Annotated in this window: 52 protein-coding genes (2 of these 52 only partly in view); 2 read left to right on the top strand and 50 right to left on the bottom strand. The window is 29.6% G+C overall.

Features of this window, described 5'->3' with window-relative positions:
* The 6 genes in view from BN3657_RS06125 to BN3657_RS06100 are tightly spaced (at most 52 nt apart) and all read right to left on the bottom strand, a layout consistent with a single transcriptional unit that may run on beyond the window.
* On the bottom strand, window positions 1-819 hold the 5' portion of the coding sequence (locus tag BN3657_RS06125; RefSeq protein WP_230204191.1) for a PfkB family carbohydrate kinase. 261 nt of this gene lie to the left of the window's left edge; the window shows 819 of its 1,080 coding nt (coding positions 1-819); its start codon is at window positions 817-819; the stop codon falls past the left edge of the window.
* Between the two features lie 52 nt (window positions 820-871).
* Complete coding sequence (locus tag BN3657_RS06120; RefSeq protein WP_062552196.1) at window positions 872-1,474, bottom strand: thymidine kinase; 603 nt, start codon at window positions 1,472-1,474, stop codon at window positions 872-874.
* Between the two features lie 5 nt (window positions 1,475-1,479).
* A complete protein-coding gene (locus tag BN3657_RS06115) occupies window positions 1,480-2,085 on the bottom strand; it encodes a peptidylprolyl isomerase (protein WP_062552195.1) in 606 nt (201 codons plus the stop codon).
* 14 nt (window positions 2,086-2,099) lie between these two features.
* A complete protein-coding gene (locus BN3657_RS06110; protein WP_062552194.1) occupies window positions 2,100-3,464 on the bottom strand; it encodes an MATE family efflux transporter in 1,365 nt (454 codons plus the stop codon).
* 3 nt (window positions 3,465-3,467) lie between these two features.
* Window positions 3,468-4,223, bottom strand: coding sequence for a type I methionyl aminopeptidase (gene map, locus BN3657_RS06105; protein ID WP_062552193.1), 756 nt, complete (start codon window positions 4,221-4,223; stop codon window positions 3,468-3,470).
* A complete protein-coding gene (locus BN3657_RS06100) occupies window positions 4,220-5,116 on the bottom strand; it encodes a tetratricopeptide repeat protein (protein ID WP_062552192.1) in 897 nt (298 codons plus the stop codon). The genes map and BN3657_RS06100 overlap by 4 nt, the downstream gene beginning before the upstream one ends.
* A 99-nt stretch (window positions 5,117-5,215) precedes the next feature.
* Between BN3657_RS06100 and BN3657_RS06095 the strand changes: the two genes are divergently transcribed.
* Together BN3657_RS06095 and BN3657_RS06090 are read left to right on the top strand one after the other, a co-directional pair.
* The gene (locus tag BN3657_RS06095; protein ID WP_062552191.1) at window positions 5,216-6,181 is read left to right on the top strand and encodes a TIGR01212 family radical SAM protein; all 966 of its coding nucleotides are present in this window, start codon (window positions 5,216-5,218) and stop codon (window positions 6,179-6,181) included.
* A 72-nt stretch (window positions 6,182-6,253) separates the two neighbouring features.
* The gene (locus tag BN3657_RS06090) at window positions 6,254-7,492 is read left to right on the top strand and encodes a carboxylate--amine ligase (RefSeq protein ID WP_062552190.1); all 1,239 of its coding nucleotides are present in this window, start codon (window positions 6,254-6,256) and stop codon (window positions 7,490-7,492) included.
* Between the two features lie 91 nt (window positions 7,493-7,583).
* Here the strand turns inward: BN3657_RS06090 and BN3657_RS06085 are convergent, their stop codons facing one another.
* The 44 genes from BN3657_RS06085 to scfB all read right to left on the bottom strand — a co-directional run.
* Window positions 7,584-8,219, bottom strand: a complete 636-nt coding sequence (locus BN3657_RS06085; protein ID WP_062552189.1) for a thiamine diphosphokinase — start codon at window positions 8,217-8,219, stop codon at window positions 7,584-7,586.
* The gene (gene rpe, locus BN3657_RS06080; protein ID WP_062552188.1) at window positions 8,216-8,860 is read right to left on the bottom strand and encodes a ribulose-phosphate 3-epimerase; all 645 of its coding nucleotides are present in this window, start codon (window positions 8,858-8,860) and stop codon (window positions 8,216-8,218) included. The genes BN3657_RS06085 and rpe overlap by 4 nt, the downstream gene beginning before the upstream one ends.
* Window positions 8,860-9,711, bottom strand: coding sequence for a ribosome small subunit-dependent GTPase A (rsgA, locus tag BN3657_RS06075; RefSeq protein ID WP_062552187.1), 852 nt, complete (start codon window positions 9,709-9,711; stop codon window positions 8,860-8,862). Before rsgA ends, rpe begins: the two co-directional genes overlap by 1 nt.
* The gene (gene pknB, locus BN3657_RS06070; RefSeq protein WP_062552186.1) at window positions 9,711-11,696 is read right to left on the bottom strand and encodes a Stk1 family PASTA domain-containing Ser/Thr kinase; all 1,986 of its coding nucleotides are present in this window, start codon (window positions 11,694-11,696) and stop codon (window positions 9,711-9,713) included. The genes rsgA and pknB overlap by 1 nt, the downstream gene beginning before the upstream one ends.
* Window positions 11,697-11,703: 7 nt before the next feature.
* Window positions 11,704-12,420 carry a Stp1/IreP family PP2C-type Ser/Thr phosphatase gene (locus BN3657_RS06065; RefSeq protein ID WP_062552185.1) on the bottom strand — a complete coding sequence of 239 codons (717 nt, stop codon included), beginning with the start codon at window positions 12,418-12,420 and terminating at the stop codon, window positions 11,704-11,706.
* Window positions 12,421-13,440 (bottom strand): 23S rRNA (adenine(2503)-C(2))-methyltransferase RlmN, encoded by a 1,020-nt coding sequence (gene rlmN, locus BN3657_RS06060; RefSeq protein ID WP_062552184.1) that lies wholly within the window; start codon window positions 13,438-13,440, stop codon window positions 12,421-12,423. It lies immediately after the preceding gene.
* A gap of 113 nt (window positions 13,441-13,553) precedes the next feature.
* Window positions 13,554-14,849 carry a 16S rRNA (cytosine(967)-C(5))-methyltransferase RsmB gene (gene rsmB, locus BN3657_RS06055; protein WP_062552183.1) on the bottom strand — a complete coding sequence of 432 codons (1,296 nt, stop codon included), beginning with the start codon at window positions 14,847-14,849 and terminating at the stop codon, window positions 13,554-13,556.
* The gene (locus tag BN3657_RS06050; protein ID WP_062552182.1) at window positions 14,849-15,541 is read right to left on the bottom strand and encodes a zinc metallopeptidase; all 693 of its coding nucleotides are present in this window, start codon (window positions 15,539-15,541) and stop codon (window positions 14,849-14,851) included. Before BN3657_RS06050 ends, rsmB begins: the two co-directional genes overlap by 1 nt.
* Window positions 15,541-16,467, bottom strand: a complete 927-nt coding sequence (gene fmt, locus BN3657_RS06045; protein WP_062552181.1) for a methionyl-tRNA formyltransferase — start codon at window positions 16,465-16,467, stop codon at window positions 15,541-15,543. The genes BN3657_RS06050 and fmt overlap by 1 nt, the downstream gene beginning before the upstream one ends.
* Window positions 16,467-16,949: a peptide deformylase gene (def, locus tag BN3657_RS06040; protein WP_062552180.1), complete on the bottom strand. Its 483-nt coding sequence runs from the start codon at window positions 16,947-16,949 to the stop codon at window positions 16,467-16,469. Before def ends, fmt begins: the two co-directional genes overlap by 1 nt.
* Before the next feature lie 8 nt (window positions 16,950-16,957).
* Window positions 16,958-19,297, bottom strand: a complete 2,340-nt coding sequence (priA, locus tag BN3657_RS06035) for a primosomal protein N' (protein ID WP_062552179.1) — start codon at window positions 19,295-19,297, stop codon at window positions 16,958-16,960.
* A 29-nt stretch (window positions 19,298-19,326) separates the two neighbouring features.
* A complete protein-coding gene (gene coaBC / locus BN3657_RS06030) occupies window positions 19,327-20,520 on the bottom strand; it encodes a bifunctional phosphopantothenoylcysteine decarboxylase/phosphopantothenate--cysteine ligase CoaBC (RefSeq protein WP_062552178.1) in 1,194 nt (397 codons plus the stop codon).
* A 1-nt stretch (window position 20,521) separates the two neighbouring features.
* Window positions 20,522-20,824: a DNA-directed RNA polymerase subunit omega gene (gene rpoZ / locus BN3657_RS06025; RefSeq protein WP_062552177.1), complete on the bottom strand. Its 303-nt coding sequence runs from the start codon at window positions 20,822-20,824 to the stop codon at window positions 20,522-20,524.
* Entirely contained in the window at window positions 20,821-21,441 is a 621-nt protein-coding gene (gene gmk, locus BN3657_RS06020) for a guanylate kinase (protein WP_019138189.1), read from the bottom strand. The genes rpoZ and gmk overlap by 4 nt, the downstream gene beginning before the upstream one ends.
* Before the next feature lie 24 nt (window positions 21,442-21,465).
* Complete coding sequence (locus BN3657_RS06015) at window positions 21,466-22,341, bottom strand: YicC/YloC family endoribonuclease (protein ID WP_062552176.1); 876 nt, start codon at window positions 22,339-22,341, stop codon at window positions 21,466-21,468.
* A 48-nt stretch (window positions 22,342-22,389) separates the two neighbouring features.
* A complete protein-coding gene (leuS, locus tag BN3657_RS06010) occupies window positions 22,390-24,801 on the bottom strand; it encodes a leucine--tRNA ligase (protein WP_062552175.1) in 2,412 nt (803 codons plus the stop codon).
* Window positions 24,802-24,809: 8 nt separating this feature from the next.
* Window positions 24,810-26,198 (bottom strand): asparagine--tRNA ligase, encoded by a 1,389-nt coding sequence (asnS, locus tag BN3657_RS06005; RefSeq protein WP_019138187.1) that lies wholly within the window; start codon window positions 26,196-26,198, stop codon window positions 24,810-24,812.
* 72 nt (window positions 26,199-26,270) lie between these two features.
* Window positions 26,271-27,572: a replication-associated recombination protein A gene (locus tag BN3657_RS06000; protein ID WP_062552174.1), complete on the bottom strand. Its 1,302-nt coding sequence runs from the start codon at window positions 27,570-27,572 to the stop codon at window positions 26,271-26,273.
* A gap of 1 nt (window position 27,573) precedes the next feature.
* Complete coding sequence (gene nrdR, locus BN3657_RS05995; protein ID WP_062552173.1) at window positions 27,574-28,032, bottom strand: transcriptional regulator NrdR; 459 nt, start codon at window positions 28,030-28,032, stop codon at window positions 27,574-27,576.
* A gap of 135 nt (window positions 28,033-28,167) precedes the next feature.
* Window positions 28,168-29,418: a sodium/glutamate symporter gene (gene gltS / locus BN3657_RS05990; protein ID WP_062552172.1), complete on the bottom strand. Its 1,251-nt coding sequence runs from the start codon at window positions 29,416-29,418 to the stop codon at window positions 28,168-28,170.
* Window positions 29,419-29,772: 354 nt separating this feature from the next.
* Complete coding sequence (gene ftsZ, locus BN3657_RS05985) at window positions 29,773-30,855, bottom strand: cell division protein FtsZ (protein ID WP_062552171.1); 1,083 nt, start codon at window positions 30,853-30,855, stop codon at window positions 29,773-29,775.
* 102 nt (window positions 30,856-30,957) lie between these two features.
* Complete coding sequence (locus tag BN3657_RS05980) at window positions 30,958-31,734, bottom strand: cell division protein FtsQ/DivIB (RefSeq protein WP_230204190.1); 777 nt, start codon at window positions 31,732-31,734, stop codon at window positions 30,958-30,960.
* A 100-nt stretch (window positions 31,735-31,834) separates the two neighbouring features.
* The gene (murG, locus tag BN3657_RS05975) at window positions 31,835-32,914 is read right to left on the bottom strand and encodes an undecaprenyldiphospho-muramoylpentapeptide beta-N-acetylglucosaminyltransferase (RefSeq protein ID WP_062552169.1); all 1,080 of its coding nucleotides are present in this window, start codon (window positions 32,912-32,914) and stop codon (window positions 31,835-31,837) included.
* Window positions 32,911-34,023, bottom strand: a complete 1,113-nt coding sequence (locus BN3657_RS05970; protein ID WP_062552168.1) for an FtsW/RodA/SpoVE family cell cycle protein — start codon at window positions 34,021-34,023, stop codon at window positions 32,911-32,913. Before BN3657_RS05970 ends, murG begins: the two co-directional genes overlap by 4 nt.
* Window positions 34,024-35,343 carry a UDP-N-acetylmuramoyl-L-alanine--D-glutamate ligase gene (gene murD / locus BN3657_RS05965; protein WP_062552167.1) on the bottom strand — a complete coding sequence of 440 codons (1,320 nt, stop codon included), beginning with the start codon at window positions 35,341-35,343 and terminating at the stop codon, window positions 34,024-34,026.
* 10 nt (window positions 35,344-35,353) lie between these two features.
* Window positions 35,354-36,304, bottom strand: a complete 951-nt coding sequence (mraY, locus tag BN3657_RS05960) for a phospho-N-acetylmuramoyl-pentapeptide-transferase (RefSeq protein ID WP_040542229.1) — start codon at window positions 36,302-36,304, stop codon at window positions 35,354-35,356.
* A gap of 12 nt (window positions 36,305-36,316) precedes the next feature.
* Window positions 36,317-38,809: a penicillin-binding transpeptidase domain-containing protein gene (locus BN3657_RS05955; RefSeq protein WP_062552166.1), complete on the bottom strand. Its 2,493-nt coding sequence runs from the start codon at window positions 38,807-38,809 to the stop codon at window positions 36,317-36,319.
* Window positions 38,810-38,819: 10 nt separating this feature from the next.
* Window positions 38,820-39,227: a septum formation initiator family protein gene (locus tag BN3657_RS05950; RefSeq protein ID WP_019138176.1), complete on the bottom strand. Its 408-nt coding sequence runs from the start codon at window positions 39,225-39,227 to the stop codon at window positions 38,820-38,822.
* 1 nt (window position 39,228) lies between these two features.
* A complete protein-coding gene (rsmH, locus tag BN3657_RS05945; RefSeq protein ID WP_062552165.1) occupies window positions 39,229-40,167 on the bottom strand; it encodes a 16S rRNA (cytosine(1402)-N(4))-methyltransferase RsmH in 939 nt (312 codons plus the stop codon).
* Window positions 40,167-40,595 (bottom strand): division/cell wall cluster transcriptional repressor MraZ, encoded by a 429-nt coding sequence (gene mraZ, locus BN3657_RS05940; RefSeq protein WP_019138174.1) that lies wholly within the window; start codon window positions 40,593-40,595, stop codon window positions 40,167-40,169. The genes rsmH and mraZ overlap by 1 nt, the downstream gene beginning before the upstream one ends.
* A 276-nt stretch (window positions 40,596-40,871) precedes the next feature.
* Window positions 40,872-42,308 carry a sensor histidine kinase gene (locus BN3657_RS05935; protein WP_062552164.1) on the bottom strand — a complete coding sequence of 479 codons (1,437 nt, stop codon included), beginning with the start codon at window positions 42,306-42,308 and terminating at the stop codon, window positions 40,872-40,874.
* A complete protein-coding gene (locus BN3657_RS05930) occupies window positions 42,292-42,963 on the bottom strand; it encodes a response regulator transcription factor (protein ID WP_062552163.1) in 672 nt (223 codons plus the stop codon). The genes BN3657_RS05935 and BN3657_RS05930 overlap by 17 nt, the downstream gene beginning before the upstream one ends.
* Before the next feature lie 190 nt (window positions 42,964-43,153).
* Window positions 43,154-44,305 (bottom strand): TraB/GumN family protein, encoded by a 1,152-nt coding sequence (locus BN3657_RS05925; RefSeq protein ID WP_062552162.1) that lies wholly within the window; start codon window positions 44,303-44,305, stop codon window positions 43,154-43,156.
* A 29-nt stretch (window positions 44,306-44,334) separates the two neighbouring features.
* Window positions 44,335-45,306 (bottom strand): hypothetical protein, encoded by a 972-nt coding sequence (locus BN3657_RS05920; RefSeq protein ID WP_062552161.1) that lies wholly within the window; start codon window positions 45,304-45,306, stop codon window positions 44,335-44,337.
* The gene (locus tag BN3657_RS05915) at window positions 45,299-46,117 is read right to left on the bottom strand and encodes a hypothetical protein (protein ID WP_062552160.1); all 819 of its coding nucleotides are present in this window, start codon (window positions 46,115-46,117) and stop codon (window positions 45,299-45,301) included. Before BN3657_RS05915 ends, BN3657_RS05920 begins: the two co-directional genes overlap by 8 nt.
* Window positions 46,118-46,124: 7 nt before the next feature.
* Window positions 46,125-46,547, bottom strand: coding sequence for a SoxR reducing system RseC family protein (locus BN3657_RS05910; RefSeq protein WP_062552159.1), 423 nt, complete (start codon window positions 46,545-46,547; stop codon window positions 46,125-46,127).
* Between the two features lie 14 nt (window positions 46,548-46,561).
* Window positions 46,562-48,337 (bottom strand): aspartate--tRNA ligase, encoded by a 1,776-nt coding sequence (gene aspS, locus BN3657_RS05905; RefSeq protein WP_062552158.1) that lies wholly within the window; start codon window positions 48,335-48,337, stop codon window positions 46,562-46,564.
* A gap of 145 nt (window positions 48,338-48,482) precedes the next feature.
* Entirely contained in the window at window positions 48,483-50,018 is a 1,536-nt protein-coding gene (locus tag BN3657_RS05900) for a Mur ligase family protein (RefSeq protein ID WP_062552157.1), read from the bottom strand.
* Between the two features lie 2 nt (window positions 50,019-50,020).
* Entirely contained in the window at window positions 50,021-51,349 is a 1,329-nt protein-coding gene (gene hemZ / locus BN3657_RS05895) for a coproporphyrinogen dehydrogenase HemZ (RefSeq protein ID WP_062552156.1), read from the bottom strand.
* A complete protein-coding gene (locus tag BN3657_RS05890; RefSeq protein WP_062552155.1) occupies window positions 51,346-51,972 on the bottom strand; it encodes an MBL fold metallo-hydrolase in 627 nt (208 codons plus the stop codon). Before BN3657_RS05890 ends, hemZ begins: the two co-directional genes overlap by 4 nt.
* 8 nt (window positions 51,973-51,980) lie before the next feature.
* Window positions 51,981-52,430: a D-aminoacyl-tRNA deacylase gene (gene dtd, locus BN3657_RS05885; protein WP_062552154.1), complete on the bottom strand. Its 450-nt coding sequence runs from the start codon at window positions 52,428-52,430 to the stop codon at window positions 51,981-51,983.
* Between the two features lie 4 nt (window positions 52,431-52,434).
* Window positions 52,435-54,582, bottom strand: coding sequence for a RelA/SpoT family protein (locus BN3657_RS05880; protein ID WP_062552153.1), 2,148 nt, complete (start codon window positions 54,580-54,582; stop codon window positions 52,435-52,437).
* Entirely contained in the window at window positions 54,566-56,356 is a 1,791-nt protein-coding gene (gene recJ, locus BN3657_RS05875; protein ID WP_062552152.1) for a single-stranded-DNA-specific exonuclease RecJ, read from the bottom strand. Before recJ ends, BN3657_RS05880 begins: the two co-directional genes overlap by 17 nt.
* Before the next feature lie 117 nt (window positions 56,357-56,473).
* Window positions 56,474-57,671: the 3' portion of a thioether cross-link-forming SCIFF peptide maturase gene (scfB, locus tag BN3657_RS05870; protein ID WP_062552151.1), read on the bottom strand. It continues 155 nt past the right edge of the window; the window shows 1,198 of its 1,353 coding nt (coding positions 156-1,353); its start codon lies off the right edge, out of view; its stop codon occupies window positions 56,474-56,476.

The following is a 57,671-nucleotide window of genomic DNA, read 5'->3' as shown; positions in this document are numbered from 1 at the left end:
TATAACAAGACTTTTTAAACCCTTATTTATTAAATCTGCTCCAAGTTTTTCAACGTCATCTGTATTTATATCTGATAAAGCCTGTGCTTCATAAATATTTACTTTTAAAAAATAAATTTTTTCTAAAAGATTTTTTATTTTTATAACTTTTTTTGTAGAAACACCATCTACTAAAAATTTAGCCTTTACATTTTTTAGGACATAATCTAGAGTTTTCTCTTCTAAATTTGTATCCATTATTGTAAATTCTGAATTTTCAATTATTTTTCTATTTTTTTCAACATAATCTTCGTCAATATTTTTTATTAGATCCATATCAGAAATTGCAACATACATGTCTCTCGTTTCGTCTAATATAGCAAGATAGTGTGGAGTTATTCCTTCACTTATTAAAATTTTTGAGCTATCTACATTAATCCTATCAAGTTCACTTAAAATATTTTTACCAGCATCGTCTTTTCCTACAACTGATAAAAGACTGGTATTTATACCAAGCCTTGCTAGATTTTCGCAAATATTTCTAGCAACTCCTCCACTAGAATATTCAATCCTACCTGGGTTAGAATCTCTTTCTTTTAAATAGTCAAAACAAGATCCTGTTATATCCATATTGCAGCCACCTAAGATTGCAACATAACTGTCTTCTCTTAAAATATAACCTCTTCCCAAGATGTGACCTGAGCTCATCAAATTATTTATATGAGTGGAAACTCCAGACCTTGTAATATTTAACTCATCAGCTATCTCTTGCTGTGACATTTTTGGGTTTTTCTTTAGTAGATTTATTATCTCTTTTTCCCTTGGAGTCAAAAAAATCACCTCTAATCATTTACTTAAATTGTAATCAAATGATTAGAGGTTGTCAATAGTCTTATAAAAATTTTTCTTGATTTTCTTTTAATTTATCTTCAGCTCTTGCTTCTCTATAACAATTTCGACAAAGTGGTTCGTATTCTTCTACTGCTCCAAGTTCTACTCTTTTGTCACTTTTTATTTTTCTATGAGATACCCAAGCATCAGTACCACATCTTTTACAAACAGCATGATGTTTATTTAAATAATCGACCTTAGGCATTATTTCCTTTACAATCTCAAAAGGCTTAGCCATATAATCCATATCTAAGCCTGCAATAACTATGGTTATTCCCATCTCAAGAATTTTTTCCAAATTTTCCAATACAATTTCTGGAGAATCGCATAAAAATTGTACTTCATCTATTCCAATAACTTGTGGAGAATTCTTTTTTGCATAGTCTAAAATTTCTGTAATTGATTCAATTTCAAGCGCTTCAAGACTCACCTTATCGTGAGTAACTATTTCATTTTTTGCATATCTCTTGTCTACAAGGGGCTTAAAGGCAACTACCTTATAATTTGCAATTGAAAATCTTTTTAAATCTTTCTCAAGAGAGCTAGTCTTACCTGAAAACATTGAACCAGTGTGTAAAATCATTCTTCCTCTATATTGATGCATTATTTTTATCCCTTATATTCTTCAACAAGAGCTTCTTCTATTACAATATCGTTAACAGGTTTATCCATAAATCCTACTCTTGTCTTTGCAATATCATCTACTACATCCATGCCTTCAAAAACTTGTCCAAAAACAGTATGCTTTCCATCTAGCCAAAATGCTCCGCCAAACTCTTCATAAGCATCTACTATTTCTTTTGGATAACCATTTTCTTCTCCTGCATCTTTCATTTGATTAATTAAATCGGGAGAAATTTTATCTCCTTGGACTATAAAGAATTGTGAACCATTAGTATTTGGTCCAGCATTTGCCATAGAAAGTGCTCCTCTAAAATTTCTAAAATTTAAATTAAATTCATCTTTAAAAGCTTTTTTCCACTTACTTTCGCCGCCACGACCAGTTCCACTTGGATCTCCACCTTGAATCATAAAGTTTTCTATAACTCTATGAAAAATAATTCCATCATAATATTTATCTTCTATAAGTGAAATGAAGTTTTCAACAGCAAGTGGTGCTGCTTCTTCAAATAATCTAATTTTTATATCACCTTTATTAGTTTTAAGTACTGCAATTTTTTCACCAAGTGCAGGTTTTTCAAATTGTTTTAACATTTATTTGTCTCCTTTCATACGTAACTTCTCATATTAATTCTAAAACCATCTGTCTTTTTACGCAAATAATAATAAGCTATAGTTAAAAATATTCCCTTTAATACAGATGATAAGCCCATTGCCATCCATACTCCATTTACATCAAAAATTGGCATGAAAATAAGTGCCATTGGTAATCTTAAAATATTTAGTATCATAGCGTTTAAAGCTGGATATTTTGTAAGTCCAAGACCATTTAGCATTCCTGTTGTTCCTATCTCAAGTGTCATAAAATATTCTGAAATAGATACAATTTTTAAATAATCAATTCCCTTTAATATTGCCTTAGGATCCCCTGGAATAAATAGAGTAAATAATTTTTCTGCAAAGAAAAATAATAGCAAGCTAGAAAAAATTCCAATTATATTTACTATTTTCATAGCTTCTTTCCTTCCATCATGAAGCCTATCAAAATTCTTTGCACCAAAATTTTGCCCAAAGAAAGCAGAAAATGCAACAGAAAATCCATCAGCTGTCATCCAAGATATTGATTCTATCTGAGAACCAATAGAATAAACTGCTACATAAATTGCTCCATAACTTGCCGTATACCTATTTAAAATCATACTAACCATTGCATGAATCATGGATTGTAAACAAGCAGGTAAACCCAAATTTAAAATAGATTTAAAATGTGATATTTCTGGAATATTAAAATAATTAGTTCTTACAAAAATTTCTCTATTTTGAATTCCCACATAGAGATACAAAAAACTTGCTATCATTTGTGCGAGAACAGTAGCTAAAGCAGCTCCCTTTATTCCAAGATTTGGAAAAAAGAAAATTCCAAAGATTAGAAAAGGGTCCAAAATTAAATTTATTAAAAGAGAAATTATTGAAATTTTAAAAGGTGTAATAGAATTTCCCTTAGCAAAAAAAGCAGCTGACATAATTGGATTTAAAAATGTAAATATAAGCCCACAGCTTACTATTAAGAGATAATCAGTTGCCAATGTGTGAACAGATTCTTCAAGTTTATAAAATCCAATAATTTTAAATCTCATAATTATATATAAAAGCATTAAACTTATACACAAGATTAAATTTAAAATAAAACCAGCTATCCAAACTTTTTTTGAAGTATCTTCATCATTTCTTCCATAAGATTGTGAAAGTCCAACAGAAACTCCAGTCTTAGCTACAAGAGTTATAGCTTGTGCTATCCATACCAAAAAGGAACAAGCTCCCACAGCAGCAACTGCATCAGTAGAAAGCCTTCCTAACCACATCAGATCCACTAGGGAATATGCCATTTGAACAAAGGCTGTTCCCATTAAAGGCAGAGCCATTTTTAATAGAGCAGAAAAAATATTGCCCTTTAATAAATTGACTTCCCTCATTTATCAACAATCGCCTTGATCAGTTATTATTATTGGTCCATCTTTTGTAATAGCTATTTGATGTTCATATTGCGCAGAAAGAGAACCATCTTTTGTCCTCGCTGTCCAACCATTATCATCTATAGTAAGTTCTTTTTTACCCATATTTATCATTGGTTCTATTGTAAATACCATTCCTTCTTGAATTCTAAGACCGCGACCTGCCTTTCCATAATGAAGAACTTGTGGATCTTCGTGCATTTCTTGACCAATACCATGTCCAACAAATTCTCTTACTACAGAATATCCATTATCTTCTGCGTGTTTTTGAACAGCAGCAGCAATATCTCCAAGTCTATTTCCTATAACGGCCTTTTCAATCCCCTTATACATGGATTCACGAGTAACTTTTAAAAGTTTTTTTGCTTCATCTGAAACTTCCCCAACTTCATATGACCAAGCTGAATCAGCAAGCCAACCATCAACATTTACAACCATGTCCACAGTTATTATATCTCCATTTTTTAATTCATATTCACTTGGGAATCCATGACAAATTTCATCATTTACTGATGCACATACAGAATAAGGATAGCCTTCATATCCCTTTTGTTCAGGATAAGCTCCTCTTTCTTTTAAATAATTTTCAACAAATCTATCAATTTCAATTGTCTTTACACCTGGTTTTATAAAATCTCTTAGTTTATGGTGAACATCTGAAAGAACCTTTCCTGCAACTTGCATTTTTTTAATTTCGTCTTCTGTTTTTATAATAATCATTTTAACTCCTTTACTATTTCCTTTAAATCATCATCAGTTTGCGCCCATATATAAGCATCACTATTTATTTCTATGGCTTTAATTATTTCATCCTTTGCCAAATCATCTCTTCCCAATAAGTGAAAGGAACAAGCCTTGTTGTAATGTAGATTGACAGAATTTGGGAAATCTTCTAATCCCCTATCTAATATATTTATAGCAGACTTATAATCTTTATTTTCGATATATATGGCAGACATATTTAAAAACAAAAAAGGATCTTCAAATTTTCCAATAGCTTCATAATAATATTTTAAAGCTAATTTGTTTTTTCCTTTCTTTTTTGATAAAACACCCATATTGTAAAGGGCTCTACCATAATCAGATTTTATATCTAAAGATTTCTTTACATAAAATTCTGCCAAATCATCTTTATTTAAAACTTCATAAATTGAACCTAAATCATTATAACTTACAAAATCAAACTCATCTATATCAATAACTTTTTTTAATTCGTCAATGGCAAGATTGCTCTTTCCAATTTTGTCATAGGCATGAGCTAAATAATAATGTGCCCTGTCATAATTTTCGTCCAAAGAAATTGCCAATTTATAATTTTTTATAGAATAATTAATATCACCATTACAAAAATCATTACAAATGGCAAGCCCATAATAGGCTCCAGGCATTTCTTTTAAATCTAAAATTTTATTAAAATAAGTCACAGCTTCATTGAATTTTTCCTTTTTCAAAAAAATGTCACAAAGCTCAAAATATACAGATATTTTCTCATCAATATCCTCTTTACTAGTAAATTTAAGAGATTTAATGAGAAGTTCTTCTGCCCTATCATAATCTTCATTTAGCAAAAATTCTTCTGCTAAAATTAGATAGTTTTTAAATTTTAAGTCCATTAAAAAACCTCAATTCCTATTCTATTATATAGCATTTTTTTCAATTTCACAGTCATAGAAATATTTTTTAAAAAAATATATAATAAATGAGGTGATATTATGAGAAGATTTTTATCTTTTAACGATTTCTTTCGTGAATATTTTAATGGGAAAACTGTGAAATTATCTCTTGACGGTGGATTTTCTTGTCCCAATAGAGATGGAACAATATCAGAAACTGGCTGTATTTTCTGTTCTGATGAGGGGAGCGGTGAGTTTGCTGGATCAAAAAGTTTAAACATTTCTCAACAAATTGATTCTCAAAAAATTTTTTTGGAAAAGAAATGGAAGGCAAAAAATTATATTGCCTATTTTCAAAATTTTACAAACACCTATGCTTCTTTAGATAAATTAAAAAATATTTACGATACCATTGCAAGTCGTGATGATATAAAAGGCATTTCAATTGCCACAAGATGTGACTGTTTAGACGATGAAAAAATTGAATATCTAAAAAAAATTTCAGAAAGAAAAACACTTTGGCTTGAACTTGGAATGCAAAGTGTAAATGAAGATACAATAGAATTGATAAATAGAGGATATTCTCATGATTTATTTGATAAAACTATAAAAAAATTAAAAGAAGTAAATATTCTTTTTTTGATTCACGCTATTTTCGGTCTTCCCTTTGAAGAAGATTCTGATTTTACAAATACAATAAATTATATTAGAGAAGTTGAGCCTTTTGGAGTTAAATTTCACAATCTTTATATTTTAAAGGATTCGCCAATTTATGATTTATATAATAAAGAAAAGTTTAAAATTTTATCAAGAGATGAATACATTGATATACTTCTCTACGCCTTAGATAATATAGATGAAAAAACAGTAGTCCATAGAATTACAGGAGATCCTCCAAAATCCAAATTGTTTGAACCAAAATGGTGTGCTGACAAACTTTCTGTGATTTCAGAAATTGATAAAAGGCTTAAAAACAATAATAAACTAATTCTATCCCAAGAAGAAATAAAAAAAGTTTCCAATTATTGGAAAAAGAAAGATAGGGCATTTCTCTATACTCCTTAAAATATTTTGCCTTCTAGTGTATAATGTATAAGGATAAAATGAAGAATTAAAAATTATAGATAAAGGAGAAACATGAAAAATATTTCTAAAGATATAATAAAAAAATATAATGTTAAGTTTGTTATTCTTGGCTCAGACGAAAATGCCTATGGTATTGCTCGTATTTTAAATGATAATTATGGACTTATTTCAACTGTCTTTTGTCAAAAGCCACTGCCAGCAACAGATCATTCTAGAATTTTAGACAGGAAAGTTATAGAAAATTTTTCTGATAATGAAGTTTTTGTGAATGAAATGATAAAATTTGCAAAAGAAAATAAAGATGCCAGCCTAATTACAATTCCATGTGGTGATGAATATTCAAAGTTACTTTCCAACAACAAGGATAAAATAAAAGAGTATTATAAGTTCAATACTCCTTCAAGGGAACTAAACGAAAGACTTGAAAATAAAATTGATTTTTATAATTCTTGCGAAGAACTTGGAATCCCTTATCCAAAATTTGCTATTATAAATTCTTCTAAAGAAATTAAAGATTTAGACTTACAATTCCCTTTGATATTAAAACCTAATGATTCAATATCTTATGTAAAGCTATCTTTTCCAAATAAGTATAAAGTTTACACAATTTATGATTATGAAGAATTAAAAACTGTTGTTGAAACTATTTATGATGACAAAAACTATGAAGGGACAATGCTTGTCCAAGAATATATACCAGGTCCTGCATCAAACCAAGCTTCTTTTAATGTCTATTGTGACAAAACTGGAAAGGTGCGCATGATGGTTTATGGACAAATCCTTTTAGCAGATCCACTTCCACTTAGAATTGGAAATAATGATGCTATTTATACAAAATACATGCCAGAGCTTTATAAGTTTTATAAAGAAAAACTTGAATCAATTCACTACACTGGATATTCAAATATTGATTTAAAATATGATCCTCGAGACAATACTTTTAAAGCTTTTGAAATGAATCTAAGACTTCCACAAAGTCACTATTTTATGGCTGCAGGAGGGGTTAATGTTCTTGATTTTTACATTCGTGACCTTCTAGACCTAGGCTTTGAAGAAGAAGTTTATTATCACAAAGAAACTTCAAAAATTTGGATGAATGCTCACCCAAAACTTTTAAAGGAATATACAAATGAAAAATATCACGATACAATAGATAAACTTCTAAAAAACGGCTACGAGTTCACAATAAATAATAAGAAAGACTTTAGCTTTAGCAGAAAGAAAACTTATTTAAAAAGAAAGTTTGGATCAATTAAACACTATAAAATGTACTACAAATTAGAAAAATAAATTACACAAAAAAATCCCAGAATCCAAAATAAGGAATCTGGGATTTTTTAAAGCTCAAGATAATTTAATCTTGGGCAATTTTAATATTAAATTAATCTTTTGACATTATAATAAAAGCAGATCCATAATTTATTTTTATAGTAGCCTTGTTAGAAATCATTTCATTGCTAACTGCTCTACTGGGATTATTAAAATCCATAACTAGATCTTCAACTTCATAGTAAAGGCCCTTTGTTGAAAATCTTAATTTATCAGAGGCATTAATTAATGAAAAGTATTTTTTATTAGTTTTTTCAAAATCATAAGAGCCTTCTTCGACATAAATAACTTCGTTATAATCGTCTTCTATTTTTGCTTTAATTCCATTCTTATATAATTTTTTTAAATTCAAAAGATTTGCTAGCTCGTGATCTAATCTTGTGCCCAAGGCTCCCAAAATAATAATATCTCTGTAGCCTTCATCCACTAAATAAGAAAGTGCTAATTCTGTATCTGTAAAATCTTTTTTTGCAGGAAATTTCTTAATCTCAATTCCATTTTTTTCTACATAAGAAAGTGCTTCATTAGCTATGGAATCTAAATCTCCCAAAAGCAAATTTGCCTTGAGATTATATTTTTTTAAAAGTCTTGCTCCTCCATCTGCAACAACTGTAAATCTATCAATATATTTTTCTATTAATTCTTTTGAAACCTGTCTTCCAGCAGAAATTAAAAGAGCTTTTTTCATAACAATTCCTTGAAATCCCTAATATTTTCTCTAGTTTTATTTCTTTCAAAAATAGCTGAACCTGCAACTAAAATATCAGCTCCAGCTTCTAAAACTTCTTTAGCATTTTCTAGTTTAACTCCACCATCAACTTCTATTAAAGTATTTAAATCTCTTTCTTCAATTATTTTTTTAACTTCAGAAATTTTTTTTAGAGCTGAAGGAATAAATTTTTGTCCTCCAAATCCAGGATTAACACTCATGACTAGAACTAAATCTAAGTTTTCTATTGTATAATCTAAAATTTCTAAGCTGTCGGCTGGATTAAGTGCAAGTCCTGCTTTCATACCCTTTGACTTTATCAAAGAAAGGGTTCTATCAAGATGTTTTGTTGTGCTTGGATGAATTGTTATAATATCTGAACCAGCTTTTTTAAAATCTTCTATATAATTTTCTGGTCTTTCAATCATAAGATGAGTGTCAAAGGGAATATCTGTAAGTGGTCTAAGACTTTTTACAATTCCTGGACCATAAGAAATATTTGGCACATAATTTCCATCCATTATATCAAGATGAACAAAATCAACCTTTTCTTCGTTCATAATTTTAAATTCTTTTTCTAAATTTGTGAAATCTGCTGATAGTAGTGAAGGTGAAATCATTAATATTCTCCTTTATTTTTTATTTCATTATAAATATATAAATAATTTTCGTATCTTTCTCTAGTTATTTTTTTTAATTCTACAGCTTCTTTGACAGCACATTTTGGTTCTTTTATGTGATTGCAATTATTAAATTTGCAATCATTAAAAGTTCTAAATTCTCTAAAATAGTTTTTTAAATCATCACTATCAATATTTAAACTTAGTGAAGAAAATCCTGGAGTATCAAAAATATAAATATCATCATTATAAAGAATCTCAGTGTGTCTTGTTGTGTGTTTACCTCTTTTAGTCTTATCAGATACTTTTCCAACTTCAACATCCTTATCTAATATTCTAGATGTTATAGTTGATTTGCCAGCACCAGAAACTCCACAAAGAGCAACAGTTTTTCCCTTTAAAAAATTTTTTAAAGAATCTATTGAATCATCCTTATCTGAAATCATAAATGTTTCAAAACCAGCACTTTTATAAATATCTCTAAGCTTTTCTCCACTTTCCCTATCAAGATCGCACTTATTTATGACAACTGCAACATCTATTCCTTGATACTCTGCTTGAATTATAGTTTTGTCTATTATCACCAAGTTGTATTTTGGATCCAAAACAGGAATAACAACTAGAGCAAGATCAACATTTGCAACCTTTGGTCTTGTGAGCATATTTTTTCTGGGATATACTTTTTCAATATATCCCAGAGTTTTTTCTTCATATTTAAATTCTACATCATCACCAACAAGAGGGTCTACCTTCGAATGTCTAAAATTGCCCCTAGCTCTCGTTTCAAAAACTTTATCTTTTGACTTAATATAGTAGAAGCCCCCTGTCAATTTTATTATTTTTCCAATCATTATTTTATCTTCTCAGTCTTAACAAGATTTCCATCTACATAAATGTTATATTCGCCAGGTCCGATAAGTTCAACACTTGCCACATCTCCAGCTTCGATGTTGTAATTCCAAACTGTCTGAGAACCTATCTTATTGCCATTTGCATCTCTAACTCTTTCAGCATTAACTCTATGACTTTCGCCATCGTCAGGTACCTTAACTTTTATATGATTAACCTTGTTATAGTTGTCTTCATTATTACTTTCTTCGTTTTCTTTTTCATTTAAATCTTCCTCTTCATCAATCTTTGGACCTTTAGATATATAAAGAGTAACTGTTGAACCCTTTTCCACGCTTTCACTTGGTTTTGGATCCATATCATAAACTTGACCTTCAGAAACTTTATTGCTATTTCCATTTTCAATAACAACTGTTAAGCCCAAGCTCTTTAGTTGATTTACAACTATATCTTGGTCCATTCCCTTATAGTCACTTAGAACAACTGGTGTTTTATCTACTCCCTTAGAAATTATAAGTTTTACAGCAGTTCCTCTCTTAACAGAATAGCCCCCATCAGGATTTGAATAAATAACTTTTCCTTCTTCAACATCTTCATTAAATTCTTCTTCAATTGAACCAAGTTTTAATGAATTTTCTTCAAGAACTTTTTGAGCTTCATCTTTTGTTAAGCCTTTTAGAGGTGGAACAGGAACTGAATCAGGAAGTTCATTTATTTCTAAAGTTACAGTGGAACCTTTTTCTACCTCAGTTCCTTCTTCAGGACTTTGTCCCAAAACTACCCCATCAGCTTCATTTTCGTTCTCAACTGTACTTACATCTAAGACAAGACCTTGTGCTTCTAAAAGTTCTTTAGCTTCATCTCTAGTTTTGCCAAGATAATTTTCTACAACTATTTTTTCTACTTCGTCACCAGACTTCATACCCTTCATTGCCTTTGGAACTACATAAATTAGAAGTGCAATTATAACTACTGCAGAAAAAATACCTAATATTGCTGGAGCGACTGATTTTTTCTTTTTTACAACCTTTTTAGGTCTATTAGGCTTTTTCGCATCCATATTATTAGAATGATTTCTGTTTGGTCTTCTATTCATAGCTGGTGTCACAACAGTTCTGTCATCATCGTCATAAGCTCTATTGACAGAAAAAGTCTTTGCACCCATTGTATAATCTTTTATATCTTTTATTAATTCAAATACATCTTTATACCTATCGTCTGGATCTTTTTCAGTCATTTTTAAAACTAAAGCATCAACTGAAGGATCTAGACTCTTTATAAATTCTGAAGGTCTTGGCATTTGTGATTGTACTTGCATAAGAGCAACTGAAACTGGATTATCTGCATCAAAAGGAAGCCTTCCAGTTAACATTTCAAATAAAACAATACCAAGAGAATAAATATCAGACCTATTATCTACCTTAGCTCCTCTTGCTTGTTCTGGAGAAAAATAATGAACAGAACCCATTACAGCATTTGTAGCTGTAACAGTTGTATTATCAGCAACTCTAGCTATGCCAAAATCTGTTACTTTAATCCTGTCATCTCTAGTAACCATAATATTTTGCGACTTAATATCTCTATGCACAATGTGCTTTGAATGAGCAACTTTAAGAGCTTCTGCAATTTGGATACAATAATTTAAAGCTCTTTTTTCAGATAATCTACCCTCATCATTTATTAAATCCTTTAAAGTCTTTCCATCAATATATTCCATTACAATATAGTGTACTTCTTTATCTTGTATTTTTTCTGTACCTACATCATAAATACTAACTATATTTGGATGAGAAATACTGGCTGCTGCAAGAGATTCTCTCTTAAATTTTCTTATAAAATTATTATCTTCATTATATTCTAACTTTAGAACTTTTATGGCAACAATTCTATCAAGCTTTTTATCATGGGCTTTAAAAACATTTCCCATTCCGCCAGTGCCAATTTTTTCTAATATCTCGTATCTATTTCCTAAAATTTTATTAATCATTGCCCACCTACTCATTAAATACTAAAATAAATGTAATATTATCCATACCGCCATTTTTTAGAGCCAAGTCAAGAAGCTTATCCCTGGCATCTTCAGGGCTATTTTCTTTTACAATTTTAAAAATATCCTCATCAGAAACCATATTAGTGAGCCCATCAGAACAAAATAAAAATATGTCTTTCTCTTCAATATTAAGAGTATTAACTATAACTTCAATATCAGGCGTTGTTCCCATTGCCTTAGTAAGGACATTTTTCTTAGGATGATTCTTTGCTTCTTCTTCAGTAATTTCACCAATCTCAATTAAATAATTTACAAAGGAATCATCTCTTGTTAATTGCTCCATATCTTTATTTATCTTGTATATCCTAGAATCACCAATGTTAGAATAAATTAGAACATTGTCTAATATTAGTCCGGCAGACAGTGTCGTACCCATTCCCCTGTAATCTTCATTTTCTTGAGAGCTTTCATAGATTTTTTTATTGGCATCTCTTATTGAAGATGCAAGAATTTCTATAGCATCATCTATACTTTTTACTTCTCTTTCCCCTTCAAAGTCACTTCCAATAATTTCAGTTGCCATCTTTGAGGCTCTTTCACCTGCCAAATGACCTCCCATTCCATCAGCTAGAATATATAAATTTTTAGATTCATTTAAAAAATATGAATCCTCATTGTTTTTTCTGTAGTTACCTACATTTGTTGCTGATACTACTTTCATTTATTTCACCTCAATCTTACGCCTTAGTTGTCCACATGAGGCGCTGATGTCCCTTCCTAGTTCTCTTCTTATTGTCACATTAAATCCCTTTTTTTCGAGTTCATTTTTAAAATGATTTATCTCCTCTTTGGAAGGTCTCTTTTCATCAAATTCTTCTATTGGATTTAATGGGATTAAATTAATATGGCACTTTAAATTTTTTGCAAAATTATAAAATTCATCAATATTTTTTTTGCCATCATTTTGATTCTTAATTAGAGTATATTCAAAAGTAATCCTATTATTAGTCTTTTCAATATAATATTCCAATGATTTTTTCAAATCAGAAAGATTAAATCGTCTGTTAATTGGCATAAGATTTGACCTATCTTTATCATTAGTTTGATGAAGGCTAATAGCAAGATTAATTGGAAGATTTATATCTGCTAAATCATAAATCTTATCAGCCACTCCACAAGTTGAAATTGTTATATTTCTATAACTTGTATTGTGCCCCTTTTCATCGTGAAGTAATTTTATAAATCTAATTACTTCAGGAAAATTATCAAGTGGTTCACCACTTCCCATTAAAATAAAATTAGAGACTTTAATCTTATATTTATTTTCAATTTCATAAACCTGAGAGAGCATTTCTCCTGCTGTTAGATTTCTCACAAGTCCAGATTTTGTAGAAGCACAAAAGTCACAACCCATTCTGCAGCCAACTTGACTTGACACACATTGAGAATATCCATGCTTGTACTCCATTAAGACCCCTTCAATTAAATTGTTGTCTTTTAATTTAAAAAGCATCTTTTTTGTTTCATCTAATTTTGAATCAAAACTTTTAAAAATCTCAAGTCTATTTATTTCTTCTTTTTCAATAATTGAGATTGCTTTTGTCGAAAGATTTGAATTCTCTATATCATACCTTTTTTTATCGTGAAAAAAAGTAAAAAGCTGAGAACCTCTAAAGGCCTTTTCGCCCTTATCTTCAAAAAATTGGCGAAGTTCATCTTCATACATAGAATTTAATTCCATTAAAACCACCTATTCATCTAATCATTATACCATTAGACTTCTACAAATAAAAATATATTTAAAAAATTAATTTAATATAAAAAAGACTGTGAATGTTTTTCACAGCCAATATATTAAGATATTTTTTCTAATAGACATATAGAAAAACCATCACTTCCATCTACTGATGGGAATAGTTTTAAAATCTCCTTATCTCTTAATTTTATTATTTTAAAATTTCTATTTTTGTTTAAGAATTTGTGAATGACATCTTCATTTTCAATCTTAGAAAGTGAACAAGTAGAATAAAGTAAAAATCCATTGACCTTTAGATATTCTTTTGCATTCTCTAATATTTCCAATTGAATTTCAGAAAGTTCTTTTATATCTTCAATATTCTTATTCCATTTTATATCCGGTTTCTTTCTATACAGTCCAGTTCCAGAACAAGGTGCATCAACTAAAACATAGTCAAAATTCTCAATAAATTCTTCATTTAAAACTCTAGCATCGTTTATTATTGGACTAATATTTTTGCATCCAAGTCTTTTAGCATTTTCTTTAATTATTTTAACTTTACCCTTTGATTTGTCACAGGCAATAATTTCACCAGTGTTTTCCATTATTTCTGATAAATGACTTGTCTTTCCACCAGGTGCCGCACATAAATCTAAGACTTTTGAATCTTTTTTTGGATTTAAAAAACTAGAAACTAAAATTGAGCCTAAATCTTGTACATAAAAATATCCTTCTTTAAATAGGTCTGTATCAATGATACCATTGGGATTATCAATATTTAAAGCATTTTCAAAACTCGTCTCTAAAACCTTATATCCTAGTTCATTTAGTTTATTTAGCAAATCTTCTTTATTTGTTTTTAAACTATTTACCCTTATTGTAAAAGGTGCTTTTTCATTATTTGCCTTGAGTAACTTTTTAGTAAAATCCTCACCATAATTTTTATAAAAATACTCAGTGTAAAATCTTGGATGAGAGTAAAAAGTTGAAAGATTATCTATGCTGTCCTTTATTTTAACTTGAACTTTATCTTTTTTAGAAATACTCCTAAGAATACCATTGGTAAAAGAAATAGATCCCTTATTACCATAAATTTTTGCAAGATTTACTGACTCATCAACTATAGAATAATCTGGAACTTTATCAAGAAAATACATTTGATAAACTGCCATCTCAAGAATGCTAAGTATTAATTTGTGAATTCTATTAAATTTAACCCTTGAATTCTCTTTTATAACATAATCTAGATAAGTTTTATTCCTTATAACTCCAGTAGTTATTTCTTTTATAAAAGCATAATCCCTCTCATCAATTTTGGAATTTTTTAGAATTTCTAAACTTTCTTCTAAAAATGTCCCCTTGTAGAGGACATCATTTATTATTTGTAGTGCTTTTTCTCTTGTATTTTTCATTAATCTCTTCTTCCAAATATGCTAAGTAATCTTAAAAATTGTCCAATTGCAACAATTGTTGATGCAACATAAGTTAAGGCTGCTGCACTTAGAACCTCTCTTGTTCCTTTTAAATCTTCTTCTGTAATAATTCCCATTGCTAACTCTTTTTTTGCCCTATTAGAGGCATTGTACTCAACAGGAAGAGTTACTATTTGAAATAATACAGCAAAGAAAAATAAAGCAATCCCTAATTTTGTAAAAAATACTGAAAAGAAAAATCCAAGTATTATTAAAATAAAGGAAAGTTGTGTTCCTAGATTCGCAAGTGGTACTAAGGCTGCTCTTATTTTTAAAGGTGCATAATCAACTGAATCTTGTATAGCGTGACCAACTTCGTGAGCAGCTATTGAAACTGAAGCAATGGAATTTTTATAATAAACATCTCTTGATAAGTTAAGGGTTTTATCTCTTGGATCATAGTGATCAGATAACTTACCATCAACCATCTTTATATCAACATAATTTAGTCCATTTCTATCTAAAATTTTCCTTGCAACTTCTGCCCCACTTAGACCAGTTGAAGCAGTTACCTTATTGTATTTTTCATAAGCAGAACTTATTTTTGCTTGTGCATACATTGCCAAGATAAGCCCTGGAAGAATGTAGATTAAATAAGAGTAATCATAAGTGTAAAAATAAGGTCCAAACATTATTTTCCTCCAATCACATAATTTTCTTCAAATTTATTTCCACGTAAAAAGTCATCAATTCCCATAACTCTCTTGCCTGGAGCTTGAATTTCTTTTACTGAAATTGCCCCATCAGAAGTTTTAATTAATAATTCTTTATCTGATTTTAAAATAGTTCCAGCTTTATCATCTTGTGAAGTTTGAACTTCTTCAGCCCTAAAAACCTTATAAAATTTATCTTTATAATTAAATTTTACCCCATAATTTGGGCTGAGTCCTCTAATTCTGTTTACAATATCTCTTGAAGTTTCATCAAAATTTAAAATTAAATCATCTTTTAAAATTTTATTTGCGTATGTTTTTTTTGTTTCATCTTGCTCAGCAAATTTAACCTTTTCTTCCTCTACATCTTTAATAAATTCTTCCAAAAGATCTGCACCCATTATTGAAAGTTTATCTTCTAATTCTCCTGCATCCATAGAAGCTATATCAATTTCTTTTATATTAGATACTGCTCCAGAATCAAGACCTTCTTCTACTCTCATTAGACTTACTCCAGTTTTTTCATAACCTTCAATTATGACTCTATTAATTGGAGCAGCTCCTCTAAATTGTGGCAAAAGTGAAGCGTGAACATTTACAATATATTTTTTTGGCAAATCTATTATATCTTTTGTTAAAATCTGTCCATAAGCAACAACAACAATAATATCAGCTTCAACCTCTCTAAGTTTTTCTATAGCCTCGGCAGAATTGATATCTTTTGCTTGATAAACTTCAAGACCTAGTTCTTCTGCTTTTACTTTTACAGGAGTTTTTGTAACTTTTTTTCCTCTTCCCTTTCTCTTATCTTCTTGAGAAACAACAAGAGCTATATCTCCCAATTTATTTAACCTTTCCAATATTGGAACAGAAAATTCAGGAGTACCCATAAAAATAAACTTCATTACTCTTCACTCCCTGCTTCATACATTTCAATTGCCTTGTCAGTATAAAGTATTCCATCAAGATGATCGGTTTCGTGTTGAATAATCCTTGCCAAGAAATCTTCTGCTTCCATAAATTTTTCATTTCCATCCAAATCATTGTATTTAACTTTTATATTTTTTGCTCTTTTAACTGTGCCTTGCTTTCCTGGAACTGAAAGACAACCTTCCATTGAAACTTCTTCCCCCTCTTTTTCGATAATTTGAGGGTTAATCATATAAAATCTCATGCCTTCTTCTTCATTTTCATCTCTATTATCAACAACAATTAATCTTTTAAGAATTCCAATTTGAGGTGCCGCAAGACCTACTCCATAGGCTACATCCATTGTTTCGTACATATCATCTATTAAAGTTTTTAATCTATCATTGTAATTTGTAACTAGCTTAGATTTTTTTCTAAGTATTGGATCTTCATCTATTCTAATTTTTCTTATTGCCATCTAATCACCTAAAATTCTATATTTAATATTATTTTTCTTTCTTCTTCTATCTTACTATTTCTTATTACCCTTTTTAGACCCTCTGTTAACAAAGATAAATCTCTAGGTTTGAGCTTAATTGAGAACTTGGTTTTATTTATATTTTTTATCTTAGGCATTTTAATAAATTTTGTAAGCATTATATCCATACCTTTTAAATCAATTGACATTTGATTGAGAAATTTCTGTGCCCAAATCTCAGTCAAGCTTTCATCATAAGAAGAAAATTCTAGTTCAACTAACTTTGTGTAGGGTGGATACAAATAAACTTTTCTTTCCTCAATTTCATAATTATAAAAATCTTCATAATCTCCAAGTGCAGAATATTTTATAATTTCACTATCTGGGCTGTATGTTTGAATAATTACTTTACCTTTTTTTGAAGCACGACCTGCTCTTCCTGAAACTTGTGTTATAAGCTGAAAAGTTCTCTCACGAGCTTTATAATCAGATATATATAGGGATAAATCAGCAGCCACAATTCCAACTAAAGTTACATCTTCAAAATCAAAACCTTTGGAAACCATTTGAGTTCCAATAATAATATCAGCTTCTTTATTTTTTATTTTTTCATAAAATTTATTAAAGGAATCTTTTTTTGTAGTGGTGTCTCTGTCCATTCTTAAAACTCTAGCTTCAGGAAAATTTTTTTTAACTTCTTCTTCAACTCTTTGTGTTCCAACACCAAATTGCTTGATAAATTTAGAACCACAAGAAGGGCAAACTTTAGGAAGGGCTTTTGTTTTACCACAATAGTGACAAATTAATCTGTTCTTAGCCTTGTGATAAGTCATTGAAATATCACAATCGTCACATTTAATAACTTCTCCACAAGACCTGCATGAAATAAAATTAGAAAATCCTCTTCGATTTAAAAATAAAATAATTTGTTCATTATTTTTTAATTTTTTACTTATTTCATCTTTGAGTTCTCTACTAAATATGGAAATATTTCCCATTACTAATTCTTCTCTCATGTCAACTATTTTTGTTTCTGGTAACAATGCACCTTTTTTTGCCCTATTTTTTAATTGACATAAATTATAAAAATCTCTCTTGGCATAAAAATAAGATTCTACAGAAGGAGTTGCTGAGCCTAATAGAACTTTTCCACTATTCTTCATTCTATTAATCGCAACTTCTATTGTGTCGTATTTTAAATTATCGTGAAACTCATAAGATGAATCGTGAGATTCGTCAATTATTATCATCTTTAAATTATTAAAAGGTGCAAAAACTGCACTTCTTACTCCTACAACAATTTTAACTTCATTATTTAAGATTTTACGATATTCATCATATCTCTCCCCAGAAGAAAGCTTTGAATGGATTATGGCTACTTCATCTCCAAACCAGCCCTTGAACCTTTCAATCATTTGTGGAGTTAAACCTATTTCTGGAACAAGTACAATTACTTGACCGCCGTCTTCAATAATTTTAGATGCAATATTTAAATAGACTTCGGTTTTTCCTGATCCTGTCAATCCATGTAGTAGACTGACAACTTTGTCAGTTTCTAAAATTCTTTTTAAAGCAGTTTGTTGTTCTGTGTTTAGTGGGATTTTTTCTCTTTTAAAATCTTTTTTTATAGGATTTCTATTAATTTCCTTTTTATATTCTTCTATTAAATTTTTATTAATTAGACTTTTTATAGGCGAATAAGAAATATTAAGTTTAGTCATCACATCAACACGGGATATATCTTTTTCCATCTTTATAAAATTAAAAACTTTTGCTTGTTTTTCACTGATTCCTTCAAGATTTTTTGCATCAAAATCTTTAGAAACTCTCAGATAATTAACAAGTTTCGCTTTCACTGTTACAAGAGAATCGTAGACATATTTTATGTATCCCTTAGCTCTTAATTTCTTTATAATTTGTTTTTCTTCTTCGCTTAAATCTTCAAAATATTTATTTAAATCAACTGAATTGAGTTTCTCTAAATCTCCACCATGAGGATATTTTTCTATAACTATTTTTTTCTTAATTTTTTGAAGATTTCCCGGTGGCAAAATTGGTGAGAATGCTTTTGAATAACCAATAAGATATCTATCCTTCATCCAAAGTCCTAATTTTATCAATTCCTCTGAAATAATTGGTTCATCATCTAAAACAGAATGAATTTCTTTTAAATTATCAAAGTGATCACCTTTATAATTTTCATGTAAAAAAAGGACGATACCAACTCTGTAAGACTTCCCAAAATTTACGAGAACTCTCATACCAGGTTTAACATCATCTTTTACTATATATGTATAAAGTTTATCAATTTTTTGAAAATTATTTTCAATAAAAATATCTGCAAACATATCTTCACCTACAAAAGAGCTAGATTTCTCTAGCTCATTAGTTTTTTTGCTCTATCTAAAATTTCTTTTGCAAGTTCAGTTTTACTCATAATTTCTAAATCATCTGTATTTTCTTTTGAAATAATAGAAACTATGTTGGTGTCAGAACCAAAACCTGCTCCTTCTTTTTTAATATTATTTACAACAATCATATCAAAATTCTTTTTTACAAGTTTTTCTTTTGCATACTCATAAATGTTTGTTGATTCAGCTGCAAATCCTACTATAACTTGATTTTTCTTTTGACTGCCAAAGTGAGCTGCAATGTCTGGATTTTTTTCCATCTCAATTAAATTCATTTGACTGTCATTACCCTTTTTGATTTTTTCTTCACTGTAAGTCTTTGGCCTATAATCACTTGGAGCTGCTGCTTTTATTAAAAGATCACAGTCATCAAAATATTTTCCAACTGCATCAAACATATCTCTAGTTGAAGTAACTCTTATAAAATTATCAACTTTTGGAATGTCAATCTTTGTTGGTCCAGAAATTAAAGTTACCTTTGCTCCACGTTTTTTTGCATTATCTGCAAGAGCATAACCCATTTTTCCAGAAGAATAATTAGAAATAAATCTAACGGGATCAAGTGCTTCTCTTGTTGGACCGGCTGTTATTACCACATGCTTTCCTGCTAGATCCTTTTCTGTAAGAGCTCTGTCAATTTCATCTACAATTTCACTTGGCTCAAGCATTTTACCGCTTCCATAATCATTACAAGCAAGCAAATCTTCTTTTGTATCTAAAATTATTACTCCTCTATCTTTTAAAGTTTTCATGTTTTTTTGATTTGCTTCTGAATTAAGCATAACTGTATTCATTCCAGGAGCTAAAATAACCTTAGATCTTGATGCCATTAAAACAGTAGATAACATATCATCTGCAATACCATTGGCAAATTTGCCAATAATATTTGCTGTTGCAGGTGCAATTACAATTATATCTGCCCATTTTGCAAGAGAAATATGCTCTACATCCATATTAAATAATTGGTTAAACATTTCCCCATGAACAACATTATTTGACATAGTTTGAAAAGTAAGTGGAGTCACAAATTCAGTAGCATTTTTTGTCATAACTACTTTTACTTCTGCTCCTAATTTTCTTAAAAGACTACAAATTCCTGGAGATTTATAAACTGCAATTCCACCTGTAACCCCAAGTAGAATTTTCTTTCCTTTTAACATCTTATTCCTCTTCTAAGTCCTCTTTATTTAAATTGTCAATCTTCTTTTGTTTGATTTCTTGAATAAGATTTTCTTTTTCTTCAGCAATTTTTTTCTCATATTCAGAATCGCTTAATTTTTCGCCAAACTTAATCTTGCCATCCATAATTTCTTCAATTGCAATTGTAACTGGTTTATCACTGTCTGTATCAACTAGGGCTGGATTTCCATCAATTAATTTTCTAGCTCTTTTTGATACTAATATTGCAAGTTCATATCTTGAATCTGCAACTTCTTTTAATTCTTTAAAAGATGGTATTATCATTTATTTCTCTCCTCTTCTGCTTGAACTTCTTTCTTAATATTTTTGTGTCTTTTAACTCTCAATTTTTCTGCTGCTATAATAGTTTCAATGTCCTTAACGGCGTTATCTATTACATCATTAATTACAAAGTAGTCATATTCACCAACAAAGTCAAGTTCCTTAAAGGCATTTTTATATCTTGTTTCGATTTCATCTTCTGTTTCCGTATCTCTCTTGACAAGACGAGATCTTAATTCATCCATTGTTGGAGGGATTAAAAATATGAAGACTGCTTCCTTGTATTTTTCTTTAATTTGTAGAGCTCCTTGCACGTCAATTTCTAGAAGTACAATTTCCCCTTTTTCAATTTCATCAAAAACAAATTTCTTTGGTGTACCATAGTAGTTAGTGTGAACAAAGGCATGTTCCAAAAGTTCATCATTTTCTACCATTTTTTCAAATTCTTCACGAGTGGCAAAAAAGTAATTTTCACCATTAACTTCTCCTGGTCTAGGGGTCCTAGTAGTTACAGAAGTTGAGAAAATTATATCGTCATTGTTTTTCATTAAAGATTCACTAACAGTTCCTTTTCCAGAACCAGAAGGACCTGATAAAACTAATAAAAATCCGCCGTCCAAATCATCACCATCCTAATTTTTTTATTATTCAACATTTTGCGCTTGTTCACGCAATTTTTCTATTTCTGATTTTAACATTACAACAGCACTTGTAATTTCAATATCATTGGATTTTGAACCTATAGTGTTGGACTCTCTATTCATTTCCTGAATTAAAAAGTCTAATTTTCTACCAATAGGTCCTTCTTGATCTATTATATCACTAAAATTTTGAGTGTGTATTTTGAGCCTAGTTATTTCTTCATCAATAGAAAGTTTATCTAACATTATAGCAATTTCTGTTAAAATTCTATCTTCATCTATCTCTCTAGAATCAAGATACTCAGATACTCTAGTTCTAAGTCTCTTTTCATTTTCATCAAGACTTAATGGAGCTCTTTTTTCAATAAAATCAGTTAATTTTTTTACCTCTTCAAGTTTTATCTTAAAATCATCCTTTATCTTTTCACCTTCAATTGATCTAGATTTTACAAAATCATTAGAAGCAAGATCGACTACTTTTAAAAGTTCTTCTTGAATATAATCGCCATCAAATTCCTTTTTTTGAGGTTTAAAAATATTTGAATCTTCCATAAGTTTTGAGAAGGATAAATCTGATTTTACTCCAAACTTTTCCTCTAATTCTTTACTTATAATAATATACTTATTTAAAAGCTCATAGTCAATATCAATTTCAACTTCACTAGAATCCAAATATTCAAAGTTTATGAATATATCAAGCTTACCTCTTTTAACCTTTGACTTAACTAATGATTTCACAGATTCTTCAGCATAGCTTAGAGCCCCTGGCATTCTCGAATTAATGTCAAGAAACCTGTTATTAACTGATTTCATCTCAACTTTTATATAAAAATCATCGCATCTTTTTTCGCAAAGGCCGTAGCCAGTCATACTATTCATAAAAAACTCCTTATAAAGAACAAAAAGCACTAAAAAGTGCTTCTCATTTTATTTTACAACTATGTTAACAATCTTATTTGGAATATAAATTTTCTTAACTACATTTTTACCTTCAGTATTCTTAGCAAAAAGTTCATCTTTTTCAGCAACTTCAAATACCTTATCTTGTGACGCATCTCTCGCTATCTTAACAGTATATCTAACTTTTCCGTTAAATTGAACTGGAATTTCTATTTCATTATCAACAGTAAGCTCTTCAATATATTTTGGCCAAGCTTGTTCTGAAAGAATTCCTCCAAGATCGCACACTTGCCACAATTCTTCTGTGATGTGTGGTGCTACTGGATTTAATAAAATTAAGAAAGTTCTAAAGTCTTCTTTAGTAATTTTTCCTATTGAATTAAATTCATTTGATAGAGTCATAAGTTGTGCTATAGCTGTATTTGATTTTAAATTTCCATAATCTTCAGTAACTTTTTTAATAGTCTTGTGAATTTCAGAAATTAAATCTTCACTATATTCATCACCATCAACAACAATTTCTTGAAGATTCCAAACTCTTTCCAAGAATCTTCTACAACCCTTAACGCCATTTTCAGACCAAGGTACTGGTTTTTCAAAGTCACCAATAAACATTTCATAACATCTAAGTGTATCTGCGCCGTAATCCCTTACAATATCATCTGGATTTACAACATTTCCTCTTGATTTAGACATCTTTTCGTTATTATTACCAAGAATCATTCCATGAGATGTTCTCTTTTGATAAGGTTCTTTTGTTGGAACTACTCCAATATCGTATAAGAATTTATGCCAAAATCTTGAATATAATAAGTGAAGTGTTGTATGTTCCATACCACCATTATACCAATCTACTGGTAACCAATATTCAAGAGCTTCTTTACTTGCGATTGCCTTTTCATTGTGAGGATCTGTATATCTTAAGAAATACCATGATGATCCTGCCCATTGAGGCATTGTATCAGTTTCTCTTTTTGCTGGACCACCACATTTTGGACAAGTTGTATTTACCCAATCAGTCATTTTAGCAAGTGGTGATTCACCAGAATCAGTTGGTTCATAATTTTCAACTTCTGGAAGTAAAAGTGGAAGTTCTTCTTCAGGAAGAGCTACATAACCACATTTTTCACAGTGTACTATTGGAATTGGTTCTCCCCAATATCTTTGTCTTGAGAAAACCCAATCTCTCAATTTATAGTTAATTTTCTTATCGCCTAGTTTATTTTCTTCTAAGTATTCAATCATTTTAGAGATGGCATCTTTTACTTCAAGACCATCTAAAACTCCAGAATTTATCATTTTTCCAGTTGCAGTGTCAGTATTTGCATGTTCTGAAACATCTGAACCTTCAATAACAGGAATAATTTCTAGACCAAATTTCTTTGCAAAGTCGTAGTCACGATCATCGTGAGCTGGAACAGCCATAATTGCACCAGTTCCATAAGTCATAAGAACATAATCTGAAATCCAAATTGGCATTTCTTTTTTTGTAAGAGGATTAATTGCCACAATTCCCTTAATTTCTACACCAGTTTTATCTTTTTCAAGCTCTGTTCTTTCGAACTCACTTTTCTTAGCACATTCTCCTTTATATGCATTTATTTCATCTAAGTTTTCAATCTTATCAGAATATTTTTCAATTAAAGGATGTTCTGGTGCTATTACCATATAAGTTGCTCCATAAATTGTGTCAGGTCTTGTTGTGAAAACTTCAAGCTTTTCGTCAATATCCTTTAATGAAAAATTTATACTTGCACCTTCACTTCTACCTATCCAATTTTTTTGTTGAGTAACTACTCTGTCAATGAAGTCAAGATCATCAAGATCATTAATAAGTCTATCTGCATATTCTGTAATTTTTAGCATCCATTGACTTTTAACACGCCTTACAACTTCTTCTCCACATCTTTCGCACTTTCCTCCAACAACTTCTTCGTTAGAAAGTCCAACTTTACATGAAGGGCACCAGTTTATTGGCATTTCTTTTTTGTAAGCCAAACCATGTTTATAAAGTTGTAAGAAAATCCATTGTGTCCACTTATAATATTCTGGGTCTGTTGTATTTATTTCTCTTGACCAGTCAAAAGAAAAACCTATTGATTTTAATTGATTTTTAAAATGTTCAATATTGTTTTTTGTAACAATGGCTGGATGTATTTTATTTTTTATAGCATAATTTTCAGTTGGAAGACCAAAAGCATCCCATCCCATCGGATAAAGAACATTATAACCTTGCATTCTCTTCATTCTTGAAACAATATCAAGAGCTGTATAAGGTCTTGGGTGACCAACGTGAAGTCCTTGTCCTGATGGATAAGGAAACTCTACTAGTCCATAAAATTTTTCTTTATCAGAATTATTTTCACATACAAAGGATTCATGTTCATCCCAAAAGTCTTGCCACTTTTTTTCTATTTCACTTGGTGTATATTTTTCCATATTAACTCCTAAAATTCAGCATTTCCAACAGTTCTTGGGAATGGTATTACATCTCTTATATTTTTCATTCCAGTTATATACATTACTGCTCTTTCAAATCCAAGTCCAAATCCAGAGTGAACAACAGAACCATATCTTCTTAAATCAAGATACCAATCATAATTGGACATGTCCATGCCAATATTTTGCATCTTTTCTTCTAATACATCGTATCTGTGTTCTCTTTGACTTCCACCAATGATTTCTCCAACGCCAGGAACTAAAAGGTCCATAGCTGCAACAGTTTTCTTGTCTTCATTTTCATACATATAGAAGGCTTTAATTTCTTTTGGATAATCTGTTACAAATACTGGCTTTTTATAAACTTCTTCTGTTATATATCTTTCGTGTTCAGTTTGAAGGTCAATTCCCCAACTAACTGGATAGTTAAATTCTTTATCAGCTTTTTCAAGAATTTCAATCGCTTCTGTATAAGTTATTCTTGCAAATTCATTGTCGACAACATTTTGAAGTCTTTCAAGTAGACCTTTGTCAATAAAATTGTTAAAGAATTCCATTTCTTGTGGAGCATTTTCAAGAACATAAGTGATAATATATTTAAGCATTTCTTCTGAAACATCCATATTTACATTTAAATCTGCAAAAGCCATTTCAGGTTCAATCATCCAAAATTCAGCTGCGTGTCTTTGAGTATTTGAATTTTCAGCCCTAAATGTAGGTCCAAAAGTATAGATATTTTTAAAAGCTTCAGCAAAAGCTTCAGCTTCTAGTTGACCTGAAACAGTTAAGTGAGTCTTCTTATTAAAAAAGTCTTTTGTGTAATCCACTTCAGTTGGCTCAGCTTTAGCAATACTATCAATATCAAGAGTTGTTACTTGGAACATTTCTCCTGCACCTTCAGCATCAGAAGTTGTTATAATTGGAGCATGAACGTAAACAAATCCTTTTTCTTGGAAGAATTTGTGAATTGCATAAGCAATTAAAGATCTCACTCTAAAAACAGCATTAAATGTATTTGCTCTTGGACGAAGATGAGCTATTGTTCTTAAATATTCCATTGTATGTCTCTTCTTTTGCAGTGGATAAGAAGGATCTGATGAGCATATTGGAGCAATTTTATTTGCTTGAAGCTCAAAGGATTGATTTTTACCTGGTGATTTTACAACCTTTCCACTAACTTCTAGAGAAGAACTTATTGGAAACTTTTCCACTTCATCAAAATTTTCTAGTTCCTTACCATAAACAACTTGGATTGGTTTAAAAACTGTACCGTCAGTAAGTTCAATAAATCCAAAGTTTTTTGATGCTCTAGATGTTTTTACCCAACCACTTAATACTATTTCTTTATCTAAAAAATCTTCTGGATTTTTAAAAATATCTCTAATGCTAATTGACATAATTCCTCCTAATTTTCAATTCCTTACATAATGTTTAAGTATATAATTAAATCCTCTATTTGTCAATTTAACTCATTTTAAACTGTCTAAGTATTCCTTTATTTTTATTTCATAAGCAATATCTTTTGGTTCATAATATTTTCTTCCCTTAAAATTATCTGGCATATATTTTTGATCAACATATGACCCATCATAATCATGAGGATATAAATATTTTTCATCTGTTTCATTTTGAGGATTTCTCTTATCTCTTATATATTTTGGTATATCAATGTTATTTGATTTTCTTACATCCTCCAATGCTTTATTTATTCCATAATAAGACGCATTTGATTTTGGAGAACAAGCAAGATATGTCGCTGTCTGTGCAAGAATTATTCTTGCTTCAGGCATACCAACTGCATTGATACTATTAAAACAAGCTGATGCAATTACCATGGCTTGCGGATTTGCATTTCCTACATCTTCTGATGCAAAAATAATAAGTCGTCTAGCAATAAATTTTATATCTTCGCCACCTTCAAGCATTTTAGCAAGATAAATTAACGCTGCATCAGGATCAGACCCTCTCATTGATTTTATAAATGCTGATATTGTGTCGTAGTGCTCATTATTATTTTTATCATATTTTACATTTTTAATTAAAAGAGAATTTTTTATAACATCTTCATCAATTAAAATTTTCCCACTAACTTCATCAGTTGATAGGACTGCAATTTCCAAACTATTTAAAAGATATCTTCCATCGCCATTAGAATTTTTAATTAAAATCTTTTTTGCAGAATCCGTAACTTCTATATTTTTATTTCCAAATGCTCTTTCTTTATCACTTAAAGCTTTATTTAACATTTCTTCTAAGTCCTTATCTTCAAGTGGCAATAAATTTATTATCTGCATTCTTGAAAGAAGGGCCTTATTAACTTCAAAATAAGGGTTTTCAGTTGTAGCACCTATTAAACTTATAATTCCCCTTTCAACAAAGGGAAGAAGTGCATCTTGTTGTGTCTTGTTAAATCTGTGAATTTCATCAATAAAAACAATTGTAGACACATTGTCATACTTCATTGAATTTTCAGCTTTAGCTAAAACTTCTCTAAGTTCTTTTAAGTTTGAAGTTACTGCTGATAATTTTACAAAATTTTTATTTGTGCTTCTCGCTATAATTTCTGCAAGAGTTGTCTTTCCAACACCTGGTGGACCATAAAATAATACAGAAGTTAATCTATCACTTTTTATAAGCCTAGAAAGATATTTTCCATCTCCAATTATATGACTTTGTCCAAAAAATTCTTCAAGATTTCTTGGTCTCATCCTGTCAGCAAGAGGTGCCTTACTTTCTAAATTCTTTTGCATACTAAGTTCAAATAAGTCCATATTAATTCTTCTTTTTCACAAAATTTTCTAATTCATCAACAAAAGATTGTAAATCTTTAAATTCTCTATAAACTGAAGCAAATCTAACATAAGAAACTTCGTCCAAATCTTTTAATTCATCCATAACCATTTCACCAATTTCAAGAGAACTAATCTCTTTTTTCATAGAATTTTCAATTTTCTTTTCTATATTATTTACAGCTTCATCTATATCCGCCGCTGAAACAGGTCTTTTTTCACAAGACTTAATCATACCTCTTATAATTTTTTCTCGGTCGAAGGCCTGTCTATTTCCATCTTTTTTTATTACCATAATTGGTGACTGTTCAATTTTTTCATAAGTCGTAAATCTTTTATTGCAATTTAAACACTCACGTCTTCTTCTTATTGTGCTACCTTCATCAGTTGGTCTTGTATCTAAAACTTTTGAATCATTGTATCCGCAAAATGGGCATTTCATTATTTTCACCTCATTTAAATAAGGTCCTATAAGGACCTTTTAAATAATAATATCACTTAAAATTTTATTAATCAATTGATATGTAAACATAAAAAAAGCCAAGCCCTGAGGCTCAGCTTATTTTTTTAATATGTTTTATGCAATGCTTTGTGCAATATTTAAGAATATTGTAATAAATACTGAGTTTGTAATATCAATTGCAAAAGCTCCTACCATTGGCAATATGAAGTATGCCTTTGGAGATGGACCAAATCTTTCAGTAATTGAGTCCATGTTTGCAAGTGCGTTATATGTTGCACCCATACCAAATCCGCACATACCACCAGATAGAACTGCAGCATCGTAATTTTTACCCATAGCCCAGAATGTTATAAAGTAAGCAAATAGAGCAATAAATAATGTTTGTGCAAATAAGATTATAAGCATTGGTCCAGCAACATCTTTAAGGTCAATTAAGTTGATGTCAATTAGTGCCATTACTAGGAATACATTTAGTCCAACGTCTCCACAAATTGAGTTAGCTCTTTGATTAACTGCAAGAGGTCCTTGTTTACCAATTGTATTAACGAAGATACCTGCAATGATCATTGAAGTTACATAAGCTGGTAAGTTTAATTCTTTACCCATAATTGATACATGAGTTCTGATAAATTCTTGTAGAATTGAACCAAAACCAATTGAAACAAAGATAAGTCCAAGAACTTTAATGAAGTCACCTGCTTGAAGAGGAACTACTCTTTCGTAACCTTCTCCAGCATTGTTTTCTTCAAGATTTTCTAAAACGTCATCATAATTTGAAGCTTTATTATCATTACCTGAAAGATTTTTCTTTCTGATAAGAGTTGAACCAATTGGACCACCTATTAATGATCCCATAATAACTCCAAATGTTGCAGCTGCAAGTCCAAATGTCTTAGCATTTTCAAGACCTAGGTTGGCAAATGTACCTCCCCAAGCTCCAGCTGAACCGTGTCCACCTACCATTGTAACTGAACCACAGATTAGACCAAGAAGTGGGTTTTGAGAAAGGACTTTTGCGAGAACAAGGCCTATTGTATCTTGACCTAAAACTAATATTGCTGAAATTAGCCAGAATATTAAAAATCCTTTTCCTCCCTTTTTCAAAGTGTCTAGGTCTGCACCTACACCAATTGCAGTGAAGAATACCATCATAAATGGGTTTTGTAATGCTTGATCAAATTCAAATGTTGCGATTCCGCCCACTTCTAATAAAAATCTAATAATTGCAAATAAAAATCCGCCAATTACTGGAGCTGGAACACAGAACTTTTGAAAAAAGTTAATTTTTTGTCTTAAAAATTTTCCTATGTAGTAAACTACGATTGCAAATCCTACTGTTTGCATTAAATTAAATGATATGTTCATTCTTTTTTTTCCTCCTTTTTTTCTCGCAAGATTTATTATAACAAAAATTTGTTAAATAAAAAACACTTTTTATTTTTTTGTCATTTGTTTAATATTTTTTAGAATTTCAAGGGATTTCTCTGTAATAAAGTGATAAATAATATCTTTTCGTAAAATTTTTGCAAATGTTTTTATTGCCAAATATATTTACTTTAATTCATGAAAAATCAATTATTTGACATATTTTTCTTATAAATTTACTTTTAAAACGTTTTTCACGGTAAATTTTTGTATTTTAATATATTTTTTAGTATAGTAAATTTAGACATAAAAAAAGGACATTGTTTCCAATGTCCAAAAATCTTAATTATAAACTTACTTTCTGTTAATTCTCAAGAAAGAAGGGATTTTAAGTTCTCCATTATCTTCTTCATCATCATTTTCAAGAGATTCAATGGGACTTTTTTGTGTATTTTCTATTTTCTTATCTTTTTTGTCATCTTTATATTGATCAAATTCAGTTGCAATAACTGTAATCTTAACTTCATCTTTAAGTGATTCATCAATACCTGCACCAAAGATAATATTTGCATCTTCAGATACACAGTCTCTAATTAAATCAGCTGCTTCATTAACTTCAAAGATACCAAGATCTGATCCTGCTGTAATATTAAGAAGAACAGATTTTGCCCCTTCAATAGATGTTTCTAGTAGAGGAGAGTTTATTGCAAGTCTAGCTGCTTCTGTAGCTCTGTCATCACCAGATGCACGTCCTATACCCATGTGAGCAACGCCCTTATCATACATAATAGTCTTAACATCGGCAAAGTCAAGATTAATAAGATTTGGTACAGAAATTAAATCAGATATACCTTGGATACCTTGTTTTAATATGTCATCTGCCATTTCAAAGGCTTGTGAGAAGCTTGTCTTTTTATCTGCAATACTTAGAAGTCTGTCATTTGGAATTATAACTAATGTATCAACTTTTCCTTTAAGAGCATTAATACCAATTTCAGCAGATTTTGCTCTCTTTCTTCCTTCAAATGTAAAAGGTTTTGTAACAACACCAACAGTAAGTAGACCTAGTTCTTTTGCAACATCTGCAATAACAGGAGCTGCACCAGTACCAGTACCTCCACCCATACCAGCAGTGATAAATACCATATCTGCGTCATCTAAGGCTTCTCTAATTTCATCTAAAGATTCTTCAGCTGCTTGAGCACCAATTTCAGGGTTTGCTCCTGCTCCAAGTCCTTTAGTAATTTTTTCTCCAAGTTGCACTTTAGTTTCAGCATTTGAATTCTTTAGTGCTTGTCTATCAGTGTTAAATACTAAAAATTCTACGCCTTTAACACCTGCGTCAATCATTCTATTTACAGCGTTGTTTCCGCCGCCACCAACGCCAACTACTTTAATCTTGGCAAAATCGTCTTGGTCCATATCGAATTCCAACATAAACATCCTCCTCATATACTAAATAAATTTTTTTTATATTCATTACTATCATTTTATAGAAAGACTGCTAAATAGTCAATATATAAAGGTCAAATGAAGTCTTTAATTTGAATTATCGTCTTTCCTATTAACTTCTTTATAAGTTTTTTCGTTATCTGAATCTTTTATTATTCTCTTCAACTTGTCTTTGTCTTTATCCTTATTGTCTTCTTTATCTCCATCAGTTATTAAAATTGGGCTCTCACCCTTTTCCATTTGAATGATAATAGCATTTTTATTTGTATCTTTAATATCTTCTAAAATTAAGGAAAGCATTTTTAATTTATATTCAATATTGCTATAAGATCCAAATTCTATTTTTATACCATCCACTGTTGTAAAAGTTGCAATGGAATCTAACAGTTCAATATCCCTAATATTTCCATGAAGAGAATATTCATCTTTTCTAAGTTCTAACAAAAGATTTCTTTTCTCTTCCTCATCCTTATTTGTTAAAATATAACTTCCTGCTTGTGGGTTATCAACATTAAAGCCATACAAGTTTACTAGATTGTCTCTCTTTTTATCAGAACTCTCTAAAATTCTAAAGTTATCATCTACCAATAGATAGTCACTGGCTTCCATTTGGTAATATGGACTTCTCTCTTTTATTTTAATTTTTACTTTTCCACTTAAACTGTAAGAAATCTTAGCTTCTTCAATATAAGGAATAGCCTCAAGCTTTTTCACTCTATCTTTTTTTGATACAAGAAAATACTTGCTTCCTTTTTTTAAAGCTGATACCTTTTTTATTTTAGCTTGACTTACATTCTTATTGCCCTCAATATTTATATTTTTTACATTAAAAAAATTTGAATTTTTAAGAGCAAATATAATCAAAAAAATGAAGGAAAAAAATATAAAAAATCTGCTAAAAATTCTTAAATATCTTCTCTTTTTATTCAGTTTTCTTTTTTTCTTTTCCAACTTTTTCATAAAATCACTTTAAAATAATATCAACTATTTTTGAAACAGCATCAGGACTGGCAAGTTTTTTTGAATTGTCTGCCATCTTATTTCTCTCATCATCATTATCGAGAATTTCTTCTATTTCTTTTAATAAAGTTTCTCCATTTAAATCTTTTTCTTCTATCACTCTGCTAGCACCCATGTTGCTATAACTCATTGCATTATAGTATTGATGATTACCTGCAGTATAGGCCTTTGGAATTAATATAGATGCTACACCTAGAGCAGAAATTTCAGCAAGAGTCATAGCTGATGATGAAGCTATAACTAAATCAGCACTTGATAAATAATCATATACCTTGTGTGTGTAATCTAAAATTTCAACATTTTCAGGAATATTTTCTGCTTTTTCCATAAAATAATCATAATGATCTCTTCCTGTCACGTGAGTGAGTTTAAAGGGAAGATCACTTTTATTATTTAAAATTTCTAGTATAGCGTCATTAGTAGATTCTTGACCACCTGATCCGCCAAAAGAAAAAACAAATTTTTCATTATCTTTTATATTTAATTTCTCTCTTGATTTTTTTCTGTCAATATGAGAAAAAACATCTCTTATTGGATTTCCAGTAAATATAATATTGTCATTGTTTAAATATTTTTTTGCTTCCATAAAATTTATAAAGACATAGTCCGCTTTTTTAGCTAATATTTTATTTGTCTTTCCTGGATAAGCATTTTGTTCTTGAACTACTGTCTTAATTTTCTTTTGTTGCGCCTTAAATACAATGGGCGCACAAACATATCCACCTGTTCCTATGACAATATCAGGTTTAAAATCATCTATTATCTTGTTACACTCTCTCAAACCCTTCATAAGATTGAAAAAAGTTATAACTGTGTCCTTATTTAATTTTTTTCTTGGAAGTCCAGAAATATCTATTCCCTTAAATTCAAAATTATATTTGTCGGCTAATTCTTCTTCTAGAGAATCTTTTTTACCAACATAAAGTATTTCTGCTTCCTCGTCTTGTTTTTTAATTTCTTCTACAATGGCAAGTGCTGGATAAATGTGTCCTCCAGTACCTCCACCAGATAAAATGTATCTCATATAGTGCCTTCTTTCGAAATTTTTAATAAAATAGCTGTTGATACAATTGCCATTACAAGTGCTGTACCTCCATAGGAAATAAAAGGTAAAGTTATACCAGTTACTGGTAGAAGTTTTGCACAAACACCCATGTTAAAAAATGCTTGAATTCCAATATAAGTAGTCATCCCAATAGCTGTAAATTTATCAAAATAATTTGTAGCTTTAAAAGCAATCATGTATCCTCTGTAAATATATATTATAAATAATAATATTACTATAAAAGTTCCAATAAATCCAAATTCTTCAGCTATTACAGAAAAAATAAAATCTGTATAAGCTTCTGGCAAGTTTGTGTATTTTTGTCTTGATCTAAATAATCCTACTCCTGAATAACCACCTAGGGCAAAGGCATAAAGAGACTGTCTAGCTTGATAAAGAGCTGAAGATTGGTAGTCTGTTGAGTCAGAGACAAATCCAAAAATTCTCTTAAGTCTAAATTCATTCTCTGGGTCCTTTAAAATTACAAATATAAGGGCTATTCCTAGAACAACTAAGAATAAAAATTGTTTCTTATTTATTCCAGCTGCAAGTAATATAGCAAATAGTGAAACTCCAATAACAACCGCTGTTGAAAAGTCTTTAATCATAATTGGTCCAACAGATATACCCATTATTGCAACTGCAATTAAAAAATTTTTTGGCTCTCTAAGTGTGTAAATATTTCTAGAAAGATATTTTGATAAGAAAACTATTGATGTTAATTTTAAAAGGTCTGAAGGTTGAAACTTAAGTGGAATAACTTTAAAGTCCAACCACCTGCTTTGACCATTTTTGTTATAACCAAGAGGTGTCCACAATAATAGTATTAATATTACACTTAATATAAATAGCCAAGTTATATTTTTATATATTACTCCTCTTGGTACTCTAATAATAAGGATCATTGATATAATCCCTAAAATTAGGAATGCTCCCTGCCTTATTAGAAAATGAAAACTATTTAAATTGTATTTTTTTGCAGTAGGAAAGGATGCAGATGTAACAGCAACTAGGCCAATAATAATTAGAAATATCATGCTAAGTAAAAGCATTAAATCTATATCTTTTATTTCCTTTTTAAACTTCATCTAAACCAACTCTTTGACAAGATCTTTAAAATGTTGACCTCTTACTTCATAATCGCTATACATATCCCAAGAAGCACAAGCCGGTGAAAGAAGTACGTCATCACCTTCACAAGAAATTTTTTCTGCAAGTTCAACAGCCTTATTTAAATCCTTTGTGATATAAAATTCAAGGGCATTTTCTTTACAAGCTTTAGAAATTTTTTCCGCAGTTTCTCCAAATAATATTGCTGTTTTTATTTTATCCTTAGATTTTTCAATTAAATCATCAAATTCTGCTCCCTTATCGTAGCCACCAGCAATAAGTATTGCATCTCCGTCCATAGCAGCTACAGCAACTTCAGTTGAATCTGGATTTGTTCCTTTGGAATCGTTATAATATTTAACTCCCCTTAGCTCTCTTACAAATTCAATTCTGTGTTCAACACCAGTGAAGGAAGTTATTGATTTTTTTATTATATCAAGGTCAATATTTAAAAGCTTACATCCTATTATTGCAGCCATAATATTTTTTATATTGTGGTCTCCAGGAATTTTAATATCTTTTGTATCTAAAACTTCTTCGATATTTTTTCCATCATTAAAATAAATTTTTCCATCTTGGACATAAGCTCCCTTATCAGAAATTTTTTCCATAGAAAAATAATATTTCTCTGCTTTTAAATTATATTCTTTTGCCAATTCCTTGTTTTCATAATTTAAAATAGCAAAGTCATTTTCATCTTGATTTTTAAATATTTTAAACTTTGCATCAACATAATTTTTTGTAGTCTTATGCCAATCCAAGTGGTCACTTGTCACATAAGTTAAAAGGGCAATATGTGGTTTAAAATCAATTGTGTCTTCCAATTGAAAAGATGAAGCTTCAATAACAAGATAGTCATCACTTTTAGCTTCTCCTGTTATTTCAAGTATTCCCCTCCCAATATTTCCAACTACATAAGTTTGGGAAACTCTTTTTAGTATGTCTCCAATAATCGTAGTTGTTGTTGTCTTTCCATTTGTTCCTGTTACTGCTATTACATTTTTTGTTTTTAAATTTCTATAGCTAATTTCAATATCTGAAATTATTTCAATGTTTTTTTCTCTAGCTTTTAGTAGAAGTTCGTGGAAAGGATAGATTCCTGGACTTTTTACAATTAGGTCAATTTTATCTAAATCTTCTTCTTTAAAAATAATAAAATCTTCTTCAACATTTAACTTTTGTAAATCCTCATTGCTGTCGTATACATAAATTTTGCAAGGAAATTCCTTTAAAAATTTTAAAGCACTTTTACCAGTAACTCCAAAACCCATTATTAATATATTTTTGTTTTCTAACATCTTTAATCACCTAAAATAAAATTAAGTAAGAAATTATACAAAGTATAAGTTCTACTAACGAAAATACTGCAACAACTTTTCTCTCATGCCATCCCTTATGCTCAAAATGATGGTGAAGCGGTGACATCAAGAATACCCTCTTTCCTCTTGTTTTAAAGCTAATAACTTGTATTATTACTGAAAGAGTTTCTATAAAATAAATTCCACCAGCAATTGGCAAAATAAGAGGCACATTTAAAAGTAATGCTATTGCTGAAATTGCTCCCCCTAAAGCAAGAGAACCAGTATCTCCCATAAACACTTTTGCTGGATATTTATTGTAAAATAAAAATCCTATTAGAGCCCCTGCAAGAGCAAGGCAGAAAAATGCAATTTCGTATCTTTGAAATTTAACAGCAACAACATTAAAAAATAAAAGACAAATAATTGTAACGCTTGATGAAAGTCCATCTAATCCATCAGTCAAATTAACAGAATTAACAGTTCCAACAATTACAAATATAATAAATGGAACATACAAAAATCCAATTGATCTATAATCTTTTAAGAAAGGAATATATAAATCTGTTCCCATGTTTTTAGAATTATATTGATAAATAATTAAAATTACAGCAGTTAAAATTTGTAATAATAATTTTTGATAAGCACGTAATCCCAAATTTCTCTTTTTTACAACTTTAATATAATCGTCAATAAAACCCACTGTTCCAAATGCCAGTGTTGAAAAAAGTATCATTAAAACTGATAATTTAAAATTTACAGTGATTAATGTTACAAGTATTACTGATGCAAGAAAAATTAGCCCACCAATTGTCGGTGTTCCACTTTTTACTAAGTGAGATTGTGGTCCATCTTCTCTTATGCTTTGTCCTGCGTGCAAACTTTTCAAAATTGGAATCATAATCTTCCCAAAAATTAAGGAAAAAACTATTCCTAAAACTATACTAACTAAATAACTCATTGTACTATAAACCTAATTCCTTTTACTATTATCCTTTTCTTCTTTTAAACTCTTGTTATCATTTGAATTTTTATTGAAATCTTTTGTTTTTGATTTTCTATTTTTTATTTTATCTTCATCTTCATTGAGATTTTTAGTCTCCTTGTCCTTTTCATTAGAACTATTATTAGACTTGTTATTTGAATCCATATTGTACATTTTGCTGGAATTTTCTTTTTCTTCGTCCCTACGTGAATAGTTAAGTGTTATCTTTTCACTTCCACTTAATTTATGACCTGGTCTTGGACTTTGTGATATAAAGTCGCCATTTCCCTTGATATTATACTCTAAATTCATTGAATTTAAAATAGATTGGCTTTCTTTTCTAGTTTTTCTGCTCAAGTCGGGCATTATTAAAATACCACTGTCCTTATCATTTACTGCAAGATCAACTATTGTATCTTTTAATACATAAGAACCAGCAGATGGACTTTGATTAGTAACAACTGAATATGGAAGTACAGTTTCTGCATTTGTATTAAACTTCAAACCTGTATCCAAAAGAATTTTTCCTGCATCTTCAAGAAGTAAAGCTCCAACATCTGGAACTGATACAAATTCATCTTTTTCATCAACTTCTTCAGTTTTTTGAATTTTCATATAGTTAAGTGACTTACTCAAAATTTCTTGAACTACTGGAGCAGCAACAGCACCACCAAGAATTCCACCTTTTGGATTATTTACAACTACAAGAACTGTTAATCTAGGATCATTTAATGGAGCTACTCCAACAAATGATGAGTTATATGCTTCTAGATATCCAGTAGGAGTTGCAATATTCGCTGTACCAGATTTTCCTCCAACGATATATCCAGGAACTTGAGCTTTTTTACCAGTACCACTCTCAACTACCCTTCTCATCATTGACTTCATCTTATCAGATGTTTCTTCTGATATTACTCTTCTTCTAAGTTCTGTTCTCTTTTTTTCTACAATGTTTCCATTTGCATCCACCATTTCTTTTATTAAAGTTGGTTTATTTAAATAACCTCCATTGGAAATAGCACTAACAGCATTTACTAATTGCAGTGGTGAAACTGCTATTGAGTGACCATAGGACATTGTTGCAAGATTTACTTTACTTATATTATCAGCAGAACTTGGTATAATTCCTGTTGACTCACCATATAATTCAATTCCAGTTTTTCTTCCAAATCCAAATGCTTTTATATACTTTAAAAATTTCTCTGGTCCAAGTCCTTGACCGACTTGAATCATAGTCATATTACAAGATTCTTCAATAGCCTTCGCAAGACTCTTTTTTCCTCTGCTGTGACTTGTACAAGTTAGCCTATTATTTCCAATTACCATAGCTCCGGCACAGGAATACTGTGAATCTGGTTGCGATGTATTTTCTTCAATAGCTGCAGCTGCAGTTATAAGTTTAAATGTGGAACCTGGTTCGTATTGGTCATTGACATTAAAATCTCTCCAATTATCATAGAGGATTTCCATCTTTTCTTCTTCACTTAAATCATCCCAAACTTCTTCTTGCTTCTCGTTTAAAGGAGCTCTCGGATCATTTAGGTTGTAGTCGTCCTTAGTTGTCATTGCCAAGATTTCTCCAGTCATAGTATCCTGAACTATAACTGAAACCTTGTCAGCTTCATTTTCTTTTTTTGCATTTATAGCTGCTGTTTCAGCAAACTGTTGTATATTCGAATCTATAGAAAGTACTACTGAATATCCTTCCTTTGGTGCATAAGTTTCTTCATCTGTTAGAGGAATTTTATTCGATGCGTTATCTTTTAAAGAAACACTTTTTCCTGATATACCTGAAAGTTCTTCATCATAAGATGCCTCAATACCGTACTGTCCTACATTCTCATCATTAGTAAAACCAATAATAAATGAAGCAAGATTGTTAAAAGGATATAGTCTTCTTGTCACATCATCAATAGACATAGCTATGAGATTAGATTTAAAATTATTTTTATTTTTTTTGTTTTCATCAATAATTTTTCCTCTAATATTTTTTAACTCTTGAGCCTTGCCTCGTTCAATATTAGTAGCAAGTCTAACGACCTTATCGCCTTCCATTTTTGATCGTATTTCATCATACTCTATTCCTGTAACATCAGAAATTATCTTAGCATCTTCATCATAAAGTTTTTCTTTTCTCTCTTTGAAATCACTTTTACTTTCATTCTTATTCTCTTTTAAATAATCCATATTATAAAAAACATTACATTTTGTAACGTTAATTGCCATTTCTTTATTATTTCTGTCATAGATTATTCCACGATTAGAATTTATTACTTCTGTCCTAGTAAGTTGATTTAAAGCAGATATAGTCAATTCTTCAGATTGAACAATTTGTATCCAAAGAAGTTTTCCTATTAATATTACAAACAAAAAAGCTAGAAAGATAAAAAATACAAATATGAATCTATTGGCATTTTTCGTCTTAGCCCTAAATCCATTTTTCCTATTTCTATCTCTAGCTTTATTTTTATTATTTTTCAATTAAATCCTCCTAATCTCTTGTAAAAGATCTGAGGACAGAAACAATTGGACTCAAAAATACATTATAATTTATATCTCCCAAATTTTCTTCTTCCCCTGAATCAATGTAGACAATTTGGTCTTCAGAAGGATAAACCATTCCAAGTTTATACATTGCTTCTTCTGCTATTTGAGCAGAAGACTTTACAGCTTTAATATCGCCTACAAGAGTTGTTTTTGTTTTATTTAATTCTTCGATTTCAGCCTTTTGTCTTAAAATTTCTCTATCTAGACCTGCAACTTGTGAATACAAAATTAAAATCGCAGCAAAAATAATTATCACAATTGCCATTGTAAAAATAAAAGGCTTATTTCTTAAAAGTCTATTCTTATATATATTATAACTATTATTTGAAATTTTAGTTAATTTTTTTGCCATTTTACACCTCTAATTTTTCGGCAACTCGTAGTTTTGCTGAATGAGATCTATTATTTTCTTTTAACTCATATTCTGTAGCAGTAATCGGTTTTCTAGTAATAATTTTTATTTCTTTTTTCTTGTCACATGTACATATTGGAGAAGATGGAGGACATATACAATCCTTTTCTAAGTATTTAAAGGCATTTTTTACAATTCTATCTTCTAAAGAATGAAATGTTATAATAGCAATCCTTCCTCCAGGATTTAGTCTACTGACAAATCTTTCAATGGAATCCTTTAAAACATCAAGTTCCTTATTGACTTCAATTCTTAAAGCTTGAAAAGTTCTTTTTGCAGGATGAGGTCCATTTCTCCTGGCTCCAGCTGGGATAGCTTTTTTAATAATTTCCACTAATTCAAAAGTGGTTTCAATACTTTTTTCTCTTCTCTCATCTACAATAAATTTGGCAATCCTTGCTGCCCAATTTTCTTCTCCATAATCCTTAATAATTTTTGTAATTTCGCTTTCGCTATATGTATTTACAATATCTTTTGCAGAAATCTCTAAATCAAGGTCCATCCTCATATCAAGTGGAGCATCAAATCTATAGGAAAACCCTCTCTTAGGATTGTCAAATTGATAAGAAGAAACACCAATGTCTAGTAATACTCCATCAATTTTATCAATTCCAAGTTCGTCAAGAGCATTTTCAAAATCAACATAATTTAAGTTGAAAAATTTAACATTTTTAAAGTCGGATAATCTATTTTTAGCAACTTCAAGAGCTTCTTTATCTTGATCTATTCCAATTAATAGACCACTACCATCTAATTTTTTTAAAATCTCAAGGCTATGTCCTGCACCGCCAAGAGTTCCATCAAGATATATTTTTCCCTCTCTTACATTTAATGCTTCAATTGTTTCTTTTAAAAGAACACTTTTGTGTGCAAATTCCATTATATTCCCAACTCCGACATTTTTTCTGCAAGCTCTTCATAGGATAGAGCCTCTTCTTCATTATATTTATTCCATTTTTCTTCAGACCAAATTTCAGCACGATTAGAAAGACCAATAATTACACATTTATCAATAAGGTCTGCATAATCCCTTAAATTTTCTGCAATTAAAACTCTTCCCTGCTTATCAAGTTCACAATCAACAGCACCAGAGAAAAATGTTCTCACAAAGGAACGAACGGCCTTATTAGTCATTGGTAGTTCCTTTAATTTATTCTCAATCTTTTCCCATTGGTCTTTTGGGTATAAAAATAGACAGTCATCCAAACCTTTCGTCATTACAAAAACAGAAAGGTCTTCTCTAAATTTTGATGGAATTGTAACTCTCCCCTTTGGATCGAGATTGTGTTTGAATTCACCAATTAACATTTTATTCTCCACTTTATTCCATTTTAACTATTTTTTACACCACTTTGTTCCACCTAACTTAATTTTACTACACAAAGTTGCCATATTCTAGTGTTTTAATTAGTTTTCAAAAAATAGGACTAAGGGCCCTTTTTATTCTTTTCAAATTAAAAAATGTTTTTATAAAATACAATATTTTAAAATCTTTTTGTAAATATTCAAACTTTATGATTACTTTTTTGAAATTTTTGCACGAAAAAATCGACTATTTCTAGTCGATTATAATCTTTTATTAAATTATTTTTGTCCTATAAAGTAAAAGTCTGAACCCTCACCTAATTTTGAATTTACACCATATTCAAATCCATGAAGTTCCATAATTGTTTTTACTATATAAAGTCCAAGTCCAGTCCCTATTTCAGGTCTTGTGTGATTGTCACGCACTCTATAAAATCTATCCCAAATTCCATTTACATCGTCTTCACTTATTCCAATCCCCTTGTCTATACAGTGAAACTCTGTTTTGTCCTTATCTCCTTTAACAATAATTTTTATATTTTTGTTAACAGGAGAATAATTTATTGCATTGTTAATTAAATTATAAATAACTCTGTTAATCTTGGACCTATCTGCCAAAATTCTAGTATCACCGCTGAAATCTGTTTCAAAAGTATAATCAGAATAATTTTGATTTATTTTAAATCTATCGAGTACCTCATTTGCAGCTTCTTTTAAATCAAAGTTTTCTTTTTTAATTTCTTCTAAGTTTGACTCAATTTTCGATAAATCCAATAGATCATTTACAAGAGCAGTTAATTTATCTGTTTCGCTAATAATAGTTTCTAAATGTTTATTTCTAAGTGTTTCATTTGGACCAGATATATCTCTAATCATTTCTCCATAGGATTTTATGACCGTTAAAGGAGTCTTTAAATCATGACTTACATTGGCTACTAAATCCTTTCTCATTTCTATAGTCTTTGTAAGTTCATTTTTTGCATAGTTAAGAGTATTGGATAAATCATCAATCTCTGTATACTCACCTTTTCTAAATTGTACTTTATAATCCCCCTTGGCCAGTTCTTTTGCAGTATTTGACATCCTAACAAGGGGCCTTGAAAGTCTTTTTGATACAAAATATGCAGTAATAGACGCAAATATAAGTGCTAAGAAAGAAATTATTATAAGTATTCTTCTTATTACGTCTACAGTGGCATCAACTGGTTTTAAAACTGAGTTGATGTAAAGATAATAATCTTCACCATCAGTCTTTCCTAGATATCCTGCATAAATTATTGATGGATCCTTTAAATTTTCATACCTAACTGTATAAATTTTATAAGTCCTATTATCCCTACTTAAAGATCCAAAAAATTTATCAAAATTTTCCCAAATCATTCTTGGTCTTTCAACAAATTCATCAAAAAGTCTTAAAGGAAAAACCCAGGCACCATTTTCATCTAGAACTTTAATTTCTAGTCCCTTTGTATTAGCGTAATTAGATAATTTTGTTTCAAAATCTTGAGATCTATATTCGTTTCTAAGTTCATTACCCACCTTAGTTACTTCACGAATTTTCATTGTTTCATAAAAACTAGAAAGAAAAACTGTTTGAAAAAGCCAAATAGAAATTAAAATTAGTCCGGCAAAAAAGACAAAATATTTCCACAATTTGAATAGAATGCTATTTTTGTCAATTTTTATTCTCCTTATTTCTTTAATTTCTTGTATCAAACTTGTATCCCACTCCTCTTACCGTAATTATAAATTTTCTATATTCTTTTATTGAATTTCTAAGCATTTTTATGTGTGTGTCTACAGTACGGTCTTCACCATAAAAATCATAACCCCAAACTTGGTTCAAAAGTTTGTCACGAGAAAGAGCTATATTTTTATTTTTTACCATATAAACTAAAAGGTCGTATTCCTTTGGAGTGAGCTCAACCATTTCGTCATTTACAAATACAACCCTTCCATCTAAATCTATTTTTAAACCTTCAAATTCCATGGTATTATTTTCTTCGACCTTATTATTTCGATTTACAATAACATTTAATCTTGCCATCAATTCTTTTGGAGAAAAGGGTTTTGTTACATAATCATCTATTCCAATTTCAAAGCCAAATAATTTATCATACTCTTCACTTCTAGCTGACAACATGAGAACTGGAATATTTTTTATTTTTTTTATCTCTTTATATGATGAAAAACCATCTAGTCTTGGCATCATTATGTCCATTACTATTACATCAAAGTCTTCTTCACGAACCTTATCTATGGCATCAAGACCATCTGTAGCTTCAACTACTTCATGCCCTTCAAACTCTGCATAAGTCCTTATTACTTCTCTTATGCTTTTTTCATCATCCACCACTAAAATTTTAAACATCTTATCACCGACCTTATTATATTAGAAATTTGTGAATTTTTAATGAAAGCTTTGTTAAGACTAATTCCTATAAAATTCTAATTTATATTTGACTTAATTATATCAGTAAGAAATAATTTTTGTTAAAACTTTTTAACAAAACAAAAAAGCCTGCAAGTTTAAACTCACAGACTTTAAAAGTTATTAAATTTTATATTATACTTTGAATAATTTTACTTCCAGCAATTATTGTGCCAATAGAGGAACCTAAATTTGCCAGGATAACAACTAAAAGTGCTTTTAAAAACTTATTGTGAATCCAACTTTTTATATTAAAAATATCATCTGGTATATTGTTTACATCTTCAACTGTTGGCTTTTTTAAGCTTGCTTCAACTAAACCAGCAAACCATCCACATGCTAGTACTGGATTTATTGAAGTAAAAGGTGCTGCTACAAAAGCTGTTAAAATACTCAAAGGATGTGGCAAACACAAGGCTGTAAAAATTGCTGCAAAAACAGAATTAAATAAAAACCAAGATTTAATTTGACTTATACCTGTGTCCATATTTTGTTTAAATCCTAAGGCAATTAAAATTACAATCAAAATTGGTATAATCCAAGGAAGTATTTTCCCCCAAAAAGTTTTTGGAGGAACTTTGTCTAGCTCTAAAACATCTTGTTCTTTAAAAATTTCTTCCTCCACACCTGGAGTATGAGCTGCTCCAAGAATTGCAATTACTTTTTTCCCTGGTGCATTTTTAATATTATATGCTAAGTATTTATCTCTTTCATGCAGAAGTGTTGCTGCTATTTGCGGATAATCTTTACCCATATCTTCAATAGCAAGTTCAAGATTATCTCTCTCAATTAACCTTTGTAGATCTTCTTCTGAAACTTCTTCTTCATCGTCAATTGACATTAAAGAGAAAAATAATTTAATTTTTTCAAAAAATCCCATTTTTCTCCAAATTCTCATAAAAGTAGTTTGGATACTTCTATCTGCCAAGACTAAATTAATCCCCATTTCTTCAGAAGCTTTCATCCCTTCCATCATTTCTTGGCCAGGTTTTGTCTTTAGTTTTTTCGCAATATTTTTTTGATAAGATGAAAGAATTAAGTTTGCAATCAAAAGTGTAACTTTTTTTTCTTTTATAATATCAATAATATTTGTATTTTTCCAAGCATCAGGATTTTTTAAATTCTTATATCTTTGCTCGTCAAGTTCAATGCAAATAGAGTCAGGATTTTCTTCTTTTATAGTTTCTCTAACTAAATTAACACTCTCTTGAGATACGTGAGCAGTGGGTATTAAAATTATTTCCTTGCCATTATAATTAATTCTAATTAATTGTTCTTTCATTTTTCTCCCGTTTTTATAGAAGCAGCAATTTATTCTTTTTCTTCAGATATAGTGTAGGCTTCCTTATCCACACCCTTGTAGTAATTTGTAATCACTTTATTATCTTCTATTTTTTCTGTCATTAAAATTTTATCGCCATATTTTAATTTATTTAAGTCATTTTCTCTAATAATGCTAAATCCCTTTAAGTAATTAGATGATGAATTTAAAATATCAAGACAAAGTGCATTTAAAATATCTTCTTCATTTTCAGCCTTGATTTTTTCTTCATCTATTTGATTTTCTTTTAAAGATACTTCCCTATTCTTTTTTGCAGAAAAATCCGCAGCATAAATATTTTCAGAAATATTGAGAAGACTATTTTTTTTAATTAAAATATTTTCTTTCTCATCTTTTAATTTATTTACCTTTGATGAATCATTTAATAAAATTGACTTTAGCATATAATTATCGCCATTTATTAAATAATTCACAAGTCCAAGATTTTGAAAAGATTTTATATTGTGTTTTCCAATTGCCCTATTTAAATCATAATCATAGTTAGAATTTACAATAAAGGGCATTAACATTAAATTTGAATTTATATCTTCATAACTTAAATCTTTGTCAATAAAATTACCTTTTAATAGCTCAAAATTATTTATTTTTTCTTTAGAAATTTTGTAAGAATTATCAAAATTCATATTTTCAAATTTTATTAAAGAATCACCAATTTCTTTATTAAAGTTTTGAATATCTTGAGATTTATTCTTTAAAATATCTATTTTTTTAATTTCATTTTTTATTACATCTAACTTTGAATGCTTTGAATTAATATCTTGCTTTAAAACTTTAAGCTTTTCTTCACTTTTATTCTTTTTCTCAATTAAAGATGAATTTTCTCTTGTCAAATTAAAATATGAAGAATTTATATTTCTCAAATTAGAAAATCCAAGAAAAGAAAAAATAATACTTATTCCAATAAATATTATGGAAAAAACAAATTTTATATTTTTATTCACTCTTACCACTCTTTTCCAAGGATTTTATAATTCCATAATTTTTATAATATTCAGGAATTTTTTCGTCAATAAATTTTTTTAAATAAACTAAATTTTCAGAAGAAAGTTCACCTGTCTTATAAGATCTTTTTTCCATTTCCTTATAAATATTTAATAGATTATTTATATCTACATAAACTTCAGAAAGAGGTGCTTTATCATCATTTATAAAATTATAAATACTAGAAGAATAGATAGATGCATAGAAAACAAAGAAATTAAGTTCCTGCGAATTTTTGTTGTTTTTTATTAAATAAGATACAAATCCATCAGTATCTTTTAGAAGATCATCAATTTCTAATTCATCATAAATATTTTTATGCTTTTCAAGATTTTTTTCTTGACTAAGAACTAAAAAATCATTTACTGATCTGTCGTAATTTTCTTTATCATAAATATTTGAATCAAAATAAGCACCATAAGCTTTTAGCCTATCTTTTATTTCTGATTTTATTTCTTTGTTTTTATTAATATATTCTTCTTCTAATTTTAAAATTTCATTAGATCTATTGGATTCAAATTGATATCCATATTTTTCATAAAACTCTTGAGATTTTAAATTAAATTCAATCTCCAAGTCTTCAATATCTTTATCAAGCTTTTGTGACTCTCTTTCAAGAGATGATATATCTTCTTTTAAAGCTTTGTTTTCTTCTATTAACTTAGATGAAAACTTTTTGTTAGCCAATGAATATAAAAAGAAGATAGATGACAAGATAAGAACTACTATTGAAAAAATATAGAGAACTTTTTTCCAATTTTTGTTTTTCATCTTTCACCTACATTTTTTCAAGAAGAATGCTAGAACCACTTATATGTCCAAATCTACTATCTACTTTTCTCAAAATTATAAAAGAAATTACAAAAGATAAAATCCCCACTATTAAAGACATTAAGTCCTTATTTAAAAGACCAAACCTATTAAAAATATAATAGGAAATAGAAATTGATGACATAAAAAGTAGTAAAGGTAATCCATAAACTAAAAACTTATAAGAAAGCACAGACTTGTCATTTGTCTTAATCTTTACAATATCACCAACTTCAGCAGATATAGTATTATTAAATTCAAAAAGTTCTTGTTCTGATTCTGCACATTTAGCATTACAAGATTCGCAAGACTCTCCACACGCACTTTCTCTTGTAAATTCTACAAAAATTTTATTATTATTTTTAGCTTTTACAATTCCAATACTTTCCATAAAATCACCTTTTCTTAATCTTCTATAACTTTAATATGAACTTCTTCTAATTGTTTTTCTGTAAGTCCTGTTGGTGCACCTGTTAGTAAGCAAGTTGCGGCTTGAGTCTTAGGGAAGGCTATTACATCTCTTATACTCTTTGCCTTAGTAAATAACATTACTAATCTATCTAAACCATAAGCTAGACCTCCATGTGGTGGAGCTCCATATTTAAAGGCTTCAAGAAGGAATCCAAATTTTTCTTTTGCTTCTTCTTCTGATAATCCTAAGGCTTCAAACATTTTTTCTTGAACTTCAGGATCGTTAATTCTTATACTTCCCCCGCCCATTTCATCACCATTTATTACGATATCATAAGCTTTTGCTCTAGCATTTTCCTTATCAGATACTAATTTTTCAACATCTTCGTCTAATGGACTAGTGAAAGGATGGTGCATTGCAACATATCTTCCTTCTTCTTCATCGTATTCAAATAGAGGGAATTCTGTAATCCAAACAAGTTTATAATCGTCATCATCAATTAAATCCATATCTCTTGCAATTTTGTTACGAAGATTTCCAAGTCCACTATAAACTACAGAATTCTTATCGGCCAATATTAAAATTAAATCTCCTTTTTTTGCATCAAAGAAAGAAATAATTTCATTCATTTTATCTTCTGATATGAATTTTGCAATTGGAGAGTCAATTTCTTCATCGACTCTTATCCAAGAAAGACCCATAGCTTTAAAATCTTTTACAAAGGATTCTAATTTTTTAACTTGTTTTTTGGAGTAAAAATCACTTCCTCCATCGACTTTAATTCCTCTAACGCTCTTTCCTTTTTCAGTATTACCTTCAAATACTTTAAAACCGCAATCTTTTACAATATCTGAAATATTCTTTAGTTCCATTCCAAATCTTAAGTCTGGCTTATCAACTCCAAATCTATCCATAGCTTCAGAATATTTCATTCTCTTTATAGGAAGTTCTATGTCCTTATTTATAATTTCTTTAAATAAAGTTTGAAGATATTTTTCATTTATAGACATAACATCTTCTTCAGTTACGAAGCTAAGTTCCATATCAATTTGAGTAAATTCAGGTTGTCTATTTGCTCTTAAATCTTCATCTCTAAAACACTTAGTAATTTGAATGTATCTATCCAAACCAGAAACCATTAAAAGTTGTTTCATAAGTTGTGGTGATTGAGGAAGTGCATAAAATTCCCCTGGATTAACTCTACTTGGAACTAAATAATCTCTTGCTCCTTCAGGAGTTGGCTTTGTGAGCATTGGTGTTTCAACTTCAATAAATCCATTGTCATAGAAAAAGTCACGAGTGATTTTATAAATTTTTGAACGAATCATGAGATTTTTTTGCATGCTTGGCTTTCTAAGATCAAGTGTCCTGTATTTTAATCTCATATTTTCTGATACATTGTCATTATCTTTGACATAAATTGGTGGAACTTCAGATTCACTTAAAATTTTGAGTTCTGTTGCTAGAACTTCAACCCTACCAGTTTCCAATTCTTCATTTATTGAAGATCTCATGCGAATAGTTCCCTTAACAGCAATTACAAATTCCCCACGAAGGTGAGATGCCTTTTCTAAAAGTTCATCTGATGAACTATCGTCAAAAACAATTTGTGCAATTCCGCTTCTATCTCTCAAGTCGACAAAAACAATTGATCCAAGTGATCTTTGTTTTGCAACCCAACCCATTAAGGTAACTTCTTTTGAAATCATATCTTCTGAAATCTCATTGCAATAGTTAGTTCTCTTGAGATTTCCCATTTTTTCAGCCATATTTCCTCCTAAAAATTAAACTCCAAGCCTCAAATGGTTTGGAGCTTAGTCGTCAAAATTATTAATAAACGATTAGCAATTTATCTAATTTTTATTCCATAAAATTCTATTTTAATTATAAAACAAGGTCTTTCAAAATTCAACTTTAACAGATTCTCTTGTCTATTCTATGAGAAAATCCTTCTATATCTTTTACTATATCTTCTTCTAAAAGTTTTTTCTTTACAAAACTTGCACCCTTATCCATTCCTTGGCAGCCTGCTAGTAACAAAACATCATCTTCCTCCATTAAATCAATGGAATTATATATGGAGTCTTCCAAGTTATCATAAATCTTACAATCTATATTATTCTTTTCTAAAATATTTTTAAAGACTTTAAGCTCATCATCTGTGACCCTATCTTTTTCTTTTACAGTATCTTTTGATAATGTAGCAGTTAAGGTCTTTGGTTTTAAAATCTTAATCCACTTAACTAGCCTTTCAGTTATTTCACGATTCACTTCCACTCCTCTTTTTCCTCTAATAGCATAGAGAATGTTTAAGTTTTTATAATCCATTTCTTTTAGAGTTTCCATTGTGGCATCAATATTTTTTTCGTTGGCAAAGTGATCATCTAAAATTTTAAATTTCTCATCAAAGATAAGTTCAAATCTTCTTTCTACACCTTTAAAATTTTTTAGAGCTTTCTTTATAGTTTCTCTTTCAATATCAAGACAAAGAGCAATTATAATCGAAACAATTGAATTCATAACAGAAGAATAACCAACTGAACCTAATTCTATATTAAATTCTGATTTTTCTATAAGTCTATTTTTAATTTGTAAATCTCTATTTATTTTAAAAGTAAACTTTCCCTTTCCACTAGACAAGTCAAGATTTTCTATTCCAAAATCAGCCTTATTATTTTCAAGAGAGAAACTAAGAACTTGAGCCTTAGTCTTGTCTTTAAGAGAATAGATTTTCTCATCATCAGCATTTAAAATTGCAATTGCATCTTCTTTTGCATGTCGTATAAGTCTTGATTTAAATCTAAAATAATTTTCAAAACTTCCATGTTGATCAATGTGTTCCCTGCCAAGATTATTAAAGCTAACTATGTCAAAATCTATATTTTTATTCCTATACAATTCTTGAGCAGAAGATGAAACTTCCATTGTTACATCAGTAACATTTTTTTCTTTCATATCTCTAAAATAAGATTGAAGAGTTAAAGATTCTGGTGTTGTCAAGACAGAAGGAATTATTACATCATCGTATCTAGTTAGAACAGTTCCTATAATTCCTGTCTTCCTCTTATCTTCTTTTAAAATAGAATCAACCATAAAAGCTGTCGTTGTCTTTCCATTAGTTGCAGTAATACCAATTACATTCATTTCTTTTGAAGGATCTTTGTAGAAATTTCTTGCTATATCTGCAAGAGCAATTCTCGAATTTTCTACCCTAATTTGTCTTATATCTTCTTTAGAGTAATCTTCTACAAAGGCAATTTTTGCACCTAATTCTTTTGCCTTACTTATAAATTTGTGGCCATCTGTTATATAACCTTTTATGGCAACAAAAATACCGCCTCTTTCTACATCATCAGTGTGAAAGGCGATATTTTTTATATCTTCTTCTTTATCTATTTCAAAATTTGCGTCAATAATATCTACATTATTTAAAATTGTTCCTAATTTCAAAACTATCTTCTCCTTAAAAAATCTTCAAGGTTTTTAGAATTTAAATTTCTTTTAAATTTTCCATCCTTATTTAAAATTTTTGTGCTGGCTCCTAAACCAAAAGCGATTATATTTTCCAATTCTTCCATCATAACTATATTATAAATTGATGAGTATCCTTTTTTTGCATATCCAATATTTTCTGAAGAAATTACAGATTTTTTTTGCCTATAAATATAATATGGTTCATAATTATTTTCTAATAAAAGTTTTTTAGATTCCTCTAACAAATTCCCATAATCTTCTTCATTAATATAAGAATTTTCAAAAAGTTTAGATCCATTTTTTAATGCCAAAGTGTGTAGAGTAATATTTTCTGGAGAATAATCAATTGCTTTTTTTATTGAAGAAATAATACTAAATTTATCTTCACCAGGAAGTCCCATTATTAAATCCATATTAATTACTTCAAATCCAATTTCTCTAGCCCTATTAAACCAATAGGTCATATCCTTATTTGAAATTCTATTTAATTTACTTATTACATTTTCGTTAAAACTTTGTGGGTTTAGTGATATTCTACCCACTCCCTTATCCCTTAACATCTTTAAAATTTCAAGACTCAGACTGTCAATTCTTCCACATTCAACAGTAAATTCTTTTGCCTTTCCAAATTTATCTAAAATAGCATCTATTATTTTCTCTAGATTTTCTAAACCAATTGATGTTGGAGTCCCTCCTCCAAAATAAATAGAATTTGGACTTCCTTTTAATTTAAGATCATATGAATTTATATCTTCAATCAGTCTTTGTGTGTAGAGTTTCATTTTTTCCTTATTTTCTATTGTTGTATCAAAGGAGCAATATAGACATCTACTTGGACAAAAAGGAATGTGAACATAAACATTATAATTATTAATATTAGATTTTATTCTCAAATTTTCCTGATTTTTATATATCTTGTATAGAAAACTTGCATCATTTTCACTAATCCTATACTTTTCATAAAGTACTTTTAAGGAATCTTCATAGGAATAGCCCTCAAAAACTTTTGAAATAAGTTTTAAGGGCCTCACTCCAGTTAAAATTCCAAAACTTTTGTCAAAATTTTCTTCTTTTGAGAACAAATCAAATAGATATCTTTTTATTAGAAAATGAACTTTATCATTTTCTATTTTTAATTCATCTTTTTTATTTATCCCACGACCAAATACTTCAATATTTACAATATCATCATGAATAATTATTTTTAAATTTAAATTTATATTTTTATAATCTTTTGGAAGTTTCATTCTAAAAAATTCAAAAATCGATTTTTTTAGACCTTCATTTTCATTTTCTATTTTTATCATAGATTTCTTAAATATGGGTTAGAAATTTTTTCGTAACTCATTTGAGATTCAGGACCATGTCCTGATAAAACATAAATCTCATCGTCCAATTTTTTTAGTTTTTTCAATGACTCTATCATAAGTGAATGATCTGACTCTGGAAAATCTGTCCTTCCTATTGAACCATTAAAAAGAGTATCTCCTGCAAATAAAAAATTATTAAATAAATAGCAAACTGAACCCAAGGTATGACCTGGTGTTTCTATAACTTTAATAAGTCCTTCTGAAAAAGGAATTTCATCATTTTCATTAACAAAAACATCAACATCTGCTGCTTCAATTTCCATGCCAAAGGATGAGACTCTCACTTCAGCAGGTGTTTCCAAAAATTTCCTGTCTTTTTTTGATAAATAAACTGGAGCTTTAAATTTTTTTGCTAGACTTGCAACAGCACCAACGTGATCAAAGTGACCATGTGTCAATAAAATGTATTTTATGTTTAAAGAATTTTTTTCTATAGCTTCAATAATATTTTCACTAGAAGCACCTGGATCAACTATAAAGGCATCTTTGTTTTCATCAAACAAAATAAAACAATTTTCTTGCAGTTGTCCTACTACTAATTTTATAATTTTATATTCCATTATTTCACCTAAAATTCCTTGCTTGAATCTAATAAAATAGTAACTGGTCCATCATTTATAAGTTCAACATCCATGTCAGCGCCATATTTTCCTTTTTCAACTTTTATACCTAAAGCTTCTAGTTCTTCAATAAATTTTTCATACAAAATAATTCCATCGTCAAACTTAGCTGATCTAACGTAAGATGGTCTGTTACCCTTTCTAGCATCTCCATAAAGAGTAAATTGACTGACAACTAAAATTTCTAGACCATAATCAAGAAGCGATTTATTCATAACTCCTTCATCATCATCAAAAATTCTCAGTTTAGTTACTTTTTTTAAAATGTATTCTAAATCTTTTTCTTCGTCATGTTCCTCTATCCCTAAAAGAAGCATAATTCCTTTATCGATTTTTGAAATTAATTCACCATCAACAGATACACTTGCCCTTTTAACTCTTTGCACTACCGCTCGCATTTAATCACGCCTTTATTCTATAAACTTCTAAAACATTATTTATTCTCTTGAGTTTTTCCATTAGTCTTTCAAGTTCTTCACTGTCAGTAATTTCAACTGTAATATCAATAACTGCATCGCCATTTTTTATAACCTTGGCATTTAGATAAGACATACTAAGTCTAGAATCGTTAACTCTACTAGCAATATCAGCAATTACATTAGGTTTGTCAAAGGCTCTAATTTCTATAGATGCACTGTAACTTGCTGCATTGGAATTTTCCCACCTAACTTCAACAAGTCTAGAAGGATCAACATTATTTTGCATATTTTTGCAATCTTTTCTGTGAACTGAAATTCCTCTACCTATAGTTATATATCCAACTATATCATCTCCAGGAACTGGCGTACAACATTTTGCTATCCTAACATTTACACCGTCTACACCCTTAACTTCAATACCTTGATTGTTGTATCTCTTTTTAGACTCTACAATTTCTTCAATATCTTTTTCATCTTTTTTATAAAATTTATTGTAAAGATCTGTGAGTTTCGCTGTTACCTGTGCAGTTGTAATTGTTCCAAATCCTACTGCCGCATACATTTCATCAAGACTAAGCATATTTAGCTTTTCTTTAACTTCTTCTAACCAATCATCACGCAAAATCTTGTGAGTTTCATAGCCAAGTTTTTTGACTTCTCTTTCAATAGCATCTTTTCCTCTTTCAATATTCTTTTCTTTGTCTTTTACCTTAAAATATTGAGAGATTTTTTTTCTCGCTTGAGGACTTTTTACAATTTTTAGCCAGTCAAGAGAAGGGCTTGTGTTTGGATTTGTAATTACATCAACTATATTTCCACTTTGCAAAGTGTAATTTAGAGGAACTATCCTTCCATTTACTTTAGCACCGACACAAGTATTTCCAACTTGTGAGTGTATTCTATAAGCAAAGTCAATTGGCGTTGATCCTTCTGGTAAATTTATTACATCACCTCTTGGAGTAAATACAAATACCTCGTCAGCAAAAAAGTCAATTTTAAGAGTATCCATAAAATCTTCAGGATCATTTAAATCTTTTTGCCATTCTAACAATTGTCTTAGCCAGGTCAAGTTTTCATCAAAAGCAGTTTCCTTTGATACGCCAGCCTTATACTTCCAATGGGCAGCAATACCATATTCTGCTGTTTGGTGCATTTCATAAGTCCTAATTTGAACTTCAAAAGTTTCTCCATTGTTATCAATTACTGTTGTGTGAAGTGATTGATATTTATTTGGTTTAGGCATAGCAATATAATCCTTAAACCTTCCTGGTATTGGTTTAAAAAGTGTGTGAACAACCCCTAAAGCACCATAACAGTCCTTTACAGAGTTAGTCAAAATTCTTACAGCAGAAAGGTCGTAAATTTCATCAAAAACCTTACCTTTTTTCTTCATTTTTTTATAAATTGAATAAAAGTTTTTAGGTCTTCCCTTAATTTCACATTTTATGCCAACATTTTTAAGATTATCCTCAAGAAGCTTTATTATATGATTTATTAAATCTTCTCTTTCGTTTCTCCTCTTGTTTACCATATCTACTAATTCATAGTAGCCTTCTTCATCAAGGTATCTTAGAGATAAATCTTCAAGTTCCCACTTAATCCTGCTCATACCAAGTCTATCTGCAATTGGTGCATAAATTTCAACGGTTTCAGTTGCTTTTTCAATTTTTTTTGCATCAGTCATATATTCAAGAGTCCTCATATTGTGAAGTCTATCGGCTAATTTCACAATAATAACTCTTATGTCTTTTGCCATGGCAAGAACCATTTTTCTAATATTTTCCGCTTGTTTTTCTTCTTTATTTTTATAATTTAATTTTTTTAATTTTGTAACACCATCTACTAATTCAGCAATTTCTTGACCAAATTCATTTTTTACATCTTCAAGGGTTACATCTGTATCTTCAACAACATCGTGAAGAAGACCTGCTACAATAGTTGCAGTATCCATATTCATATCTGCAAGAATCAAAGAAACATTTAGGGGATGGATTATATAATCTTCACCAGAATTTCTCTTTTGTCCCTTGTGGTGCTCCTCTGCCATTTTATAGCCACGATTTATTAAATCAAGGTCAGCATTTTCATTATATGATTTTACTTTTTCAATTAATTTATCTATTAATAACATTATTCTCACCTGTAACTCTATAATTTTTAATCTTTAACTGGATAGTTACATTTCCATTAAAATTATTTAAGTCTAGATTAAAAACTATATCTATAAAAATATTTGATGGTCTTCCATTTAGAAGAGCCATTACTTCTTCCCTACCATAGGAACTTGCAAGCCTATTTAAAAAAACTTGTGAATCTTCAAACAATATTCCCGTATAATTTATATCGTCTTGGGATAAAGTCATTTTCAAGAAGTTTTTATTTTTCCCCAAGATATTAAGTGACTTAACTTGTAAATTTTTAGCACCGAACTTTGGGGCAGAATTGCCATTGCCAAAAGGAGCAAGCGCCTCAAGATCCCTCACAAGATTCATACTTATATATTTAAGCTTTAAATTTCCATCTATATAAACTTTTCGAATTAAATCTTTATCAGTAAGACTTTCTTTTTCATCAACATCTTTTATAAAATCATCTAAATCGGAAAGATTTAAAGATAAACCACATGCCATCTTATGTCCACCAAAACTTTTAAGATATTCTTTGGACTTTGAAAATTCCTCAAACATATTATATTCTTCAATACTTCTGCCAGATCCCTTTATTAAATCCTTTGAATCACTCAAAACTACACTTGGTCTATAATATTTTTCTTTGATTTTTCCTGCCACTATTCCAAGAATGGACTCATTTAAACCTTCTTCATAAATAATTAAAATCTTGTGTTTATCCAAAAGATTTTCTCTATTAATCTTTTCATCTATAACTTCAAAGGCCTTATTAGTTAAAACTTGTCTTTCATAATTCAAATCCCTCAAAAGTTTTGCCTTTTCTAAAGCTTTAGAATAATCATTTTCTAAAAATAATGCTAAAGCTTCCTTTGCCGATTCAAGTCTGCCACTAGAATTTATAGTAGGTCCCAAAATAAAACCAAGATGGTATACGTCAATTTCATTTTTTCTTATATCTGCTGCTTCAATAAGGGCATTTAAACCTAAGTCCTTAGTTTCTCTTAGTTTTTTTAATCCCTCAGAAACTATTACCCTATTTTCATCTATTATGGGCATTACATCACATACAGTTGCTATTGCTGCATAGGGAAGAAAGCTATCATAAAATTCTTCCTTTTCAACACCCTTAATCAAAAATAAATACTCTATAAGTTTAAAAGCAACTACTGCACCACAAATTTCTTTGAAAGGATAGGAACAGGAATTCTGTTTTGGATCAATTACAGCACTTGCCTCGGGAATCATTTCAACTTCCTTTCCATTTTCCACAATTTTTGGAACTTCGTGATGGTCAGTTATTATGATATCCATTTCCTTAGATTTTGCATAAAGAACAGAATCTCTTGCAGCTATACCATTGTCGCAAGTTATTATACACTTGACTTTATCATCATAAGCTTTATCTATTAAATTGTTATTAATTCCATAGCCATCATGGACTCTATGAGGTATATCATAGGATACATTTGCTCCAATTCTTTTTAAACCAGTGTATAAAATATATGTTGAAGTAACCCCATCAACATCATAATCACCAATTATTCTAATTTCATTTTTTTTACTAACATGACTTAAAATTATATTTGAAGCTTTAACCATGTCTTTTAATAAAATAGGTGAATTTAAATTTGAAAGACTGGGATTTAAAAATTCTCTAATGTCGTCTTCTGTATTAATTTCCCTATTAAGTAAAATTTTATATATAACATTGTTTATTCCTAATTTTTTATAATCAATTCCAGGATCGCTTTTATTTTTTATAAACCATCTTTCCATTTAATCACCACTTTTGTATAAATTTAATTATATCAAAAATTGTCATTAAGGTAAAACTAATATAGACTCTATCAAATACAAAAAAAGAACCCCTAGGGGTCCTAAATTTTTAAAAAATTATTCTTCATTTGCAAGAACTGAAATAGCACATTCGATTCTCTTCTTTTCCATGGCACAACCAACTTTATAAGGTTTGCTCAAATCTTTGTTGCTATAATATGCGTTTGCGTGACATCCGCCTGAACAATAATATCTAGCCCAACAAGTTGGACAGTCCTCATTAGTGTATACGTTAGAATTTTTAAATGTATCTCTCAATTCAGTATTTAATATACCATCGTCGACATTTCCCAACAAAAATTCCTCTTCACCAACAAATTGATGGCAAGGATAAATTTCTCCTTGTGGAGTAATGGCAACATATTCAGAACCAGCACCACATCCAACAGTTCTTTTTACAATGCATGGTCCTTGAGATAAATCAATTATAAAGTGGAAGAAAGAAAAATCTTTATCTTTTTTTCTCATTTCAATGTAGTCCTTGGACATTTTTTCATATTCACTTAAAATTTTATCAAGATGTTCTTCTCTAATAGCATAAGGTTCACTTTCATCTGTAACAACTGGTTCTATAGAAGTCTTTTTAAAGCCGTGAGAATAAAAATCTTTTAAGTCTTCAGAAAAATCTAAATTTTCATTTGTAAAAGTTCCTCTGATAAAATAGTCTTTGTCCCCTCTTTTGTCAATAAGTTCTTTAAATTTTGGAACAATAATATCATAAGAACCCTTGCCATTTGTTGTTGGACGCATTTCATCATTAATTTCTTTTCTACCATCAATTGATAAAACGACATTGTCCATATTTTCATTTATAAAGTCTTGTATTTCATCATCAAGTAACACACCATTTGTTGTTATGGTAAATCTGAAATGTTTATCGTATTTTTTTTCTTCTTCTCTACCATATGCTACAAGTTTTTTCACAAGATCGAAGTTCATTAGAGGTTCGCCACCAAAAAAGTCAACCTCTAAATTTTTTCTATTTCCAGAATTTTTTAATAAAAAGTCTAGTGCTTTTTTACCAGTTTCAAAAGACATAAGACTTCTGTCGCCCTTAAAATCTCCTTGTGATGCAAAGCAATATTTACATCTCAAGTTACAGTCGTGGGCAACATGAAGGCAAAGAGCCTTTACTACATTTTGTGGATTGTATTTAGGAAGTTTAAAGTGTTCATCTTCAGAAAATAAAAGTCCTTCCTTTGTCAAATAATCTATTTCTTCATAAGCTTCTTTAGCATCTTCTTCATTATAAATT

Source organism: Peptoniphilus phoceensis, from assembly GCF_001517665.2.
Classification (GTDB): Bacteria; Bacillota; Clostridia; order Tissierellales; family Peptoniphilaceae; genus Peptoniphilus_A; species Peptoniphilus_A timonensis.
The sequence above is the reverse complement of the archived record's forward strand: the minus strand, read 5'-3'. Positions and strand labels throughout refer to the sequence as shown.

Excerpts from the sequence above, each read along its gene's own strand:
- nrdR (WP_062552173.1), bottom strand. The coding sequence starts at position 28,032 with ATGAAATGCCCATTTTGCGGATACAATGATTCAAAAGTTTTAGATACA.
- murG (WP_062552169.1), bottom strand. The coding sequence starts at position 32,914 with ATGAGATACATTTTATCTGGTGGAGGTACTGGAGGACACATTTATCCA.
- BN3657_RS06090 (WP_062552190.1), top strand. The coding sequence starts at position 6,254 with ATGAAAAATATTTCTAAAGATATAATAAAAAAATATAATGTTAAGTTT.
- coaBC (WP_062552178.1), bottom strand. The coding sequence starts at position 20,520 with ATGTTAAAAGGAAAGAAAATTCTACTTGGGGTTACAGGTGGAATTGCA.
- BN3657_RS06095 (WP_062552191.1), top strand. The coding sequence starts at position 5,216 with ATGAGAAGATTTTTATCTTTTAACGATTTCTTTCGTGAATATTTTAAT.
- hemZ (WP_062552156.1), bottom strand. The coding sequence starts at position 51,349 with ATGATAAAAATAGAAAATGAAAATGAAGGTCTAAAAAAATCGATTTTT.
- rsmH (WP_062552165.1), bottom strand. The coding sequence starts at position 40,167 with ATGGAATTTGCACACAAAAGTGTTCTTTTAAAAGAAACAATTGAAGCA.
- BN3657_RS05890 (WP_062552155.1), bottom strand. The coding sequence starts at position 51,972 with ATGGAATATAAAATTATAAAATTAGTAGTAGGACAACTGCAAGAAAAT.
- BN3657_RS06050 (WP_062552182.1), bottom strand. The coding sequence starts at position 15,541 with ATGTTTGGACCTTATTTTTACACTTATGATTACTCTTATTTAATCTAC.
- BN3657_RS06100 (WP_062552192.1), bottom strand. The coding sequence starts at position 5,116 with ATGGACTTAAAATTTAAAAACTATCTAATTTTAGCAGAAGAATTTTTG.
- BN3657_RS06015 (WP_062552176.1), bottom strand. The coding sequence starts at position 22,341 with ATGAATAGTATGACTGGCTACGGCCTTTGCGAAAAAAGATGCGATGAT.
- rsgA (WP_062552187.1), bottom strand. The coding sequence starts at position 9,711 with ATGATTGGAAAAATAATAAAATTGACAGGGGGCTTCTACTATATTAAG.
- pknB (WP_062552186.1), bottom strand. The coding sequence starts at position 11,696 with ATGATTAATAAAATTTTAGGAAATAGATACGAGATATTAGAAAAAATT.
- fmt (WP_062552181.1), bottom strand. The coding sequence starts at position 16,467 with ATGAAGTTTATTTTTATGGGTACTCCTGAATTTTCTGTTCCAATATTG.
- rpe (WP_062552188.1), bottom strand. The coding sequence starts at position 8,860 with ATGATTTCACCTTCACTACTATCAGCAGATTTCACAAATTTAGAAAAA.
- BN3657_RS05930 (WP_062552163.1), bottom strand. The coding sequence starts at position 42,963 with ATGTTTAAAATTTTAGTGGTGGATGATGAAAAAAGCATAAGAGAAGTA.
- def (WP_062552180.1), bottom strand. The coding sequence starts at position 16,949 with ATGGCAATAAGAAAAATTAGAATAGATGAAGATCCAATACTTAGAAAA.
- dtd (WP_062552154.1), bottom strand. The coding sequence starts at position 52,430 with ATGCGAGCGGTAGTGCAAAGAGTTAAAAGGGCAAGTGTATCTGTTGAT.
- ftsZ (WP_062552171.1), bottom strand. The coding sequence starts at position 30,855 with ATGTTGGAATTCGATATGGACCAAGACGATTTTGCCAAGATTAAAGTA.
- rpoZ (WP_062552177.1), bottom strand. The coding sequence starts at position 20,824 with ATGATAATACCATCTTTTAAAGAATTAAAAGAAGTTGCAGATTCAAGA.
- gltS (WP_062552172.1), bottom strand. The coding sequence starts at position 29,418 with ATGAACATATCATTTAATTTAATGCAAACAGTAGGATTTGCAATCGTA.
- leuS (WP_062552175.1), bottom strand. The coding sequence starts at position 24,801 with ATGGAAAAATATACACCAAGTGAAATAGAAAAAAAGTGGCAAGACTTT.
- rlmN (WP_062552184.1), bottom strand. The coding sequence starts at position 13,440 with ATGGAATTAAATTCTATGTATGAAGATGAACTTCGCCAATTTTTTGAA.
- BN3657_RS05880 (WP_062552153.1), bottom strand. The coding sequence starts at position 54,582 with ATGTTATTAATAGATAAATTAATTGAAAAAGTAAAATCATATAATGAA.
- BN3657_RS05970 (WP_062552168.1), bottom strand. The coding sequence starts at position 34,023 with ATGAAGTTTAAAAAGGAAATAAAAGATATAGATTTAATGCTTTTACTT.
- BN3657_RS06000 (WP_062552174.1), bottom strand. The coding sequence starts at position 27,572 with ATGGACTTATTTGAACTTAGTATGCAAAAGAATTTAGAAAGTAAGGCA.
- BN3657_RS05925 (WP_062552162.1), bottom strand. The coding sequence starts at position 44,305 with ATGAAAGAACAATTAATTAGAATTAATTATAATGGCAAGGAAATAATT.
- mraZ (WP_019138174.1), bottom strand. The coding sequence starts at position 40,595 with ATGTTAATTGGTGAATTCAAACACAATCTCGATCCAAAGGGGAGAGTT.
- BN3657_RS06120 (WP_062552196.1), bottom strand. The coding sequence starts at position 1,474 with ATGCATCAATATAGAGGAAGAATGATTTTACACACTGGTTCAATGTTT.
- BN3657_RS05950 (WP_019138176.1), bottom strand. The coding sequence starts at position 39,227 with ATGGCAAAAAAATTAACTAAAATTTCAAATAATAGTTATAATATATAT.
- murD (WP_062552167.1), bottom strand. The coding sequence starts at position 35,343 with ATGTTAGAAAACAAAAATATATTAATAATGGGTTTTGGAGTTACTGGT.
- BN3657_RS05910 (WP_062552159.1), bottom strand. The coding sequence starts at position 46,547 with ATGGAAAGTATTGGAATTGTAAAAGCTAAAAATAATAATAAAATTTTT.
- priA (WP_062552179.1), bottom strand. The coding sequence starts at position 19,297 with ATGTTTGCAGATATTTTTATTGAAAATAATTTTCAAAAAATTGATAAA.
- BN3657_RS06110 (WP_062552194.1), bottom strand. The coding sequence starts at position 3,464 with ATGAGGGAAGTCAATTTATTAAAGGGCAATATTTTTTCTGCTCTATTA.
- recJ (WP_062552152.1), bottom strand. The coding sequence starts at position 56,356 with ATGGAAAGATGGTTTATAAAAAATAAAAGCGATCCTGGAATTGATTAT.
- asnS (WP_019138187.1), bottom strand. The coding sequence starts at position 26,198 with ATGTCAATTAGCATTAGAGATATTTTTAAAAATCCAGAAGATTTTTTA.
- BN3657_RS05915 (WP_062552160.1), bottom strand. The coding sequence starts at position 46,117 with ATGAAAAACAAAAATTGGAAAAAAGTTCTCTATATTTTTTCAATAGTA.
- map (WP_062552193.1), bottom strand. The coding sequence starts at position 4,223 with ATGATTATTATAAAAACAGAAGACGAAATTAAAAAAATGCAAGTTGCA.
- aspS (WP_062552158.1), bottom strand. The coding sequence starts at position 48,337 with ATGGCTGAAAAAATGGGAAATCTCAAGAGAACTAACTATTGCAATGAG.
- mraY (WP_040542229.1), bottom strand. The coding sequence starts at position 36,304 with ATGAGTTATTTAGTTAGTATAGTTTTAGGAATAGTTTTTTCCTTAATT.
- BN3657_RS06115 (WP_062552195.1), bottom strand. The coding sequence starts at position 2,085 with ATGTTAAAACAATTTGAAAAACCTGCACTTGGTGAAAAAATTGCAGTA.
- BN3657_RS06085 (WP_062552189.1), bottom strand. The coding sequence starts at position 8,219 with ATGAAAAAAGCTCTTTTAATTTCTGCTGGAAGACAGGTTTCAAAAGAA.
- rsmB (WP_062552183.1), bottom strand. The coding sequence starts at position 14,849 with ATGAAAAATACAAGAGAAAAAGCACTACAAATAATAAATGATGTCCTC.
- BN3657_RS06065 (WP_062552185.1), bottom strand. The coding sequence starts at position 12,420 with ATGAAAGTAGTATCAGCAACAAATGTAGGTAACTACAGAAAAAACAAT.